Origin of the sequence: Aquincola tertiaricarbonis (genome assembly GCF_000969605.1) — a bacterium.
Classification (GTDB): domain Bacteria; phylum Pseudomonadota; class Gammaproteobacteria; order Burkholderiales; family Burkholderiaceae_C; genus Aquincola; species Aquincola tertiaricarbonis.
In genome coordinates this window covers 55,112-105,989 of the sequence record NZ_JZUE01000022.1, presented here as the reverse complement: position 1 = coordinate 105,989, position 50,878 = coordinate 55,112, and the positions used below count along the sequence as shown (strand labels likewise).

At 71.5% G+C, this 50,878-nt stretch carries 51 protein-coding genes and 2 pseudogenes (1 of these 53 only partly in view); 27 read left to right on the top strand and 26 right to left on the bottom strand.

Going from position 1 to position 50,878, the window contains the following annotated elements:
- Positions 1 to 133 precede the first annotated feature (133 nt).
- Positions 134 to 505 (top strand): hypothetical protein, encoded by a 372-nt coding sequence (locus tag VO99_RS21635; protein WP_046114990.1) that lies wholly within the window; start codon positions 134 to 136, stop codon positions 503 to 505.
- Between the two features lie 119 nt (positions 506 to 624).
- Here the strand turns inward: VO99_RS21635 and VO99_RS29155 are convergent, their stop codons facing one another.
- A complete protein-coding gene (locus VO99_RS29155) occupies positions 625 to 2,448 on the bottom strand; it encodes a sensor histidine kinase (RefSeq protein WP_052736527.1) in 1,824 nt (607 codons plus the stop codon).
- 214 nt (positions 2,449 to 2,662) lie between these two features.
- Between VO99_RS29155 and VO99_RS21625 the strand changes: the two genes are divergently transcribed.
- Positions 2,663 to 2,884: a DUF3072 domain-containing protein gene (locus VO99_RS21625; RefSeq protein WP_046114989.1), complete on the top strand. Its 222-nt coding sequence runs from the start codon at positions 2,663 to 2,665 to the stop codon at positions 2,882 to 2,884.
- Between the two features lie 93 nt (positions 2,885 to 2,977).
- On the opposite strand, the gene VO99_RS21620 is transcribed toward VO99_RS21625, so the two are convergent.
- Positions 2,978 to 3,535 (bottom strand): hemerythrin domain-containing protein, encoded by a 558-nt coding sequence (locus VO99_RS21620; RefSeq protein WP_046114988.1) that lies wholly within the window; start codon positions 3,533 to 3,535, stop codon positions 2,978 to 2,980.
- Here VO99_RS21620 and VO99_RS30935 point away from each other — a divergent pair.
- The 4 genes and pseudogenes from VO99_RS30935 to VO99_RS32095 form a co-directional block, all read left to right on the top strand.
- Positions 3,471 to 3,929 (top strand): hypothetical protein, encoded by a 459-nt coding sequence (locus tag VO99_RS30935; protein WP_232315456.1) that lies wholly within the window; start codon positions 3,471 to 3,473, stop codon positions 3,927 to 3,929. The genes VO99_RS21620 and VO99_RS30935 overlap by 65 nt on opposite strands.
- Positions 3,930 to 3,967: 38 nt before the next feature.
- Positions 3,968 to 4,099 (top strand): hypothetical protein, encoded by a 132-nt coding sequence (locus VO99_RS31750; RefSeq protein WP_259374801.1) that lies wholly within the window; start codon positions 3,968 to 3,970, stop codon positions 4,097 to 4,099.
- Between the two features lie 103 nt (positions 4,100 to 4,202).
- Positions 4,203 to 5,489, top strand: a pseudogene (locus tag VO99_RS31460) (esterase-like activity of phytase family protein); the annotation flags it as partial.
- An 84-nt stretch (positions 5,490 to 5,573) separates the two neighbouring features.
- A pseudogene (locus VO99_RS32095) lies at positions 5,574 to 5,684 on the top strand (PEP-CTERM sorting domain-containing protein); the annotation flags it as partial.
- On the opposite strand, the gene thpR reads toward VO99_RS32095, so the two are convergent.
- Genes thpR through VO99_RS21585 form a run of 5 tightly spaced genes read right to left on the bottom strand, consistent with a single transcriptional unit; the run spans position 5,669 to position 8,248 of the window.
- Positions 5,669 to 6,211 (bottom strand): RNA 2',3'-cyclic phosphodiesterase, encoded by a 543-nt coding sequence (thpR, locus tag VO99_RS21605; protein WP_052736526.1) that lies wholly within the window; start codon positions 6,209 to 6,211, stop codon positions 5,669 to 5,671. The pseudogene VO99_RS32095 and the gene thpR overlap by 16 nt on opposite strands.
- Positions 6,208 to 6,468, bottom strand: a complete 261-nt coding sequence (locus VO99_RS30925; protein WP_046114986.1) for a hypothetical protein — start codon at positions 6,466 to 6,468, stop codon at positions 6,208 to 6,210. The genes thpR and VO99_RS30925 overlap by 4 nt, the downstream gene beginning before the upstream one ends.
- Before the next feature lie 19 nt (positions 6,469 to 6,487).
- Entirely contained in the window at positions 6,488 to 7,600 is a 1,113-nt protein-coding gene (locus VO99_RS21595) for a radical SAM protein (RefSeq protein WP_052736525.1), read from the bottom strand.
- A 43-nt stretch (positions 7,601 to 7,643) separates the two neighbouring features.
- Entirely contained in the window at positions 7,644 to 8,048 is a 405-nt protein-coding gene (locus VO99_RS21590; protein ID WP_052736524.1) for a TraR/DksA family transcriptional regulator, read from the bottom strand.
- Between the two features lie 2 nt (positions 8,049 to 8,050).
- Positions 8,051 to 8,248, bottom strand: a complete 198-nt coding sequence (locus tag VO99_RS21585; RefSeq protein WP_046114985.1) for a DUF3606 domain-containing protein — start codon at positions 8,246 to 8,248, stop codon at positions 8,051 to 8,053.
- A 246-nt stretch (positions 8,249 to 8,494) separates the two neighbouring features.
- Between VO99_RS21585 and VO99_RS31900 the strand changes: the two genes are divergently transcribed.
- A complete protein-coding gene (locus tag VO99_RS31900) occupies positions 8,495 to 9,685 on the top strand; it encodes a helix-turn-helix transcriptional regulator (protein WP_046114984.1) in 1,191 nt (396 codons plus the stop codon).
- On the opposite strand, the gene VO99_RS21575 is transcribed toward VO99_RS31900, so the two are convergent.
- Positions 9,674 to 12,178 carry an ATP-binding protein gene (locus VO99_RS21575; RefSeq protein WP_052736523.1) on the bottom strand — a complete coding sequence of 835 codons (2,505 nt, stop codon included), beginning with the start codon at positions 12,176 to 12,178 and terminating at the stop codon, positions 9,674 to 9,676. The two genes, VO99_RS31900 and VO99_RS21575, sit on opposite strands and share 12 nt — an antisense overlap.
- Positions 12,179 to 12,461: 283 nt before the next feature.
- Here VO99_RS21575 and VO99_RS21570 point away from each other — a divergent pair, with 283 nt between their 5' ends.
- A complete protein-coding gene (locus VO99_RS21570; protein WP_046115016.1) occupies positions 12,462 to 13,280 on the top strand; it encodes a ZIP family metal transporter in 819 nt (272 codons plus the stop codon).
- A 114-nt stretch (positions 13,281 to 13,394) separates the two neighbouring features.
- Here VO99_RS21570 and VO99_RS21565 read toward each other — a convergent pair whose 3' ends face one another.
- Genes VO99_RS21565 through VO99_RS21555 form a run of 3 tightly spaced genes read right to left on the bottom strand, consistent with a single transcriptional unit; the run spans position 13,395 to position 16,609 of the window.
- Positions 13,395 to 14,459, bottom strand: a complete 1,065-nt coding sequence (locus VO99_RS21565; RefSeq protein WP_157039694.1) for a serine hydrolase — start codon at positions 14,457 to 14,459, stop codon at positions 13,395 to 13,397.
- Positions 14,395 to 15,561, bottom strand: coding sequence for a serine hydrolase (locus VO99_RS21560; RefSeq protein ID WP_046114983.1), 1,167 nt, complete (start codon positions 15,559 to 15,561; stop codon positions 14,395 to 14,397). The genes VO99_RS21565 and VO99_RS21560 overlap by 65 nt, the downstream gene beginning before the upstream one ends.
- 4 nt (positions 15,562 to 15,565) lie before the next feature.
- Positions 15,566 to 16,609, bottom strand: coding sequence for an ROK family protein (locus tag VO99_RS21555; protein WP_046114982.1), 1,044 nt, complete (start codon positions 16,607 to 16,609; stop codon positions 15,566 to 15,568).
- Between the two features lie 212 nt (positions 16,610 to 16,821).
- Between VO99_RS21555 and VO99_RS21550 the strand changes: the two genes are divergently transcribed.
- Positions 16,822 to 18,345 carry an ATPase domain-containing protein gene (locus tag VO99_RS21550; protein ID WP_046114981.1) on the top strand — a complete coding sequence of 508 codons (1,524 nt, stop codon included), beginning with the start codon at positions 16,822 to 16,824 and terminating at the stop codon, positions 18,343 to 18,345.
- Positions 18,342 to 20,036, top strand: coding sequence for a response regulator (locus tag VO99_RS21545; protein WP_232315454.1), 1,695 nt, complete (start codon positions 18,342 to 18,344; stop codon positions 20,034 to 20,036). Before VO99_RS21550 ends, VO99_RS21545 begins: the two co-directional genes overlap by 4 nt.
- A 31-nt stretch (positions 20,037 to 20,067) precedes the next feature.
- Here VO99_RS21545 and budC read toward each other — a convergent pair whose 3' ends face one another.
- A complete protein-coding gene (gene budC, locus VO99_RS21540) occupies positions 20,068 to 20,829 on the bottom strand; it encodes a meso-2,3-butanediol dehydrogenase (protein WP_157039692.1) in 762 nt (253 codons plus the stop codon).
- Positions 20,830 to 20,973: 144 nt separating this feature from the next.
- On the opposite strand from budC, the gene VO99_RS21535 reads away from it, so the two are divergent.
- Genes VO99_RS21535 through VO99_RS21495 form a run of 9 tightly spaced genes read left to right on the top strand, consistent with a single transcriptional unit; the run spans position 20,974 to position 28,562 of the window.
- A complete protein-coding gene (locus tag VO99_RS21535) occupies positions 20,974 to 21,588 on the top strand; it encodes a GAF domain-containing protein (RefSeq protein ID WP_046114980.1) in 615 nt (204 codons plus the stop codon).
- A 46-nt stretch (positions 21,589 to 21,634) separates the two neighbouring features.
- The gene (locus VO99_RS21530; RefSeq protein WP_046114979.1) at positions 21,635 to 22,522 is read left to right on the top strand and encodes an STAS domain-containing protein; all 888 of its coding nucleotides are present in this window, start codon (positions 21,635 to 21,637) and stop codon (positions 22,520 to 22,522) included.
- Positions 22,523 to 22,527: 5 nt separating this feature from the next.
- On the top strand, positions 22,528 to 22,917 hold the full coding sequence (locus VO99_RS21525; RefSeq protein ID WP_046114978.1) for an STAS domain-containing protein: 390 nt from the start codon (positions 22,528 to 22,530) through the stop codon (positions 22,915 to 22,917).
- A complete protein-coding gene (locus VO99_RS21520) occupies positions 22,910 to 23,299 on the top strand; it encodes an ATP-binding protein (RefSeq protein ID WP_046114977.1) in 390 nt (129 codons plus the stop codon). Before VO99_RS21525 ends, VO99_RS21520 begins: the two co-directional genes overlap by 8 nt.
- A gap of 5 nt (positions 23,300 to 23,304) precedes the next feature.
- Positions 23,305 to 24,327, top strand: a complete 1,023-nt coding sequence (locus VO99_RS21515; RefSeq protein ID WP_046114976.1) for an ATP-binding protein — start codon at positions 23,305 to 23,307, stop codon at positions 24,325 to 24,327.
- On the top strand, positions 24,324 to 26,039 hold the full coding sequence (locus VO99_RS21510) for an ATP-binding protein (protein WP_046114975.1): 1,716 nt from the start codon (positions 24,324 to 24,326) through the stop codon (positions 26,037 to 26,039). The genes VO99_RS21515 and VO99_RS21510 overlap by 4 nt, the downstream gene beginning before the upstream one ends.
- Positions 26,040 to 26,045: 6 nt before the next feature.
- Complete coding sequence (locus VO99_RS21505) at positions 26,046 to 27,674, top strand: response regulator (protein WP_046114974.1); 1,629 nt, start codon at positions 26,046 to 26,048, stop codon at positions 27,672 to 27,674.
- Positions 27,675 to 27,696: 22 nt separating this feature from the next.
- Entirely contained in the window at positions 27,697 to 28,041 is a 345-nt protein-coding gene (locus VO99_RS21500) for a hypothetical protein (protein WP_046114973.1), read from the top strand.
- Positions 28,038 to 28,562: a DUF2867 domain-containing protein gene (locus VO99_RS21495; RefSeq protein ID WP_052736521.1), complete on the top strand. Its 525-nt coding sequence runs from the start codon at positions 28,038 to 28,040 to the stop codon at positions 28,560 to 28,562. Before VO99_RS21500 ends, VO99_RS21495 begins: the two co-directional genes overlap by 4 nt.
- Before the next feature lie 13 nt (positions 28,563 to 28,575).
- On the opposite strand, the gene VO99_RS21490 is transcribed toward VO99_RS21495, so the two are convergent.
- The 14 genes from VO99_RS21490 to bchF all read right to left on the bottom strand — a co-directional run bounded on the left by VO99_RS21490 (position 28,576) and on the right by bchF (position 43,560).
- The gene (locus VO99_RS21490; protein WP_232315461.1) at positions 28,576 to 28,842 is read right to left on the bottom strand and encodes a BrnA antitoxin family protein; all 267 of its coding nucleotides are present in this window, start codon (positions 28,840 to 28,842) and stop codon (positions 28,576 to 28,578) included.
- Positions 28,829 to 29,128, bottom strand: a complete 300-nt coding sequence (locus VO99_RS21485) for a BrnT family toxin (RefSeq protein WP_046114971.1) — start codon at positions 29,126 to 29,128, stop codon at positions 28,829 to 28,831. Before VO99_RS21485 ends, VO99_RS21490 begins: the two co-directional genes overlap by 14 nt.
- Positions 29,129 to 29,152: 24 nt before the next feature.
- Positions 29,153 to 32,968 (bottom strand): magnesium chelatase subunit H, encoded by a 3,816-nt coding sequence (locus tag VO99_RS21480; RefSeq protein ID WP_046114970.1) that lies wholly within the window; start codon positions 32,966 to 32,968, stop codon positions 29,153 to 29,155.
- 243 nt (positions 32,969 to 33,211) lie between these two features.
- Positions 33,212 to 33,988 carry a putative photosynthetic complex assembly protein PuhE gene (gene puhE / locus VO99_RS21475; RefSeq protein WP_046114969.1) on the bottom strand — a complete coding sequence of 259 codons (777 nt, stop codon included), beginning with the start codon at positions 33,986 to 33,988 and terminating at the stop codon, positions 33,212 to 33,214.
- Positions 33,989 to 34,017: 29 nt separating this feature from the next.
- Complete coding sequence (gene acsF, locus VO99_RS21470) at positions 34,018 to 35,091, bottom strand: magnesium-protoporphyrin IX monomethyl ester (oxidative) cyclase (protein WP_046114968.1); 1,074 nt, start codon at positions 35,089 to 35,091, stop codon at positions 34,018 to 34,020.
- A gap of 17 nt (positions 35,092 to 35,108) precedes the next feature.
- On the bottom strand, positions 35,109 to 35,576 hold the full coding sequence (gene puhC, locus VO99_RS21465; protein ID WP_046114967.1) for a photosynthetic complex assembly protein PuhC: 468 nt from the start codon (positions 35,574 to 35,576) through the stop codon (positions 35,109 to 35,111).
- A 9-nt stretch (positions 35,577 to 35,585) separates the two neighbouring features.
- The gene (puhB, locus tag VO99_RS21460; RefSeq protein ID WP_232315452.1) at positions 35,586 to 36,341 is read right to left on the bottom strand and encodes a photosynthetic complex putative assembly protein PuhB; all 756 of its coding nucleotides are present in this window, start codon (positions 36,339 to 36,341) and stop codon (positions 35,586 to 35,588) included.
- Entirely contained in the window at positions 36,338 to 37,105 is a 768-nt protein-coding gene (puhA, locus tag VO99_RS21455; protein ID WP_046114966.1) for a photosynthetic reaction center subunit H, read from the bottom strand. The genes puhB and puhA overlap by 4 nt, the downstream gene beginning before the upstream one ends.
- Positions 37,106 to 37,134: 29 nt before the next feature.
- Positions 37,135 to 38,562: an MFS transporter gene (locus VO99_RS21450; RefSeq protein WP_046114965.1), complete on the bottom strand. Its 1,428-nt coding sequence runs from the start codon at positions 38,560 to 38,562 to the stop codon at positions 37,135 to 37,137.
- Positions 38,559 to 39,254 (bottom strand): magnesium protoporphyrin IX methyltransferase, encoded by a 696-nt coding sequence (gene bchM, locus VO99_RS21445; protein WP_046114964.1) that lies wholly within the window; start codon positions 39,252 to 39,254, stop codon positions 38,559 to 38,561. The genes VO99_RS21450 and bchM overlap by 4 nt, the downstream gene beginning before the upstream one ends.
- Positions 39,255 to 39,268: 14 nt before the next feature.
- Complete coding sequence (gene bchL / locus VO99_RS21440; protein ID WP_046114963.1) at positions 39,269 to 40,180, bottom strand: ferredoxin:protochlorophyllide reductase (ATP-dependent) iron-sulfur ATP-binding protein; 912 nt, start codon at positions 40,178 to 40,180, stop codon at positions 39,269 to 39,271.
- 23 nt (positions 40,181 to 40,203) lie between these two features.
- A complete protein-coding gene (gene bchB / locus VO99_RS21435; protein WP_046114962.1) occupies positions 40,204 to 41,739 on the bottom strand; it encodes a ferredoxin:protochlorophyllide reductase (ATP-dependent) subunit B in 1,536 nt (511 codons plus the stop codon).
- A 19-nt stretch (positions 41,740 to 41,758) separates the two neighbouring features.
- A complete protein-coding gene (locus VO99_RS21430; RefSeq protein WP_046114961.1) occupies positions 41,759 to 43,036 on the bottom strand; it encodes a ferredoxin:protochlorophyllide reductase (ATP-dependent) subunit N in 1,278 nt (425 codons plus the stop codon).
- A complete protein-coding gene (gene bchF / locus VO99_RS21425) occupies positions 43,033 to 43,560 on the bottom strand; it encodes a 2-vinyl bacteriochlorophyllide hydratase (RefSeq protein WP_046114960.1) in 528 nt (175 codons plus the stop codon). Before bchF ends, VO99_RS21430 begins: the two co-directional genes overlap by 4 nt.
- Before the next feature lie 263 nt (positions 43,561 to 43,823).
- Here bchF and VO99_RS21420 point away from each other — a divergent pair, with 263 nt between their 5' ends.
- The 8 genes from VO99_RS21420 to VO99_RS21385 all read left to right on the top strand — a co-directional run.
- A complete protein-coding gene (locus VO99_RS21420) occupies positions 43,824 to 44,726 on the top strand; it encodes a cobalamin B12-binding domain-containing protein (RefSeq protein ID WP_157039691.1) in 903 nt (300 codons plus the stop codon).
- A gap of 73 nt (positions 44,727 to 44,799) precedes the next feature.
- Positions 44,800 to 46,269, top strand: coding sequence for a transcriptional regulator PpsR (ppsR, locus tag VO99_RS21415; protein ID WP_232315449.1), 1,470 nt, complete (start codon positions 44,800 to 44,802; stop codon positions 46,267 to 46,269).
- A 216-nt stretch (positions 46,270 to 46,485) separates the two neighbouring features.
- Complete coding sequence (gene chlG / locus VO99_RS21410) at positions 46,486 to 47,370, top strand: chlorophyll synthase ChlG (protein ID WP_046114958.1); 885 nt, start codon at positions 46,486 to 46,488, stop codon at positions 47,368 to 47,370.
- On the top strand, positions 47,367 to 48,728 hold the full coding sequence (locus VO99_RS21405; RefSeq protein ID WP_046114957.1) for a BCD family MFS transporter: 1,362 nt from the start codon (positions 47,367 to 47,369) through the stop codon (positions 48,726 to 48,728). Before chlG ends, VO99_RS21405 begins: the two co-directional genes overlap by 4 nt.
- On the top strand, positions 48,725 to 49,912 hold the full coding sequence (locus VO99_RS21400) for a geranylgeranyl diphosphate reductase (RefSeq protein ID WP_046114956.1): 1,188 nt from the start codon (positions 48,725 to 48,727) through the stop codon (positions 49,910 to 49,912). The genes VO99_RS21405 and VO99_RS21400 overlap by 4 nt, the downstream gene beginning before the upstream one ends.
- On the top strand, positions 49,909 to 50,394 hold the full coding sequence (locus VO99_RS21395) for a TspO/MBR family protein (protein WP_046114955.1): 486 nt from the start codon (positions 49,909 to 49,911) through the stop codon (positions 50,392 to 50,394). Before VO99_RS21400 ends, VO99_RS21395 begins: the two co-directional genes overlap by 4 nt.
- 19 nt (positions 50,395 to 50,413) lie before the next feature.
- Entirely contained in the window at positions 50,414 to 50,746 is a 333-nt protein-coding gene (locus tag VO99_RS21390) for a hypothetical protein (protein WP_198157009.1), read from the top strand.
- Between the two features lie 23 nt (positions 50,747 to 50,769).
- On the top strand, positions 50,770 to 50,878 hold the start of the coding sequence (locus tag VO99_RS21385; RefSeq protein ID WP_046114954.1) for a high-potential iron-sulfur protein. The gene runs 206 nt beyond the window's last position; 109 of the gene's 315 nt are visible here — the first part of the coding sequence; the start codon lies at positions 50,770 to 50,772; its stop codon lies beyond the right edge, outside the window.

Sequence of the window (50,878 nt, the reverse complement as noted above, 5' to 3'; positions counted from 1 at the left end):
ATTTACCCAGCGCATGCCCCCGCATAACGAATAGTTGTGCGGGGGTTTTGCCTTTGGGGACGCCGATGTTTAGTTTCTGTTGCGCGACGCAGCTGAAATAGAATATCCGCTGACACCGCTATTGGATATTGATATGGCCAAGAAGATTGAACGCAGCCGGATTGATGCCGGTCGTTTTGAACTCCCGACGAAGCTGGCGTTCCTTTCCGCCGAGAAGCTGGATTTCGCTTCGGTGACGGACAAGGATGGGCAGTGGAGCGTCGAGATGCCTGCGGCCGCGCTGCAGAAGCTTGCAAAGTCTCGTGCCGAGCTGAAGCTGAGCAAGACCGAACAGAAAAGGCTGCAAGCGGAACACACCGCGGCGCTGGAGGCCGAGCGCGCTGCGCACCAAGCAACGCGTGACGAGCTCGTCAAACTGCAGCGTCGTCTCAAGACGCTGGAGAAGAAGCTGGGTGCCGGTGCCGAGGCACCTGTTGCGGTGCGCAAGAAGGCCACGGCGGTCTGAGCCAGCGCCGGCCGCAAAGACACCGGCATCTGCAGAGCAAGCAGAGATTCCGGTGACTGACGCGGCCATGCAGGCTCGCATCCGGCGCGGGAGCGCTCGCCGGCCCGCCTGACGCCTGCTCAACCCTGCGGCGGCTGCAGCGGCAAGCTGAAGAAGAACAGAGCGCCGCGTCCGACCTCCGAACGGGCGCCAACGCGCCCGCCGTGGCGGTGCACGATGCGCTTGACCAAGGACAGGCCGACACCCGTGCCCGGAAAGTCCGCGGTGCTGTGGAGTCGGCGGAAGGCGCCGAAGAGATGCTCGGAGACGGCCATGTCGAAGCCGGCGCCGTTGTCTTGCACCTCGTAGATCCACTCGTCGCCTTCACGGCGGCAACGGATTTCCAGCCTCGGCGACATCACGCGGCTGCTGAACTTGTAGGCATTGGCCAGCAGGTTTTGCCAAACTTGCCGCAACAGGACTTCGTCACCATGGGCGACCGGCAGCGGGCGGTGGACCACCGCCGTCGTGCGGCCGTCATGCAGGCCGGCAAGCACCTGGTCCACCAATGCTTCCATCGGCACCGGGCCGAACGACAGCGGGCGTTCCTCCACCTGGGCGAGCAGCATCAGTTCGTCGACCAGGGCGGTCATGCGGGCGCACTCGCCACGCACCAGCACCAGGGCCTTGCGCGTCGGGTCGGCCAGCGGGTGCTGCCCGCTGTGGAGCAGCATGTCGACGACCTGGCCCATCGCGGCGATGGGGCCGCGGATGTCGTGGGACACGCTGCGGCCGAAGCTCCGCAGTTCGGCATTGGCGTCGTCCAGCAGCGCCGTGCGCTGCACCACGCGGGCCTCCAATGTGCTGGTGAGCTCCAGCAGCTCCTGCTCACGCTGGCGCAGCTGCGCCACGAGCTGCGTGAGCGACCCGGCCAGCTGCGCAATCTCGTTGGGGCCGCCGAGCGGGCTGTGCTCGTCGGCATCCTTCGCACCGACCAGGCGGCGGGCCTGCAGCGCGATCGCGCGCAGTGGTGCCGTCACCCAGCCTGACAACCACCAGCCGGCCAACCCGAACAGCAGCGCGCCGAACAGGCCGTACAGCCAGATGCGCTGTCGCAGCGCATCGGCGGAAGCCAGGGCGGCGTCGGCTGGCTGACGCACGACGATGGTCCAGCCGATGCCGGGATAGTCGGCCTGTCCGCGGGTGGGCAAGGCGGCGGTGAGGTAGGCGCGGCCGTCGCTCCAGGTGCGGATGCGCGGCGGGCCGTGCGACAGGTCGGCGATCTGCGTGGGATGCCAGGACAGCACCTGCGGCGCCGGTGGCCCCAGCAGCACGGTGCCGCTTCGGCTGAGGACGATGATCTCGACGTCACCGCCCACCTCGCCGGAAGCCAGCGCCGCCCGGCGCAGATCGTCCGCCCAGCGCAGGTCCAGGTGCGCACCCAGCACGCCGGTCGTGCGGTCGCCGAACCGCACCGGCGCGGAAAAATCCACCAGCCGCAAGGGCTCTGCCGCCGGCCGCCGCGGCAGCAGGCTGGCCAGCAGCAGGGCGTCATGCACGTCGCCCACGGCAGGGCCGCGCAAGCCTTCCGCGAACCAGGGCCGTGCCGAGACGTCGCGGCCTTCCAGCAGGCCGCCGGTGGCGGCGATGACCTTGCCCTGCGTGTCCGCAAAGCCGATCCATGAGTAATAGGGCAGCGTGGCCTGCAATCGATCGAGCAGGGCACGCCAGGCGTCGGCGTCCACCTCGGCGTCGATCAGCGACTGCAGCGTGGCCAGGTTCTGGATCTCGCGGTAGCGCTCGAACATGCCGGCGTCGAGCGCGCCGACCAGCCGGCTGCCGATGTGCTGCAGCGTTTCGCCGGAGCGCTGGCTCATCTCGTCGCGCACATGCTGGCCGGACAGCCCGCCGACCGCGGCGAACAGCACCGCCGCCAGCCCTGCAAAGGCCAGGCCGATCTTCATCCGTGTGCTGCGGCCGCCGTGGCCTGTCCAGAAATTCAACTGCATCGAGGATCTGTACCGCGGACGGAGGGCGGCGTAGGCAAGTGAGTGGGTGGGCGCCCGCATGCGCCGTGGAGCGCAGCGCTGGAGTGTCGCCTACCTCGGGGGCGGACCAGGCCGGAAATCGGGCACCCCGATTGCTGTGGATCCGTACAGCCATCCAACGGAGCAAGCGATGACCGACAAGAAGACCCAGGCGCAGGCCGACCAGAGCAACATGGAGAAGAACCCGGACGACTGGGTGACCGGCGAGGAACCGATGACCGGCGCCCAGCGCTCCTACCTGAAGACCTTGTCCGAGGAGGCCAAGCAGCCCTTCGACGAGGAATTGACCAAGGCCGAGGCCAGCAAGCGCATCGACGAGCTGCAGGCGCAGACCGGGCGCGGCCAGAGCTGATCGACGGTTGGGGCCGGGCGGCCTGCTTCAGGCGGCCCGGCGGCACGGACGCCCGCATCCCGCGGGCTTGGCGTCCGGCTGGGTGCAAGGGGCTCAGGCCTCCTCGGACTCCTCTTCCTCGGCCATCATGCCCATCTCGGACATGAGGGCCATCTTGCGTTCGTTCAGCTGCTCGCCCAGGGCGGCGACATCCAGCTTGGCCTTGCGCACCTGCGGGAAGAGCTCGCTCTCTTCTTCCTTGACGTGGTGGTCGATGTACTCGCCCAGCACCTTGACCAGCGAGTCGTACATCTCGTCCGACGGGTCGGACTCCTGGATCTGCGCGATGAGGTCCTTGGCCGATGCATGCTCGACGGTGGCTTCGTTGACCAGGTCGGCTTCCTTGATCTGGTCCTTGGCCGCAGGATAGAAGATCTCTTCCTCGATCTGCGCATGCACGGTGAGCATCATGCAGATCTGCTCGGCCAGCTCCTGCTTCTCGTCGTCCTCGGCTTCGTGGTCGACCATCTCCTGGTACTGCTGGAAGAGTGCCTTCACCTCACGGTGGTCGGTGGTGAGCAGCTTGATGGCGTCGGGTGTTCCGGACTTGGACGCTGTCGTCGAGCGTGAACGGGTCGTCTTCTTCGCTGCAGCTTTTTTTGCGGTGGCCATGCTGGTGCTCCGGGTTGATGGATTCGTGCGGCGCGGAATGCGCCGGCGTGCTCGCATGGCAACCGGCGTTCCGCATGGTCATCGCCGCGCGGCTACAGTTCGCGTCATGAAGCGGTGGCTGATCGGCGCGCTGGTCCTGTGGATGGCCTTTCAATCGGTGGCGGCGGCAGCCCGGCCGGTGATGCCCTGCTGCGCCGCCGAATGCCATGACGCACTCGCCTGCGCGACCATGGCCTGCAGCCCGGCCTGCATGGCCGCGGCCGCGGTGCCGGCCGCTCCGGCCGACCTGGCCTGGACCACCGCGGCCGATGCACCGGCCGCCGGACCGGCAATGTGGCGCATGGCCCGGCCGGGCGACGAGATCTGGAAGCCGCCGCGAGGCCGGCCGCTCTGACACTTCATCGATTCCCCAAGACCTTCCACGGAGTACCCATGAGCAAGAAGTTCCACAAGATCGGCGCCGCGCTGGCGCTGCTGGGCGCATCGGCCGCCGCCTGGGCCGCCACCGGCTGCTGCGGCGACCTGGCCTGCTGCCTGCAGATGCTGGCCTGCTGCTTCGAATAAGCCGCCAGCGCTTCGTCGCGACCCGGGCCGGTGCCGCAAGCACCGGCCCTTTTTCTTGTCCGCCCGCCGGCTGGTCGTGACCCTGTCATATCGCTTCCGAAGAATGTCGCGCACCCCGTTCCACAACGACAACCCGGAGGAAGAGAACATGCAGTACCCCCGTCTTGCCCTGCAGCCGGCCGCACTGGCCGCTGCGCTGATGGCCGCCCTGGCTGGCATGCCCGCGCAGGCCGCCAACACGCTGGTCGGCTTTGCCGAACTGGCTGCCAATACCTTCGCACCCGGCCCCACCTCGGGCCAGTTCCAGAGCCCCGCGAGCGGCGTGGTGCCGCCCTACATCGACAAGCAGCCGGTGCAGGGCTTCTCGGCCGTGCTGGCCGGCCCCAGCGCCGGCAGCTTCTACGTGATGCCGGACAACGGTTTCGGCAACAAGGCCAACTCGCCCGACTACCTGCTGCGCATGTATGCGGTGACGCCCGACTTCCGCACCGCCACCGGCGGCAGCGGCCTGGTGCGTGCGGCCGACTACACCACCGGGGCGGTGCGCAACAGCTTCGACAGCAGCAGCTACATCAACCTGCGCGACCCCGACGGCAAGCTCGGCTTCCCCATCGTGGCTGCCGGCACCTACTACCCCTATTCCGGCAGCGGCGCGGGCAATGCCAGCATCGGCGTGGACAGCAGCATCCGCAATGGCCGCCTGCTGACCGGCGGCGACCTGGACATCGAGTCGGTGCGCCGCGACAAGAACGGCAACCTGTGGTTCGGCGAGGAATTCGGCCCCTTCCTGGTGAAGACCGATGCCACCGGCAAGGTGCTGAAGCACGAGGTGTCGCTGCCCAACTCGCTGGGCATCGGCAGCAACCCGCTGGTGCAGTCGCCGCAGAACCCCTACCTCGGCGCCGGCGGCAACAACCTGCGCGGCTCCAACGGCTTCGAAGGCATGGCCATCAATCCGGCGGGCGACAGGCTCTACACGCTGCTGGAGGGTCCGCTGATCGAGGATCCGAACCAGAAGCGGCTGATCATCAACGAGTTCAGCGTGGACACGGAGAGCTACACCGGCAAGACCTTCGGCTACCGCCTGGATGCCGCCGGCACCAACATCGGCGACATGACGGCGATCAACGACCATGAGTTCCTGGTCATCGAGCGCAACGGCATCCAGGGCACCAGCCCGAACGCCGGCGACATGTTCAAGAAGATCTTCAAGATCGACCTGAACAAGGTGGACGCCGACGGCTTTGCCGAGAAGACGCTGGTGGTGGACCTGCTGGACATCGCCGATCCCAACGACCTGAACCGCGACGGCAAGACCACCTTCGACTTCCCCTTCGTCACCATCGAGGACGTGCTGATCCTGGATGCCAACACGCTGCTGGTGATCAACGACAACAACTATCCCGGCAACGGCGGCCGCACGCTGGTGGGCCCGGACAGCACCGAGTTCATCCAGATCCGGCTGGACACGGCGCTGAACGTGTCGCCGGTGCCGGAGCCCGGCACCTATGCGCTGATGCTGGCCGGCCTGGCGGGCGTGGGCCTGGTTGCACGACGCGGCCGTCGCACTCAAGCCCAGCGCTGAAGCACCTGGTAGCCGCCGCGGGAGGCGGCCAGCACCGCCTCCTGCAGCGGCCAGTCCACCGGCGGCGGCAGGCTGCCCGCCGCCGGCAGACCGGCCCCGCGGGCCTTGCGCGCCAGGGTGATGTGCGGCTGCCAGGGCCGCTCGTCCAGCGCGATGTCCATGGCCTGCAGCGCTTGGCCGATGGCCTGGTGCAGCGCCTGCAACGGCGCGGGCGGAGGCTGGCTGCACAGCAGCACCGCCACGCCGTTGGGCCAGACGCTGCAGCGGTCGAAGCGCAGCGCCAGGGGCTCGTGCGGCGGCGGCCAGCCCGACGACCGCACCGCCGCCTGCAGCGCCGCCTGCAGTGCGGGCAGCTGCGCCGCGGCCAGCGCGCCGATGAAGTGCAGCGTGACATGCAGGTCCGTCGGCCGCACCGGGCGCGCGCCCGGTGGCCAGGTGCAGCGCGCCTGCCAGGCCTGCGCCGCGGCACGGGTGGCCTCGCCCGGCCACAAGGCGGTGAACAGGCGCAGCGGCGGCGCGTCGTTCAACGCCCGTGGCCGCGCTGGGCGTCGGCCGGGTTCTGGGCGTCGATCTGGCTGTGCAGGGATGCCAGCACCGCCTGCAGCCCGGTGAGGGCCGGCGGCTCGGGCTGGGCGATGCCGCTCAGCTGCCGGCTGCCGCCGTCGGCGGCGACCACGCTGGCCTGCCATTGCAGCCGGCCGTCGGGCAGGGTGTCGTAGTCGCCCTCGTAGTCGCAGGGCAGGTTGGACAGCGCATGGGCATGCTGGCCCGTGAAGTGCGGCATGGGAAGCCTCCGGTTGGCGTCAGAAGGTGCCGTGGTACAGCGCGCAGGAGCGGCAGATGGATGGCGGTGCATCGTCGCGCAGCCCGCGGCGGAACTGTCGCGCGGTGGCGCTGTTCCAGGCGCCGGGAATGTCCACCTCGGCCGAGGCCGGCTCGGGGCCGAAGACGCGGCCGAAGCTGGCGCGGTCGGCGGTGGCCACCATGCAGCAGGGCAGCATCTCGCCGGCGGCGGTGAAGTACAGGCCGTCCCACGGCCAGCTGCAGCGCGGGCTGCCCGCGGCGGGTGCCGGCGCGGCGGCTGGCCGCAGCGAGGGCAGGTTCAGCTGCAGGCCCAGCGCCCGGGCCCGCTGGCGCGCCTGCTCGAACACCTGTTCCGCATGCGGCAGGTCCTGCGGACGCAGCTCGGCGCTGCGGCAGTAGCTGCGGATGGGGATGTAGCGGCCCGGCAGGTCCTCGTGCTCTAGGTCGCTGGACAGGCGCTGCACCAGCAGCTCGGGCACGCGGTGGGCATGCAGCAGCTCCACCAGCGCGGGCAGCTCGTCGAGGTTGCTGCGCATCAGCACCATCACCCCCCGCACCTCCAGCGGGCTGGCGGCGGCATCACGCGCGTCGGTCAGCCGGCCGAGGTTGCGCACCACCTTGCCGAAGTTGGCGCCGTGGCGCACGCCTTCGAAGGTGGCGGCGGTGGCGCCGTCCAGCGAGACGGACAGCGCCGCCAGGCCGCTGCTGATGCAGCGTTGCACCCGCGCCGGCGTGAGCAGCGTCAGGTTGCTGTTGGCCGACACCCGGATGCCGCGTCGGGCGGCGATCTCCACCATGTCGAAGAAGCGTGGATGCAGCATCGGCTCGCCCAGGCCCTGCAGATGCAGCGCTTCCAGGCCGGGCAGGGCATCCAGCAGGGCGATGTAGCGCTCGACCGAGAGGGTGGCCACCTCGTCGCCGCGGTGGTTGACGGTGCACATGCCGCAGGCCAGGTTGCAGCGGCCGATCGGCTCGATCTGCGCGAACCGTGGCAGCGGCGGTGCCGGCACGTCCGGCGCCGGCGCCTCGAACGCCGCGGGTTGCACCGGCGGCAGCGGCGGGGAAAGGGTGGAGTCGGGCGCGGGTCGTGTCGGCGAGATCAGGTCGGTCATGCGCGGCGGTGGGCAACGCGCGTGCCGTGGCCCTGCCGGGCCGTCACTGCATCGGCGGCAGCGGCGCCCGGGGCGGCTCGTGCGTCTGCTCGAACTTCTCCTGGCAGGGCAGGCAGCGCAGCGCGGCCGGCTGCGCTTCCAGCCGGGCCAGCGGGATGTCGGTGCCACAGTCCAGGCATTCGCCATAGCTGCCGGAGCGCATGCGGTCCAGCGCGGTGCCGATGTCCTGCAGCTCGCGGGTGTCGCGCTCCTGCTCGGCGGCACGCACTGCGCCGCGCACACGTTCCTCGCCCTGTTCGCCCAGGTCTTCCACCTGGCTGTGCGGCACGCTGGCGGGCGTGTCCTGCGATTCGTCGTCCAGCGCCTGCACCTCGTCGCGCAGGGTGGCCTGGCGCTCGTGCAGCCGCTGGCGCAGGCGCTCGATCTCCTGGCTTCCCAGCGCGGCCATGCTCATGCTCCCTTGCGGCCGCCGGCGCCCTGCAGGTGCTGCTGCACCGCCTCGGCCGAGGTTCCCACGGCAGCCACGGCCTGCCGGAGCTGGTCGGGCGTGACGCCGAACTTGGCGGACCAGTCGCGCAGTTCGTAGTCCTCGTTCACGTTGATGCGGGTGCGATCCTGGCCGTGGCTCTTGGTCTTGTCGTCGGACATGGTGTGCCTCCTGCGGTGGTGGACGATGCCTGCGACTGTGCTGTCCGATGCGCTGGCCGCGTATCAGCCGCCGTCGCGGACGCCTGTAGGCGACAGACGACGCCCCCTAACCCGTCAAGAGGCGCCCGCGTTTCCTCATCAATCGGTAGGAGGCGTTGGCTGCAGGCGGCTGGGCAACATTCGGTAACGCCGCCTCCAGTGCGGCTCGCAGTAGGCGCGACCGCCCGGCGCGCAAGAGGAGAAGTTTTGTCACAGGTCCTGGAGTTCGAATCCGCGCCCGCTTTCCAGGCGCATCCACCCCAAGCCCCGGCGGGCCTCGACGACTGCGTCGAGATGTTGTACGACGCGGTCGGCGACGACACCAGCTTCCGCACCGCCCTCGGCCATTTCTGCGGCCACTTCGACGCCACCGGCGCCATCTACCTGCTGCCGCCCGACGAGCACAGCGCCGACACCATCGCCGCGCGCCACGTGCCGGCCGCCGCACTCACCGAGTACCACAGCCACTTCTTCGCGCACGACAGCTGGCGGCTGGCCGCGCAGGCCCGCGGCCTGATGGTGCCGGGCTACGTGGCCCGCGGCTGTGACATCGTGGACCCCGGTGCCTTGCAGCTGTCGTACTTCTGGCGCGAGTTCCTGCAGCCCTACGGCGTGAAGGACATCCTCACCGGGGTCATTCCGCCGGCCGAAGGCGAGGGCGGTGCCTGCACCATCGTCAGCTTCCACCGCGGCGCGGCGCAGCCGGGCTGGTTCGCGCCGCGGCTGGTGGAGCAGATGCGCACGCTGATGCCGCACCTGGGCCGCGCGCTGCGCATGCACCGCCGCATCGCGCCGCAGGTGGCGGTGGCAAACACGCTGGAAGGCATGTTCGACCAGATGGACGTGCCGATGCTGTTCGTCGACCGCCGCGGCCGCCTGGTGCGCGCCAACCGCCAGGCCGAGCGGGTGTGCCAGCGCGCCCAGACGCTGAGCCTGGCCCCGGGCGGCCTGCTGATGGCCCGCACCGCCGCCGCTGGCTGGCAGCACGTCGCCCGCGTGATGGACGGGCTGGCCGGCGCGCCCACCGTGCGGCAGATGCTGCTGGAGGAGGACGGCATGCCGGCGGTGCTGACGCTGCGGCGGGTGCATGGCAACCCGCCCGGCCTGGCGCCGGGCGATGGGGCCGACGAGGTGCATGCGGTGGTGACGCTGCGCGCCACGCCGGCCGAGCTGCTGGAGGCCTTCGCCCAGCACTATGCGCTGACGCCGGCCGAGGTGCGCACCGCCCGCTGCGTGGTGGATGGGTTGCAGGCCGAGGAGATCGCGCAGCAGCTGGGCGTCAAGCTCAGCACGGTGCGCACGCACATCGGCCACCTGCTGGCCAAGACGGGCTCGCGACGGCAGACGGAATTCGTCGCGCGGCTGCGCGGCGGCGCGCCGCGGCCTTCAGCCCGGTGAGGTCTGCAGCGCCAGCGCCTGCTCCACTTCCGCGAACAGCGTGGCCGGCTCCACCGGCTTGCTCAGCACCTTCAACCCGGCCTCCTTGGCGGCCTGCAGGCGCGAGGCATAGCCGGTGACCAGGATCACCCGCAGCGCCGGGCGCAGCGTGCGCAGCCGCAGCGCCAGCTGGATGCCGTCCAGCGTGCCGGGCATGGCGACGTCGGACACCACCACTGCATAGTCCGGCGCGCCGCGCAGCACCGCCTGCAGTGCATCGTCGGCATTGGCCGCGCGGTCCACCTGCAGGCCGGTGGAGGCGAGCACCGCGGTGTAGGTGGCGGCCACGTCCTCGTTGTCCTCCACCAGCAGCGCGCGGCCATGCAGGTGCGGCGTGGCCGCGGTGTCCACAGGCGCGGCCACCGGCACCGGCCGCGGCGTGGCGGGCAGCGTCATCGTCACCGTGGTGCCCGTGCCCGGCTGGCTGCGGAGGGCGGCGCTGCCGCCGGCCTGCAGCGCAAAGCCGTGCACCTGGCTCAGGCCCAGGCCGGTGCCCTTGTCCTGCGGCTTGGTGGTGAAGAAGGGCTCGAAAGCCTTCTGCGCCACCTCCGGGCTCATGCCGGTGCCGGTGTCGCTGACCGCGATGCACACGCTGCCGGGCCCGGGCGCCTCGCCCTGTGAAGGCCGCACCTCGATGTGCAGGCGGCCGCCCTGGGGCATGGCATCGCGTGCGTTCACGGCCAGGTTGATCAGCGCCAGCTCCAGCTCGGCGGTGTCGGCCAGCACCGGCGGGGTGTCGGCCGCCACGTCCAGCGACAGCGACACGTTGCTGCCCAGCGTGGTCTTGAGCAGGCCGGACACCGCGGGCAGCCATTCCTGCAACTGCACCGGCTCGGGGTTGATGGCCTGCCGGCGCGAGAACGACAGCAGCTGCCGGGTCAGCCGCACGCCGGAGGCGGTCGCGCGTGCGATGGCCTCCAGCTGCTTGCCCTGCGCCAGCTGCGGGTGCAGCCGGCGCAGCAGGTGCACGTTGCCGTTGACGATGGCCAGCAGGTTGTTGAAGTCATGCGCCACGCCGCCGGTGAGGTGGGCCAGCGCCTCCAGCTTCTGCGACTGCATGGCCGCCTGCTCCGCCTGGGCGCGCAGGCGGATCTCCTCGCGCAGCTCCACCGCCACCGCATGTTCGTTGCGGGTCTTCTTCAGCGCCACGAAGGAGACGTACACCAGCCCCAGCGTCACCGGCCCCAGCACCGCGGCCAGCAGGCCGACGAAGCGCTTCCAGCTCTGCAGGATGGCGTGCTCGCTGAGCGAGGTGGAGACATACAGCGGCAGGCCCTGCAGCCGCTGCAGGCTGGCCAGGCGGCGCACGCCGTCGATGCCCGAGACGCCGAACATCACGCCGCTGGCTGCGCCCGCGCTCACGGTGGCCAGCACCGGGCTGCTGGCCGGCAGCCGCGTCACCGGCGCCGCCGGCCGCGGCCAGCGGGTGAGCAGATCGCCGCTCTGCAGGAAGAGCAGGAAGGTGTTGAGCCCCGGTTCCTGCGCGGCCAGCGAGCTGTAGAACTCCTCGAAGTACTCCGGCGAAAGCGACACCGAGATCACTCCGGCGAAGCGGCCGTCCGGCGCGCCGCGGCGCAGCAGCAGGCTGAAGATGGGCTTGTTCTGCAGCCGGCCGGTGACCACGCTGGTGACGACCACCGGCTCGCCGCCCTGGGCCATCGCGGTGAACCAGGGCCGGTCGGCCACCGAGGTGCCGGCCGGCACCGGATAGCGCGCGCTGCTGACCACCGGCTCGCCGGCGGCATTCCAGACACCCAGGGCCTGCACTGCGCGCTGGCCTTCGATCAGGTCGACCAGCCGGCGGTGCACCGTGGCCTCGTTGTCGCGCAGGGCGGCGTCGTCGTGGCCGGCGATGCTGTCCACCCGCAGCGCCAGGTCGCGGGAGGTGTCCATCACCTGCTGCGCATGCCGGGCCAGCACGCTGCTGACGCGCACCACCGTGTCCTCGGCATCGTTGAAGGCGCGTTCGTAGCCCCACCAGCTGGCGGCCAGGAAGGCGCTGAGCGGGATCACCGCGGCGCCCCAGAGCACCGTCTGCAGCCAGCGGGTCAGCGGCGTGTCGCCGTGCTCGGCCAGCCGCGCCGCCATCTGCGGCTGGGCGTCCTGCTGCGCGCTGCGGATGCGGCCGCACAGCAGCGCCGTGAGCAGCGCGCTGACGATGAAGGCCCCGAGCTGGACGGGCGCCTGCCCGGTCCGGATCGACGGCGGCACGCCCGGCAGGGCGACCGCCACGGCGCACAGCAGCGCCACCAGCGCGCCGGGGCCGGCGCCCAGCCGCACGGCCACGATGGCGCAGGCCGGCAGCGCGAAGAGGAAGGGCAGTGCGTCGTCCAGCAGCGGCTGCAGCGCGGCGCGGGCCAGCACGGCCAGCACCGCCCAGGCCGCCGCCTGCCACCAGCGCCGGAGGCGGTGGTGCGGCGCGGGCGGGTGGCCTGGATGGGGCTCGGACGTCATGGACTGCAATCGGATCGGCGAGGGACGCGGCGCGCCCCGCCCGGCATGTCATGGTACTTCGCGCGTCTGACGCCTCCGCGGCCGGCCGGCGGTGCGGCAGGTATCCCGTTTGCCGGTAGGCGTGGTCGGCCTGCGTCCAGCGGGCCCTGAAGCTCCAGGAACACCACGCATGTCCAGCCCGCCCCTGTCGCCCACGCCCGATCCTGCCGCCGGCGTGGCCCGTGTGGACAACCGTCTGGCCCGCGCCCGTCGGCTCATCGGCTGGGCGGTGGTGATCGGCGGCATGGCGGCGGCGCTGGATGCGCTCATGCACACGCCGGTGTTCGCCGACGAACGGGTGAAGGCGGCCCTGCTGGGCGGCTCCATCGCCGCGCTGGCCACGGCGCTGGGCACGCTGCCGGTGCTGCTGTCCCAGCAGTTCTCGCAGCGGGCCAGCGATTCGATGCTGGGCTTCGGTGCCGGCGTGATGCTGGCTGCCTGTTCCTTCTCGCTCATCATTCCGGCCCTCGGTGCGGCCGAGGCGCAGGGCGCAGGGCCCTGGGGCGCGGGCGGCATCGTCGGCAGCGGCGTGCTGCTGGGCGCGGCCGCCTTGATGCTGGTGGACCGGCTGGTGCCGCACGAGCACTTCGTCAAGGGCGTGGAAGGGCCGAAGCGGCAGACCGCGCGCCGGGCCTGGCTGTTCGTGATGGCGATCGCGCTGCACAACCTGCCGGAGGGCCTGGCCATCGGCGTGGGCTTCGGCGGTTCCGACCGCATCGGCGCGCAGGCGCTGGCCACCGGCATCGCGATCCAGGACGTGCCCGAGGGCATGGTGGTGGCGCTGGCGCTGCGCGGCGTGGGCTACAGCAAGCTGGTGGCAGTAGGACTGGGCATCGCCTCGGGCCTGGTGGAGCCGGTGGGCGCGGTGTTCGGCGCCGCGCTGGTCAGCCTGGCCTCGGGCCTGCTGCCCTGGGGGCTGGCGGCGGCCGCGGGCGCCATGCTGTTCGTCATCAGCCACGAGATCATCCCCGAGTCGCACCGCCAGGGCCACGAGCGGGCGGCGACGACGGGGCTGATGCTGGGCTTCGTGCTGATGATGCTGCTGGACACCGCACTCGGCTAGCACTCCGGGCGGCAGGAGCCGCCCAGCCGGCGCCGGGTGCCCCCATGCGTCGCAGGTCCGGCGCCGTGAACACGAGCCTCCACTCCGGGCGCACACGGTACAACCCGCGCGGGGTCAGCTCCCGGACGCCAGCATCGTCTGCGTGATGGCGCGGCCGATCTGCTCGAACATCTGGCCGGCCAGCTTGTTCTCGTCCAGGCCCTCGGCGCAGGTGGCCACCACGATGGCATTGCGGCCGCCGTCCTGCGGATGGATGACGCCCATGTGGCAGGCGCGCTGGAACTGCGTGCCGGTCTTGTGGATGAACTTCACCGTGCGCGGCAACCCGGCTTCCAGCCGGTAGTTGTCGTAGCGGTCGAACTTCATGTCGATGAACAGCACCTGCTGGTGCTGCGGCGACACCAGCTCGCCCTTGACGAACTTTTCCAGCATGCCGCCGTACGCTTCCAGCGTGGCTGAGTTCAGGCCGCGGCGGTAGTAGCGCTCATAGGCCTCCTCAAGGGTGGGCACCTGCAGCTCGGAGGCCTGCACGCCCAGCGTGCGGCGCAGCGCCGTCACCCGCTGCGGGCCCATGGGCGCGCCGGCGATCTTCACCAGGTCGATGTTGGGCAGCTCGCGCGCCTTGGGATGCAGCTCGGCATACACGTCCCGCCGCACCTGGGTGAAGCTGGTCAGCGTGCCGGCGCCGCGGCCCATCATGGCCTGGGCCCGGCGGTTCCAGGTGTCCTCGCCGATGCTGCGCACCAGCATGTTGGCCGCGGTGTTGTCGCTCTGCTCCAGCATGCGCTTGAGCAGCGATTCCACGGTGAAGGCGCTGCCCGCCTTCTGCCACACCACCGCGCCGGAGCCGTCCACCTTGTCGGTCTCCTGCAGCACCAGCTTCTGCTGCAGGCTGCCGCGGCGGGCCTCCAGCTCCTGCAGCACGGCCAGCGCGATCGGCAGCTTGGCGGTGGAGGCCAGGTACCACGGCCGGTCGGCCTGGTAGGACAGGGTCTCGCCGTTGTCCAGCCGCTTGACGTAGATCCCCAGCTGCCCGGGCGTGGCCTCGTCGATGCGCTGCACCTGGGCGCGCAGCGCATCGGTCCAGCCGGCGGGCGGGGCGGCCCGGGCGGCCTCAAGGCTCGTCAGGAGCGTCAGGGCCGCCAGAAGCAGCGTCGGACGAAAGGCGGGGCACCGCATTGCACAGGGGGTCATGGGGCTTTCCATCGGTCAGTAGTCCGGAATGGCAGATGGCCGCGCCCACCTCGCGCAGCGCACGGTCGGAGCGGGCGACGGACAGCTCGCCGCTGGTGCAGGCAGCCACCAGCACGCGGCTGTCCTTGCCCAGCCGCGGCACGCTGATCACGCCGGCATCGCAGGTGCGGCCGCGCTGGGTGCCGGTCTTGTGAGCGAAGCGGGCCCGCGTGGGCAGGCCGGCCTTGATGCGGTTGGGGCCGGTCTTCACCCGCTCCATCAGGCGCAGCAGCCAGGCGGTGCCCTTGGGGCCCAGCGCCTGGCCCTCCACCAGCCGGGCGAGCAGCTCGCCATAGGCATCCAGCCGGCCGGTGTTCAGGCCGGTGGCGTAGTAGGCCTCGTAGGCGGCGGCCAGCGTGGGCAGCTTCAGCTCGCTGGCGGGCACGCCCACCAGGCGGGCCAGCAGCAGCCGGCGTTCGGCCTCGCTGCGCTGCTGCTTCAAGGCGAGGAAGTCCGAACCCGACAGGTGCTGCGCCGCCGGCGTGAGCTGGCCATAGGCCTGGCGCCGCACGTCGGCCAGGCTGGTGATGCGCTCGAAGCCGCCGGGCACCAGTTCCTGCACCAGGGCATTCACCGCCTGGATGCCCACCAGCCCGATCAGCATGTCGCTGGCGGTGTTGTCGCTCCAGACGATCATCTGCTCCAGCAGGTAGCGCACCGTCAGCGGCGCGCCCAGCGGCTTCAGGCGCGTGGGTCCGGCGCCGTCCACCAGGTCGGCGGCGCGCAGCGTCAGCGGCGTGTCGAGGCCGAAGTCGCCGCGCTCCACGCCACGCAGCACCGCGATGGCCACCGGCACCTTCACGGTGGAGGCCAGGTACCACGGCCGGTCGGCCTGGAAGGAGGCGGAGGCGCCGCTGTCCAGGTCGCGCACGTACACGCCGATGCGCGCCGAATGCCGCTGTGCCACCTGCGCCAGCTCGGCCTGCAGCCGCGGCACCCAGGCCGGCTCGGCAGCGGCCGCAGGCTCGCCCGCCCGCAGGCTGCAGGCCGTCGCCAGGGCCAGGGCCCCGATCCACAGCCGCAGCAGGGCGCGTGGCAGGCAGCGCATGGCCTCAGCCCGGCGTGTTGGTGTAGCTGGCGTTGCCCAGCCCGGTGCCGATGGTGAGCACGGCCCAGCGCGCCACGTCCTGGGTGAAGGGCAGTTCGCTCAGGCCCTGCACCACGGCGTCGTTGTGCATCACCACCACCGTGTCCGCCTCGCCGACGCGCGGGATGTTCTCCTGCAGCCGGCGCGGCAGGTGGAAGCTGGCCTGCCGCCAGTCGTCGGGCAGGTTCTGCGCGCCGCGGTCGATGGAGCCGTCTTCCAGCACCACGCCCGGGCAGCCCACGGCCAGCACCGGCAGCAGCGGGCGCTGCTCGCCTTCCGCATGCGCGATCAGCCGGCGCAGCATGGCCACGATGCCCTGCACCAGGTCGGCATCGCCTTCCTCGTCGGCATGGCGCCATTTCTCGCGCCGCACCACCAAGGCGCTGCGGCCGCCGTCGCCGCCGAATTCCACGATGCCGCAGCGCACGTTGGTGCCGCCGATGTCGATGGCCAGCATGGAGGCGCGCGGGCCGGCGGGCGAGCGGTCCAGCAGGTGGATGCCGCCGATCAACCCGCCGTCGTCGGCGCCGTAGTGGATGGCCCGCAGCTGCACCGCCTGGCCGGCGGCCTGCAGCCGGCCGGCCGTCTGCCGGATGGCGATGCGGCCGATGGCGCTTTCCTTGAAGCCGCCGCCCACCACGATGCGCTGCACGCCCTGCCAGCTGGGATGCTTCATCAGACGGCCGATGACATAGGCCAGCCTTTCGGAAAACTCGTTGATGGCCAGGGCCACCGTGCGTGCGGCCTCGGTGTCGCCGGACAGGGCCAGCCGGTCCAGCGTCTCCTTGCTCATCTCCTCGCTGGGCGTGGGCCCCAGCGGATCGTGGCCGGCCCGCTCCATGCGCTCGCGCCATTGCGCCAGCAGCTCGCGGAAGGCGGTCTGGCTGGCCTGGTCGCCGACCAGGCCGTCCTCGTCCTCGATCTCGAGGCTGTAGCCGTCGATGCGCACATCGGCCAGGGTGCAGCTGCCATGCGCGGGCGGATGGGGCAGGGCGGCGTCATCGGTCATGTCGGGTGGCGGCGGTCGAAGGGGCCCCATCTTTCGCCGGGCCGGAACTGCGACGCGTCAGACACGCCACCATCCGCTTGTAGGCCGGCAACCGCAGTCATCGGCGCAAGCGGAGATGTAGGCATGCCAGTTGCCACCAAGGCGAAGTTTGCCGGCGCTGCGTGTCGCGTGCCTCTTACGTCCAACGGTCGCCTGCCCCCCTCATCTCCCCCATGAACAGTCCGCCCCAAGCCACGCCCGACCATCCCGAGCGCGATTCCACCGGCATCGAAGGCCTGGACAACGTGCTGGGCGGCGGCCTGCCGCCACGCCACCTGTACCTGGTGGAAGGCGAGCCCGGCGCCGGCAAGACGACGCTGGGTATCCAGTTCCTGCTGGAAGGCCATCGCCGCGGCGAGAGCGGGCTGTACGTCACGCTGTCGGAGACGGCGCAGGAGCTGCGCACCGTGGCCGCCGCGCATGGCTGGTCGCTGGAAGGCCTGCAGGTCTTCGAGCTGGTGACGGCCGAGGGCCTGAGCGCCGATGCCGAGCAATCCATCCTGCATCCGTCGGAGATCGAGCTGGGCGAAACCACCCGCGGCGTGATGGCCGAGGTGCAGAAGAACCGGCCGCGCCGCGTGGTGTTCGACAGCCTGTCGGAGATGCGGCTGCTGGCGCAGGATCCCCTGCGCTATCGCCGGCAGATCCTGGCACTGAAGCACTTTTTTGCCGGCTGCGGCTGCACCGTGCTGCTGCTGGACGACAAGACCTCGAGCGACAGCGACCTGCAGCTGCACAGCATCGCCCACGGCGTGCTGACCCTGGGCCAGACCACCGGCCACTACGGCGAGGACAAGCGCTACCTGCGGGTGGCCAAGCTGCGCGGCGTGAAGTTCCGCGGCGGCGACCACGACTTCAAGCTCGACACCGGCGGCATCTCCGTCTACCCGCGGCTGATCGCGGCCGAGCACGGCGCCAGCTTCCGGCCGACCGCGCGCAGCACCGGCAACCAGGCGCTGGACCAGCTGCTGGGCGGCGGCCTCACCCTGGGCAGCAACACCTTGTTCGCCGGCCCCAGCGGCGTGGGCAAGACCACCACCGCCGTCGCCTGCCTGCTGGCCGCGCTGCAGCGTGGCGAACGCGCGGCGTACTACCTGTTCGACGAAGGCCTGGGCACGCTGCTGGCGCGCTGCGACGCGCTGGGCATGCCCATCCGCCGCTTTCTCGACGATGGACAGCTGGAAGTGGTGGCGCTGGACCCGGCCGCCGTCACGCCGGGCGAGTTCGCGCACCTGGTGCGCGAAGCGGTCGAGCGCCGCGGCGTCACCGCGCTGGGCATCGACAGCCTGAATGCCTACCTGCAGGCGATGCCGGGCGGGCGCTTCCTGCTGCTGCAGATGCACGAGCTGCTCACCTACCTGAACCAGCGCGGCGTGGCCACCATCCTGGTGCTGGGCCAGCACGGGCTGTTCGGCGAGGGCCACAACGACGTCGACCTCAGCTACCTCAGCGACGCCATCCTGCTGTTCCGCTTCTTCGAGGCGCGCGGCCGGCTGCTGAAGGCGGTGCTGGCCGTCAAGAGCCGCACCAGCGCGCACGAGAGTTCCATCCGCGAGTTCCGCCTCGGCCCCGGCGGGGTGGAGGTGGGCGCCGCGCTCACCGATTTCGATGGCGTGATGCGTGGCGTGCCGGCCTATCGCGGCAACCAGCCCCTGCTGGGCGACGACGGCGCCGTGCCGGCCCCGGGCGCCCGGTGAGCGCCGCCGGCCTGGAACTGCGGGTGCTGGTGCACACCCCCCGCGGCAGGGACGCGGAGGTGGTGGTGTCGGTGCTGGCCGGCCGCCGGATCGAGGCGGTGACCTGCGCCAGCCACACCGCGGTGCTGTCAGCGCTGCGCGAAGGCGCGGCCGCAGCCATCCTTACCGAGGAGGCGCTGCAGGGCGGACCCGACGGCGATCTGTTGCGCTGGCTGGCCGACCAGCCGAGCTGGTCGGACTTTCCCTTCATCGTGCTGGCCACGCGCCAGGCAGGCCGGCGCTCCGACCATGCGCTGCGCACGCTGCAGTCGCTGGGCAACGTGATGCTGCTGGAGCGGCCGGTGAATGCCGAGACGCTGGCCAGCGCCGCCGAAGCCGCGGTGCGAGCCCGCCAGCGCCAATACACCACCCGCCGGAACCTGCAGGAGCTGGGCGAGACCCGGGCCACCGTGGAACGGCTGAACCGCGAGCTGGAAGACCGCATCGCCGCGCGCACCCATGAACTGGCCGCCGCCAACGACCGGCTGATGGCGGAGATCAGCGAGCGCGAGCGGGCGCAGGCCGCGCTGGTGCACATGCAGAAGATGGAGGCCATCGGCCGGCTCACCGGCGGCATCGCGCACGACTTCAACAACCTGCTGCACGTGGTCAGCATGAACCTGGAGCTGCTGGTGCGCCAGAGCCCCGAGGCCAAGGTGGCCGGCATCGCCGAGCGGGCGCGGCGTGCCGTCTCGCGTGGCTCGCGCCTGACCGGCCAGCTGCTGACCTTCGCCCGCGCGCAGTCGCTGCTGCCGCGGCTGACCGACGTGAATGCGCTGCTGCTGGGCATGCATGAGCTGGTGGCCCTGTCCACCGGCGCCAGCGTGCAGCTGGAGCTGGACCTCTGCGAAGGCCAGGCCTGGGTGCAGATCGACCCCAGCCAGATGGAGATGGCGGTGCTGAACCTGGCCGTCAATGCCAAGGACGCGATGCCCGGCGGCGGCCGGCTGCGGCTGTCCACCCGCATCGAGGACCTGGACGCGGACGAGCTGCCCGCCGGCCGCTACGTGCTGGTGTCGGTGGCCGACCAGGGCGCCGGCATCCCGCCGCACCTGCTGAGCAAGGTGTTCGATCCCTTCTTCACCACCAAGCCGGTGGGCAGCGGCACCGGCCTGGGCCTGAGCCAGGTGTACGGCTTCGCGCAGCAGTCGGGCGGGCTGGCGCGCATCGAGAGCACGCTGGGCGAGGGCACCACGGTGGAGATCCGCTTTCCGCTGGTGGCGCCGCAGGTGGCGGCGCCGGTGCCGGCCGAGGACCACGGCCATGCCGGTGCGCAGACCCACAGCATCCTGGTGATCGAGGACGATGCCGAGGTGCGCCGCGTGATCGTGGAAAGCCTGCGCCTCAACGGCCACCGCGTGGTCGCGGCATCGAACGGCGCGGACGGCCTGGAGGCGCTGTCGCACCACCAGCCCGACCTGCTGATCGTCGACTACGCCATGCCGCACATGAACGGCGCCGAGGTCATCAAGCATGCACGCGAGCAGCAGCCCGGCCTGCCGGTGATCCTGGCCACCGGCTATGCCGACATGGCCGAGGTGGGCGCGGTGCTGGGCACGCAGTCCATCCTGGTCAAGCCGTTCGACATCGGCACCCTGCTGGGCGCGGTGGCCCAGGCCATCCAGGACGGCGCGGTGCAGGCCGCCGAATAGCGCGCCCGGCCCGGACCGCCGGATGGGCCGATCACATCGGCGGCTGGCCGTTGGAGGCGGTGACGCCGCCGTCCACCGGCAGGTTCACGCCATTGACGAAGCGTGCGTCCATGCTGGCCAGGAAGGCCACCACGCCGGCGATGTCGGCCGGCTCGGCCACGCGGCCCAGCGGCATGCGCTCCATGAACTCGTCCACCAGCTCCTCGTCCTTGAGCATGTCCTCGGTCATGCCGGTGCGGGTGAGCGAGGGGCACACCGCATTGCAGCGCACGCCGCGGCTACCGTAGTCCAGCGCGATCGCGCGGGTGAGGTTGACCACGCCGCCCTTGGCCGCGTTGTAGGCGGCGGTGTTCCAGTCCGCCCGCAGTCCGGAGACCGAGGCGGTGTTGACGATGCAGCCCTGGGACTGCAGCAGGTGCGGCATGGCCGCGCGGCAGCCGTGGAACACACCGGTGAGGTCGGTGTTGAGCGTGCGGTGCCAGTCGTCGATGGACACCGCCTCCACCGAGCCTTCGGGCGCGATGCCGGCGTTGTTCACCATGACGTCCACGCCGCCGAAGCGCTGCACCGTGGCATCCACCAGGGCCTGCACCTGGGCGTAGTCCGAGACGTCGCAGCGGCGCGCCAGCGTGCGCCCGGCCGGCAGCGTGGCGGCCACCTGCTGTAGTCGTGGCTCGTCGATGTCGCACAGCACCACGTTGGCGCCTTCGCTGGCGAAGCGCTCGGCCACGCCGCGGCCGATGCCCGAGGCCGCGCCGGTGACGATGACGGTCTTGTTTCCGAAACGATGCAACTCATGCTCCTTGCGAATGCTTGGACCCAGTCTCCGGCCCCCGCCCGCCGCGCCACGTAGGACGGCTGCGGCGGGCGCTGTAGGTGCCTCGCGCAAGCCGCTCGTGCGGGCTGTTACGCACCGTTGCGGCGCCTAAACTGGGTCATGCAGAGCACTCGCTTACTGGCGGTCAACGAGACGCTGAGACAACTGAGCTTCGAGCTCGGCTCCGGCAGCCGCGAGCTGGCCGGCCACCTGGATGCCATCGCCGACCTGCTCAAGGTGTCGCTGGACTGCAGCCGCGTCACGCTGTGGCTGCTGCAGCGCCGCCACCCGGAACGCACGCTGGACTGCACCGCCTTCTCCAGCCACAGCCGCACGCTCAAGGTCGGCCGCTGCGCATTGCCGCAGCCCGCGGTGCAGGCCTACCTGGATGCGCTGCTGGCCAGCGGCCTGCTGGCGGTGGAGGACGTTCGCCAGGCACCGGCCCTGGCGGCGCTGGATGCGGCCTACTGCCGGCCGGAAGGCGTGGTGGCCACGCTGGACGCGGCCTTCGTGGTCAACGGCCAGGCGGTGGGCGTGGCCTGCTGCGAGCAGATCGGCCAGCCGCGCCGCTGGCTGCCCGAGGAGGCGGCGGTGCTGCGCCGCGTGGCCCAGGCAGTCACGCTGGACCTGGCCCGCGTGGCGCTGGGCGTGAAGCCGGAGGACGAGTGCAGCGACGAGGTGCGCCGGCTGCTGCAGGCGCTGTCCGCCGCCGGGCAGGGACCGCACACCGGCTAACATGCCCGCAGAGGCACGCGTACCGCGCTGAGGAAGGAATAGAAGCATGGTTCAGACGGGACAAGCACCCGCATACGACATCGTCGCGGCCCACGAGGCGGAGATCCTCGAAGCCTGGTTGCTGCGGCTGCATGCCGATGGCGCGCTGCAAAGCGGCCGCATCCGCGAAGGGGAGCTGCGGGTGCAGTGCACCAGCTTCCTGCGCCAGCTGCGCGAGGCCATGGCCGAAAGCGCGGATGCCGATGCACCGCCCTTCGCCAACGTGCGCGATGCGCTGGGCGACCTGTCGGCCACCCGTGCCCAGCAGGGCTTCAGCCCGCGCGAGATCGCCACCTTCGTGTTCTCGCTCAAGCAGCCGCTGTTCGAGGCCATCACCCGCCACCACACCGGCGACGCCGTGGCGCAGCTGGAGGCCAGCTGGTCGGCCGGCCTGCTGCTGGACCGGCTGGGCCTGCTGACGATGGAGGCCTTCCAGCGCATGCGCGAGGAGGTCATCGTGCGCCAGCAGCAGGAGATCTCCGAGCTGTCCACGCCGGTCATCAAGCTGTGGGACGGCATCCTCGCGCTGCCGCTGATCGGCACGCTGGACAGCCAGCGCACGCAGGTGGTGATGGAGAACCTGCTGGAGACCATCGCGCAGCAGGGCGCCGGCATGGCCATCATCGACATCACCGGCGTGCCCACGGTGGACACGCTCACCGCCCAGCACCTGCTGAAGACGGTGGCCGCCGCGCGGCTGATGGGCGCGGACTGCATCATCAGCGGCATCCGCCCGCAGATCGCGCAGACCATGGTGCACCTGGGCGTGGAGCTGACGGTGGTGAGCAAGGCCACGCTGGCCGATGCCTTCGCGCTGGCGCTGTCGCGGCAGGGCCGCGGCGTGACGCGGCTGCGCCGGCCCGAGCCGCCCGCCGCCACCACGGCGCTGGGCTGAGCGGCATGGACCGCATTCCCATCCTGAAGCTGGGCGAGGCGCTGCTGGTGACCATCCAGGTGGACATGCACGACCAGCTGGCCAGCGCACTGGAAGAAGACCTCACCGCCAAGATCGTGTCCGCGCGGGCGCGCGGCGTGCTGATCGACATCTCCGCGCTGGAGATCGTGGACAGCTTCATCGGCCGCATGCTGGACAACATCGCCGCCGTCTCGCGCATCCTGGATGCCGACACGGTGGTGGTGGGCATGCGCCCGGCGGTGGCCATCACGCTGGTGGAGCTGGGCCTGTCGCTCAACGGCGTGAAGACGGCGCTGGACGTGGAGCGTGGCATGGCCATGATCCGCAGCCATGCCTACCTGAACTCAGACGACGACGACGACGCCGGTGACTGAGCGCCTGGACATCCGCAAGTCTGAAGATGTCGTGCGTGTCCGGCAGCGGGTGCGCGCACTGGCGTTGGAGGCGGGACTCAGCCTCGTGGACCAGACCAAGATCGTCACCGCCGCCAGCGAGTTGGCCCGCAACACGCTGGACTACGGCCGCGGCGGCACGGTGGACGTGGAGCTGGTGCTGTCGCCGCGGCGCGGCGTGCGGCTGTCCTTCGTGGACGATGGCCCCGGCATCGCCGACATCGAACTGGCCCTGCGCGACGGCTACACCAGCGGCGGCGGCCTGGGCCTGGGCCTGGGCGGCGCCAAGCGGCTGTCGTCCGAGTTCAGCATCCGCTCGGCGCCCGGCGAGGGCACCACCGTGACCATCGCCCGCTTCAAGTAGCCGCCATGCTGGAAGTGCTGGTACGTGAGCAGAGCCAGATCGCCGAGGCGCGGCGGCGTGCATCCTCGGCCGCCACCGCCTCGGGCTTCGGCGAGACGGCCGCCGGCCGCGTGGCCCTGGTGGCCACCGAGCTGGCCACCAACCTGCTCAAGCATGGGCAGGGCGGCCGGCTGCTGGTGGACGCGGCCGGCAGCCATGTGAGCCTGCTGGCGCTGGACACCGGCGAGGGCATCGCCGACATCGGCCGCAGCCTGGCCGATGGCTATTCCACCGCCGGCACCGCGGGCAACGGCCTGGGTGCCTTGCGCCGGCTGGCCGATCCCTTCGAGCTGGTGAGCTGGCCCGGCCGCGGCACCGCGGTGCTGGCCCGCGTGGCCGACAGCGAGACGCCACCCGATCCCCAGGCCGCGCCGCCGGCGCTGCGCGACACGCTGGGCGCCGTGGTGGTGCCCCGCCCCGGCGAGACCGCCTGCGGCGACGCCTGGAGCTGCCATGAGGATGCGCAGTCGCGCACCGTGTTCGTGGTGGACGGCCTGGGCCACGGCATGGACGCCGCCCGCGCGGCCAACGAGGCGGTGGCGCAGTTCCAGCGCAGCCGCCACCAGCCGCCGGAAGAGATCGTGCAGGGCGTGCACGGCGCCATACGCCACACCCGCGGCGCGGCGGTGGGCGTCTCGCGCATGCACTGGGCCAGCGGCACCGTCAGCTTCGCCGGCGTGGGCAACATCGCCAGCACCTTCGTGCCGCGGGCACCGGGCGCGGCGGTGCGGCGCATGGTCTCGCACAACGGCATCGTGGGCCACAACGCGCGCAAGATCCAGGCCTTCGACTACCCGTGCGGCGACGGCCTGCTGGTGCTGCACTCCGACGGCATCGCCACCAGCTGGAACCTGGCCACCTACCCCGGCCTGATGCAGGCGCATCCGATGCTGGTGGCCGCGGTGCTGTACCGCGACTTCGGCCGCGGCCGCGACGATGCCACGGTGGTGGTGGCCGACACCCGCGCGCCCGCGCAGGCCCGCGCATGAACCCGGTGCTGCTCACCGTGCCGCTGGCCGCACCGGCCGACGTGGTGGCCGCCCGCCAGCAGGCCCGCCGCGTGGCCGAGCTGCTGGGCCTGGACCGCAAGGGCCAGACGCGGCTGGCCACCGCGGTGTCGGAGATCGCGCGCAATGCGCTGGGCCATGCCGGTGGCGGCGAGGTGGCCATCGGCCTGGACGGCCGGCAGCTGCAGGTGGCGGTGCGCGACCACGGTGCCGGCATCGCCGACCTGGAGCTGATCCTCAGCGGACGCAAGGTGTTCGCGCCCGGGCAGGGCGCCGGCATCGCCAGCGCGCGCCGGCTGGTGGACCGGCTGGACATCCGCAGCGCCGCCACCGGCACCGAGGTGCTGCTGTCGCAGTACCTGCCCGCGGTGCCCGACCCGTCACAGCTGGCCCGGCTGGGCAGCACGCTGCCGCAGCGCCGGCCCGACCCGGTGGCCGAGCTGCAGGTGCAGGAGCGCGAGCTGATCGACAGCCTGGCCGACCTGCAGGAGCGCGAGGCCGAGGCCGACCGCCTGAACCGCGAGCTGGAGGACACCAACCGCGGCGTGGTGGCGCTGTACTCCGAGCTGGAGCAGAAGGCCGAGGAATTGCGCGGCGCCAGCGAGATGAAGTCGCGCTTCCTCTCGCACATGAGCCATGAGTTCCGCACGCCGCTCAACAGCATCATGGCGCTCACGCGGTTGCTGATCGACGGCGTGGACGGCCCGCTGACGACCGAGCAGCAGCGCCAGGTGGACTACATCCGCCGCTCCGCCCAGACGCTGCTGGAGCTGGTGAACGACCTGTTGGACCTGGCCAAGGTGGAGGCCGGCCGGTTGGACGTGCGGCCCACCGACTTCACCGTGACCGACCTCTTCGCCTCGCTGCGCGGGTCGCTCAAGCCGCTGCTGACCAACCCGGCGGTGAACCTGGTGTTCGACGAGGCGCCGGGGCTGCCTCCGCTGCTGGCCGACGAGCAGAAGGTGGCGCAGGTGCTGCGCAACCTGGTGAGCAATGCACTGAAGTTCACCGAGGCCGGCCATGTGCAGGTGCGCGCCCGGCATGACGAGCGCCATGCGCGCATGGTGTTCGAGGTGGAGGACACCGGCATCGGCATCGCGGCCTCGGCCATCGACCTCATCTTCGAGGAATTCGGCCAGGTGGAAGGCCGGCTGCAGCGTGGCGGCACCGGCCTCGGGCTGCCGCTGTCGCGCCGGCTGGCCATGCTGCTGGGCGGCGAGCTGTCGGCGCGCAGCGAGCCCGGCGTGGGCTCCACCTTCACCCTGGCCATCCCGGTGCGCTATGGCCAGGCGGTGGTGCCCGAGGGGGGCGGCGGCAAGCGCCGGGTGCTGGTGGTGGACGACGAGGAGGTGTTCCGCTACGTCATCCGCCACATCGCGCAGGACGCCGGCTTCGACGTGCTGGAGGCGGAAAATGGCGAGGTGGGCATTGCGCTTGCCCTGTCCGAGGAGCCCGACATGATCTTCCTCGATCTGCACATGCCCAAGGTCGACGGCTTCGCCACCCTGGCGCGGCTGGCCGATTCGCCGCTCAAATCCACGCCCGTCATCGTGTGCACCTCGCATGCGCTGACGGTGGACCAGAAGCGCGCGCTGGCCTCGGCCTATGCCATCGTGCCGAAGCAGGACCTCTCGCGCGACGGCCTCTCGCGGCTGATGCGGCTGGTGCTGGACGAGGCGCAGTCCCCGGGTTGAAGCGTCATGCCGGCACGCACCGTCACCATCCTCAATGTCGATGATTCGGAAGTAGCCTGCTACACCAAGCATCGTGCATTGCGGCATGCGGGCTTCCACGTGGTGGATGCGGGCAGCGCCGCCGACACGCTGCTGAAGATGGAGTCGCTCAAGCCCCAGCTGGTGCTGCTGGACGTGCAGCTGCCCGACGGCAACGGCATCGAGCTGTGCAAGGTCATCAAGGCGCGCTGGCCCACCACGCTGGTGCTGCAGACCTCGGCCACCTTCGTCAGCCCCGAGGACCGCACCCGGGGCCTGGAAGGCGGTGCCGATTCCTACCTGATCCAGCCCATCGAGCCGGCCGAGCTGGTGGCGTCGGTGCGGGCGCTGCTGCGGCTGCACGAGGCCGAGGCCCGCACGCGGGAGCTGAACGAGACGCTGGAGCAGCGCATCGTCGAACGCACCCACGACCTGCATGCCACCAACCAGGCGCTGGTGGAGCAGATCGCGCAGCGCGAGCGGGCCGAGGCTGCGCTGGTGCAGTCGCAGAAGATGGAAGCGGTGGGCCAGCTCACCAGCTCCATGGCGCACGACTTCAACAACATCCTGGCGTCGATGGTGGGCTACATCCACCTGGCGCGCCGGCGGCTGGACGACGGCGAGCCGCGTGCGATGCTGGACAAGGCCGTGGCCGCGGCGGCGCGCGGCCGGCGCCTGACCTCGCGGCTGCTGGCCTTCTCGCGCAACGATGCCCTGAGCACCGAGCCGGTGGACCTGTCGCAGCTGCTGGCCGGCATGGCCGAGTGGCTGCAGCAGACCGCGGGCAGCCGCATCGAGGTGGTGATCGAAGCCGGCGCGCCGGACCTGGTGGCGATGACCGACGCCAACCAGATCGAGCTGGCCATGCTCAACCTGGTGATCAACGCACGCGATGCGATGCCCGACGGCGGCCGCATCCGCATCGGCGTGACGCATGGCGAGCTGTTGCATGACGAGCCCGACCTGCCCGCCGGCCGCTACGTGGTGCTGAGCGTGGGCGACAGCGGCCATGGCATGCCGCCGGAAGTCGCCGCCCGCGCCTTCGAGCCCTTCTACACCACCAAGCCCTCGGGCCGTGGCACCGGCCTGGGCCTGGCGCAGGTGATGGGCGTGGCGCGGCTGTCCCAGGGCACGGCGCGGGTCAGCAGCAGCCAGGGCGGCGGCACCGAGGTCGCGCTGTGGCTGAAGGCCGGCAGCCTGCCCGCCGAGGATCCCGCGTCGGCCCTGGTCGCGGAAGCGGCGCTGGCCGCCGCGGGCCTGGACGAGCGGGTGCTGCTGGTGGACGACGAGGCCGACATCCGCCACACCCTGTCGCGCCTGCTGGCCGACGGCGGCTACGTGGTCCACAGCGCGGCCAGCGGGCGCGACGCCATGGCCGCGGTGGAGGCGGGCTTCGTGCCCGACGTCCTGCTGGCCGACTACGCCATGCCCGGAGAGACCGGCGTGGACCTGGCGCTGAAGCTGCGCGACATCCGCCCCGAGCTGCCGGTGCTCTTCGTCAGCGGCCACGTGGACCGCGGCGTCATCACCACCGCCGTGCCCGGCGCGCAGCTGCTGCGCAAGCCGTTCAGGGTCGACGAGCTGATGGGGGCGCTGAGGGGGTTGTTGAAGGGGTAGTGGTTGGGCGTACGCTTGCGGCATGTGCACCTCCACGCTGCTGCTCAAGCTGTTCCGCCACAAGGCCCGGGCCGACGATGAACTGCTGGCCTGCGTGGCGCAGCCTGACGCCGACCGCCACAGCGCCGAACGCCATGCGGCCATTCGGCAGACGGACGGCTGGCACCTGGCCCACATTGGCTCGCTGGACGATGCCGCGCTGGTGCAGATGCTGGGCTTCAACTTCACCGATGGCAGCGCCGGCGTCCTGTCGCAGGCCGGCATCACGCCGCCGCGCGACCTGCTGACCGGCCATCTGCACCTGACCGAGCCAGGCCGGCGCGAAGGCGTGGGCGCTGCACCGGCTACCGCGCAGGCGGTAGCGTGAGCGCCGCGGCCGTTGGCTGCGCGGTGCCGGCGACGAGTGCACTGGCGCACCGTGTGGGCACCGCGGACTTCCACGATGCCTATGCGGTCGACGTCGGAAGCTCCACATTGACGGCGCTGGAGCACTTCCTGGTCATCGTGCGCCGCACGCCGCGCTGGGTCGATGTGCTGATGACGCTGCGCAACCGCATGGTGCGGATGGTGGGGCTGAAGGACCTGGGCGCGCTGGGCGGCGTGCGCACCGGCAAGCCGGCCGCGGCCTACCGGCCGGGCGATCGGGTCGGCATCTTCACACTCATCTCGGCCACTGACGACGAAGTGCTGCTGGGTGACAGCGACAGGCATCTCGATGTCACGCTGTCGGTGCTGCGCGAGCCGCTGGACGGCCATGGCCAGCGGCGGCTGGTCGTCAGCACGGTGGTGCAGGTGCACAACCTGCTGGGGCGCATCTACATGTTGCCGGTGGCGCCGCTGCACCGGCTGATCGCGCCCGCGGTGCTGGGCCGCGCGGCGGGTCTATGAAGGCTTGTGCCGGTCATGAGCGGCGTGATTGCTTTTGCACGTATTGGCGCAGCACGCCGTCCATCCTCGATTGCCAGCCGTCGCCTGTCGACTTGAAGTACTCGACCACCTCAGGGCTGTAGCGCACAGACACCAGCAGCTTGCGATTCTCCGACTTCGGCCGGCCGCGAACTGCACGCAGCGGCACCATCGCTTCGAGTTGCGCTTTCGACAGCGGCTGCGCATCCGGGTCCGCCTTGGCAGCCGCGTTGATCTTGCGATCCTCTTCAGCGCTGGGCATCTGGATCACGGTCTTCCTCGATGCTCTGGACATAGTGCTTCACCTCGCGTCGGTTGGCGCGCCGCAAGCTGATGATGCGGCGACGGGCTGCGCGGTCCACGAACGCAACGTAGTACAGGATGCCCGACCCTGGCGCCAAGGCGATCATGCGCAACTCGCCGTAATCCTGCCGGTCGTCTATCCAGACCAGTGCGGTGTCCCAATCGAGCTCGCCTGCCAGTGCCAGCGAAACGCCGTGCTTTTCGACGTTGCGAGCATCCTTCTCAGGATCGAAGTCGATGCGCATGCATTAGTGTAGCTACACTTTTTCTCACGCGGCCACCGGCTCGAACACCCCCTCCAGCCGGTCTTCCAGCTCGTCGCTGGCCTTGCGCAGCGCGGCCAGCGTGTCCGCATCGGGGCGCCAGTAGGCGCGTTCGCTGGCTTCCAGCAGGCGGTTGGCCACGCGCGACGAGGCGGTGGGGTTCAGGCGCGCCAGGCGGTCGCGCATCACCGGGTCGAGCAGGAAGGTCTCGGTCAGCTGCTGGTACACCCAGGGATGCACCTGGCCGGTGGTGGCCGACCAGCCCAGGGTGTTGGTCACGTGCGCCTCGATCTGGCGGACGCCTTCGTAGCCGTGCTGCAGCATGCCTTCGTACCACTTGGGATTGAGCATGCGGGTGCGCGTCTCCAGCGCCACCTGCTCGCCCAGCGTGCGCACCGTGCCGTCGCCGCGGGTCTGGTCGCCGATGTACACCGGCGGCGGCGCGCCGGTGCCGATGCCGCGCTCGCGCTTGGCCCGCTTGACCGCGCCGGTGATGCCGCCCAGCGTGTCGAAGTAGGTGTCGACCGTGGTCACGCCCAGCTCCACCGAATCGAGGTTCTGGTACGTCAGCTGAACGTCGGCCAGCACGCTCTTGAGCAGCGCCGCCTGCAGCTGCGGCCGGCCGTTGCGGCCGTAGGCGAAGCCCTTGCGGCGCGCATAGCACTCGGCCAGTTCGTCCTCCTGCTGCCAGCTGCTGCTGTCCACCAGGTGGTTCACGTTGGCGCCGTAGGTGCCTTCGGCATTGCCGTACACCCGCAGCGCGGCCGTCTCCAGCGTGCAGCCATGTTCCTGCTGGTAGGCCAGCGCATGCTTGCGGATGAAGTTCAGGTCGGCCGGCTCGTCGGCTTCGGCGCACAGCCAGGCGGCATCGGCCAGCAGCTTGATCTGCAGCGGCATCAGGTCGCGGAAGATGCCCGACAGCGTGATCACCACGTCGATGCGCGGCCGGCCCAGCGCGGCCAGCGGCACCAGCGTCGCCCCGGCGATGCGGCCATAGCCGTCGAAGCGCGGCAGCGCGCCCATCAGCGCCAGCGCCTGCGCGATGGGAGCGCCTTCGGTCTTCAGGTTGTCGGTGCCCCACAGCACCATCGCGATGGATTCGGGCAGCGGCTGGCCGTCGGCCCGGCAGCGGTCCAGCAGGCGCTGGGCCTGGGCTGCGCCGTCCTTCACCGCAAACGCGCTCGGGATGCGGAAGGGATCGAAGCCATGCAGGTTGCGGCCGGTGGGCAGCACCGACGGCGTGCGCAGCAGGTCGCCGCCCGGGGCGGGGCGCACGAAGCGGCCGTCGAGCGCGCGCAGCAGCGCGGGCAGTTCGCCGTTGTCGGCCAGCAGGCGGTTGGACTCGGCCAGCTCGGCCAGCCAGGCGGCGTCGGGCGCTTCGCCCAGCGTGTCCATCTGCTCGGCCAGCGCCTCGGCGTCGCCCTGCACCAGCGCCTCGATGAGCGTCCGCGGCGGCGGCGTGCCGCGCGCGGCCTCGGCCATCGCCAGCAGCGTGTCGGTGCGCTCGGCCAGCGTGGGCGCGCGGCCCAGCACATGCAGGCCCTGCGGGATCAAGGTGTATTCCAGCTCCAGCATGGCCTCGGCCAGCCGCAGCACCTGGGCTTCCACCTGGTCGGCGGGCCAGGCGGGCTGGGCCTCGCACAGGTTCAGCGCGGCGGCCTGTGCCTGCAGCATGACGGCGAGGTCGGCGCGCTCCGTGGCCTCGCACGAGTCGGCTCCCTGCGGCGCGCGCCAGCGCTCCACCGTGGCTTTGAGCGCCAGCAGGCCGCGGTACAGGCCGGCCTGCGCGATCGGCGGCGTCAGGTAGCTCACCAGCGTGGCGCCCGCACGGCGCTTGGCCAGCGCGCCCTCGGACGGATTGTTGGAGGCGTAGAGATAGAAGTTGGGCAGGTCGCCGATCAGCCGATCCGGCCAGCAGGCGCCCGACAGGCCGGTCTGCTTGCCGGGCATGAACTCCAGCGCGCCATGGGTGCCGAAGTGCAGCACCGCATCGGCGCGGAAGTCTTCGCGCAGGTAGCGGTAGAAGGCGGAGAACGCATGCGTCGGCGTCATGCCCTTGTCGAACAGCAGGCGCATCGGGTCGCCCTCATGGCCGAAGGCCGGCTGCACCGCCACCAGCACATGGCCGAACTGCCGGCCCAGCACGAAGATGGACCGGCCGTTGCTCAGCTGCCGGCCCGGTGCCGGGCCCCATTGCGTCTCGATTTCGCGCAGCCAGCGCTCGCGCTTCACATGCTCGTTGGCAGGGATCAGCGCATGCACGTTGGCATCGGCGCCGTACTGTGCGGCATTGCCGGCCAGCAGGCTGTCGCGCAGCGCATCCACCGTCACCGGCACGTCGACGGTATAGCCCTCGGCCTTCAGGGCGGCCAGCGTGCGGTGCAGCGACTCGAACACCGACAGGTAGGCCGCGGTGCCGGTGCTGCCCGCATTGGGCGGGAAGTTGAAGATCACCAGCCCCAGCCTGCGGCGCGCGCGCTCGCTGCGGCGCAGCGCCACCAGCTTGTGCACGCGCGCGGCCAGCGTCTGCGCCCGCTCGGGGCAGCTGTGCATGTCCTGCGCATTGCTGGTGGCGTGGAAGGTGCAGCGGTGGTGGCAGCCCTGGCACACCACGCCTTCGGCGCCGGGCCGGCCGCCGAACACGGTGGGGCCGGTGGCGCCGTCCAGCTCGGGGATGGCGACCATGATGGTGCTTTCCACCGGCAGCAGGCCGCGTTCGCTGCTGCCCCACTGGTCCAGCGTCTGGAACTCCACCGGGTGCGCCGCGAGGTAGGGCACGTCGAGCCGGGCCAGCATCTCCTCGGCCGCCTGCGCATCGTTGTAGGCCGGCCCGCCCACCAGCGAGAAGCCGGTGAGCGAGACCACCGCGTCCACCGTCGCACGCCCGTCCTGGAGGAAGAAGCGCTCGATCGCCGGGCGCGCGTCCAGCCCGGCCGCGAAGGCCGGCCGCACCTTCAGGCCGCGGGCCTCCATCGCGGCGATCACGCCGTCGTAGTGCGCGGTGTTGCCGGCCAGCAGGTACGAGCGCAACAGCAGCAGGCCGACGGTGCCGGCTTCGGGCGTGTTGGTGGTAGTGACGGGCGCCGGCGCGGGCAGCAGCTCGGCCGCATCGGCCAGGCGCGTGGGCAGCCGCGGGTGGTACACGCCCAGCTCCGGGTACTCGACCGGCGCGGCGGCGGCCAGCATGCCGCGCAGATGGCGGCGCGGGCCGTCGGCATAGCGGTCGACCAGCGACAGCACCATGTTCAGCACGTTGTCCTGCGAGCCGCCCAGCCAGTACTGCAGGGTGAGGAAGTAGGCCCGCAGGTCCTGCGCGGTGCCGGGCACGAAGCGCAGCAGCTGCGGCAGCCGGCGCAGCATCTTCATCTGCGCCGCGCCGCCGCTGGCCGGCGGCTTGCCGTTGGCGGCGGCCTTGCCGCGCAGCCGCTTGAGCAGCGCCATCGGGCCGCTGGCCGGCTTGGCCATGTCCAACTTGCCTAGGCGAGTGAGCCGCACCACCTCGCCGGCGGAAATGGCGCAGACCATCGCGTCGCACTGCGCGCGCCGGGCCAGCAGCGCGGGCATCACCGGCAGGAAGTGTTCTTCCATGAACAGCATCGTCGCGATGACGATGTCGGCCTGCCCGATGTCGGCGATGCAGCGCTCCAGGGCGGCGGGGTGGGCCGCCCAGTCGGAGGCCGCGTGCTGGCCGAGCACCAGCCCGGGCAGCTGCCTTCGCAGCGTGGCACGCGCCCGGTCGGTGGCGCTGGCGAGGTGGGTGTCCATCGTGACGATGACCACCCGGTACGGCGTGGGGTCGGCAGTGCGGGTGGGCTTCGTCATGGCCTGAATCTAGGCCTGACATAGGGCAGTGTCAATACAACCTGACACTTAGCCTGTGACGAATCAGCCGACAGGCTGCGCGTCCATCAACGATTCCGCTTTGGCCTGCAATGCGCAGGCTTGCTCGAAGCTCAACATCCCCGCGACGCAGGTAGCCGGCGAGGTTGTTGCGGAATGCGCTGCGCCAGGGCACCGATGCAGCCCATTCAGGCTCCCGGTCGAGCGCCGTCCCGGCGCAAGCGGCTATGGGGCTGCCTGGCGTTCCTCCCGCGACCGCAGCCCCCAGCGCCACAACCCCTCGCTCGGCAGCGGCAGCACCAGGAACCAGTGCTCGACCACGCCCAGCGTCAGCAGCGCGGCGGCAAAGACCAGCGCCGTCTCGTCGAAGCGGCCATGGCCGCCCTGCAGCGCGGCCTGCCACACCGCCAGCGTGGCGGCGGTGGCGGCGATCACGGAGACGGGGAACAGCCGGTTCATCGGCCGCTGGCGGAAGTAGCTGTGCACGTAGACCAGGTGCGCGGGCAGGAAGCTCTCGTTGAGATTGCGCACACCCAGGAAGACGTTGAGCTTGGTGCTCTGCCGCATGCACCACAGGGCCGCGAAGGTCCAGGCCGCCGTCTGGTTGGGCTGGCCCCAGCTCAGGGCCAGCACCGCGGCGCCCAGCACCAGCAGCGCCAGCTCGTGGTACAGCACCACCTCGAAGGCGCGGGCCGCGCGCCGCCATCGGCGGGCGGTCGGCGGGCAGGGCGTTCGCCGCGGGCCGGTGACGTAGCCGAGCAGGAAGGCCACCTCCTGCCAGGCCCACACCATCAAGGCGGAGGTGAAGGCCAGGTAGGCGCCGGTGACGCGGGTGTCGTCGGCGGTGGCGGCCACGCCGCACAGGGCCACGCCCAGCATCACCGTGGCCCACAGCATGGTCCAGCGGTGGCTGGCGCGCGGCAGGCCCACCAGCCACAGGATCACGCCCGTGCTGAACCACCACGCGAACAACGTGTACAGGATGGGCCCGGCATGCCGCATCGTGTGCTGCCCAGCGCTGCGAATGCGCGTTACCAGGCCGGCGCCACGCGCACCTGCGCCGGCAGCGCATGGCGCTGGACCGGCTGCAGGTACAGCCGCGCGAAGGTGAATGCCGCCTGCGCCGCGCAGCCCGCCTGCTGCAGCTTGCCCACCAGCCCGCCGCGGGCCTTGGCCGCGTCCATCCGGGCCTGCAGCGCGCACAGCCGGTCCAGCCCGCGCAGGAAGGCCGGGCGCTCCACGTCCAGCGAGATCGGGAACACCTGCTTGCTGATCTCGGTGGTGATGCGGAAGACGGTGAGGTCATAGGCCGTCGGGTCCAGCCCCATCGCCTGCTTGAGCGCGGGCCGCGCGTGGTCGCGCACGTACATCGTGGCGTACACCGCCAGCAGGAAGAAGCGCACCCACAGCAGGTTGCCGCCGCGCAGCAGGTGCGGGTGGGCGCGCAGCAGCAGCGCGAAGGATTCGCCATGCCGGAATTCGTCGTTGCACCAGCGCTCGAACCAGCGAAAGATCGGATGGAAGCGCAGCTCCGGGTGCCGCTCGAGCTGGCGGTAGATGGTGATGTAGCGCGCGTAGCCGATCTTCTCCGACAGGTAGGTGGCGTAGAAGATGTACTTGGGCTTGAAGTAGGTGTAGGCCTTGGTGCGCTTCAGGCTGCCCAGGTCCACGCCCAGGCCGTAGTCCTTCAGTGCCGAGTTGATGAAGCCCGCATGCCGCGATTCGTCGCGCGCCATGTAGCGCATCAGCTGCTTGATGTCGGGGTTGGTGCTGCGCTTGAAAATCTCGTTGTAGAGCACGCAGCCGGAGAACTCCGAGGTGAGCGAGGACACCAGGAAGTCGAGGAACTCGGCGCGCAGCTCCGGCGTCCAGGTGGGCGTGAGGGCGGCCACCTCCTCGATGAACTGCGCATTGCGCTGGAAATGGTCGTGGTTGTTGTCGCCTTCGTACTCCGCCAGCATCGCGTCCCACTCGGCGCGCAGCGGGCTCACGTCCAGCTTGTCCATCGCCGCGAAGTCGGTGGTGTAGAAGCGCGGGCTCAGCATGCTGGAGGCGCGGGCGCGCTCGATGGCCTGCTCGGGGCTGTGGAGGGCGGTGTCCATCATGGTCGGTTCTCCTGCGCTCAGGGCGTCGTGCGGGGCGGGGCCGGCAGCAGGCGCACGAACACGCCGGCGTTGGTTGGCCCGAAGGCTTCGAGGTCGATGCGACGGCCGGTGCTGGGGTCTTCCAGCGTCAGCCGGCCGTCGTTGCGGGCCACCAGCCGGAAGGGCGGCTGCGGGCCGATCTGCTGGCGCTTGCGGTCGCGCACCAGGCCGCGCACCGCGCTGCGCAGGAAGCCGTTGGTGCCGGGCGCCACGGTGTCGATCAGCTGGCCGGTGTCGGCATCCCGCACGGCGATGCCGCCGCCGGGCAGGTCGTCGAAATGCAGGCTGCGCGCCTGCAGCGCGGGTGCGGGCAGGTCGGCGCTGCCGCCCATGCCGGTCAGGCGCACCGCGGCCACGCCGATCAGCGTGACCAGCACCAGCACGCCGAGCGCGGCCAGCGGCAGCCGCGGCGTGGCTTCATGGTGCGGGCCGGCGGGCAGGCTCATCGCAGTTGCCTAGACAAGTTGCCCGAATGCGCCCGGCTGCGCCGCGGGTGCGGCCTGCTCCGGCAGCGTCGGCCGTGGTTTCGGCTGGGCCGGGGCGTCGACGGCCAGCGCCTGCTGCGCCTGCACCAGCAGCGCAGCCACCTCGGCCACCCGCGGCAGCGCCCGCAGCATCGGCTGCGCGCGGCGCAGCTGCCACGGCCGCACATGCGGCCACAGGTGCAGCCAGGCGATGCGGTCGGTGCCGGCCAGCTGCAGCGCGATGTCGCCGTGGCCGCGGCGGCCGCGGCGCAGGCCGGCGGCCGCGATGCGGGCATGCGGCAGGTTGAAGGTGACGGTGAGCACGATGCCCACGCGCATCACCACCCGCCGGCTGGTGAGGGTGTAGACGGTGCTGCGCGCGCTCAGCCAGGCCATCAACGCCACCACGCCCAGGCCCAGGCCGGCCAGCAGCACCGGTGGCGCCATCAGCTTCAGCAGTGACAGCGTCGGCGTGGCCGCGGCCAGCAGCTCGGCCAGGCGCCAGGCCAGCAGCAGGCCGAAGTACAGGCCGGTCTTGCGCAGGTGGAAGGCCTCGCGGGCCAGCGTGGGCCAGTGCGGGCTGCCCTGCCACAGCAGCCGTTCGTCGGCGGGCAGCGGCTCGGGCAGGCCGGGCGCGGCCTCGAACTCATGTTCGGCGGCGGGCTGCAGCGTGGCGGGCAGCGCGCCCGCCGCGCGGCGCGGGGCCGGTGCGGTGGGTGCCGCCACGCGGGCACGCAGCGTGGTCACAGCAGCGGCTCCGCACGGCGCGGCGTGGCGTACAAGGTGCCGGCGCCGTAATAGGCCATCACCTTCTCCTCTTCCAGCATGGTGATGCGGTCGGGATGGCGCAGCAGCGGCACCCCCGCGAACTGCGCGCCCAGGATGGAGCGCACCTCCACCCGGTTGGCCTTCACGCGGGCGAAGTTCATCGGCAGCAGCACGGAGCTGGCAGCACCCGGCACCTGCAGCTCCAGGTAGCGGAACAGCATCTCGGCCTGGTCCACCCACAGGTCCAGCACCTCGCCGCCCACCGCGCCGTCGGCGCCGATCACCGGCAGGCCGCGCGGGTCGGGGTCCTGCGGGTCGATGGTCAGGGCGGGCAGCGCGCGCAGCGGCAGCAGGCGGGGCTGCAGGTCGGCGGTGGTGTCGACGATGTCGGGCCGCTCGGCCCAGGCGCCGGGGCCGACGCCCGCGGTCATCGGGTCGCCTTCGGGCTCGATGGGCGCGCCCAGGAAGCGGCCGGTCAGCCGGGCCCGCTCGGGCGCCACCGGCAGCGCGCGGGTGGGCACCGTCACCGTGCGGCCGTCGCGCAGGTGGTAGGTCTTGGGGCGGGGAATGGGCGGGTAGCCCTGCACGTCGATGCGGCCGCCGGAGCGGTCGGACTCCAGCGGATAACCCTCGCGCTTGTTCTCCTGGTGCAGGTAGTAGACGAGGCCCGCGAAGAAGATCCAGAAGCCGTAGAGCGTGAGCTGGGCCACGTCGATGTACTGCGTGATGGCGCCGGTTTGCATGAGGTGTCTCCTGCGTGAAGAGGAAAGCGTCAGCCCGGGAACTCGGCCAGGCCGAAGGGACGCGGCGCGGCCGCGGGCGGGCCCGGGCGCACGGCCTTGACCAGCGGCCCGATGGCCGCCAGCGTGGCGAACAGCAAGGCGATCTCGAGGTGGTAGACGAAGCTGTAGCCGATGGCCGGCCCGGTGAGCGCGGGACCCAGCGCACCCTGCGCAGCCAGGGCCGAGATGCCGTCGCGCAGCGCCCCGCCCAGGCCGATGGCCAGGCCGCCGGCGGTGGCCTGCACCGCGCCCCAGGCGCCCAGCGCCAGGCCGTTGTGGCCGGCCGAGAGCGCCATCGCCGCGATGAGCGTGCCCACGCCGAACAGGCCGCCGCCGAAGCCGATCAGCAGCACGCCGGCGCGGAACAGCAGCGGCGATTCGAGCGGCGCGGCGAAGATCACCGCGGCAAAGGCCACCACGCCGGCCAGCGCGCCCATGGCGGCCAGCCGGTAGGCATCGGCGCCGCGCTGCAGCCAGCGAGCCGCCAGCCCGAAGGCCAGCAGCGCGCCCGTGGCCAGCACCGCGGTGAGCAGGCTGGTGGCGCCCACGCCGAGGTGCATCACCGCGCCGCCGTAAGGCTCCAGCACGATGTCCTGCATGTTGAAGGCCGCGGTGCCCAGGCCCACCGCCACCAGGAAGCGGCGCACCGCCGGCTGGCCGGCGAAGGAACGCCAGGCCTGGCGGAACGAGGGCGGTGCGGCTGGCGCGGGCCGCCGTGCGCCACGCGGCTCCTGCTTCCACAGCGCGACGATGTTGAGCAGCATGGTCATCAGCGCCGCGCCCTGCACCACCTGCACCAGCCGCACATGGCTGAAGTCGCGCAGCAGCGCGCCGAAGGCCAGGCTGCCCACCAGCATGCCCACCAGCAGCATCACGTACATCAGCGCCACCACGCGCGGGCGGGTGGCCTCGGGCGCCAGGTCGGTGGCCAGGGCCAGGCCGGCGGTCTGCGTGGTCTGCAGGCCGGCGCCCACCAGCACGAAGGCCAGCGCGGCGGCGGCGGTGCCCACCCAGGCCGGGCCGTGCAGGTCGGCCGCGTCGGACGACAGCACCAGCAGCGCGAAGGGCATGATGGCCAGGCCGCCGAACTGCATCAGCGAGCCGAACCACAGGTAGGGCACGCGGCGCCAGCCGAGCGCGCTCCAGTGCGTGTCGGACTTGAAGCCCACCAGCGCGCGCCACGGCGCCAGCAGCAGCGGCAGCGCCACCATGCTGGACACCAGCCAGGCCGCCACCTGCAGTTCCACGATCATCACGCGGTTGAGCGTGCCCACCATCAGCGCGCTGGCCATGCCCACCGACACCTGGAACAGCGCCAGGCGCAGCAGCCGCCGCAGCGGCAGGTCGGGCGAAGCCGCGTCCGCGAAGGGCAGGAAGCGCGGGCTGACGTGCAGCCACGCATTCGCGATCCTCTTCATCGCCGCAGCTCCAGCGCCTGCGAGGTGTAGAAGCCGCTGGCGATGCGCTGGGTGCGGTCGGTCTGCCAACCTTGCAGTGCCGGCACTTGCCTGAGCAACCGATGCAGCTTCTCGCCGCGCACCGGCTCGATGGCCGGGGCCCGGTCGCCGCGCGGGAAGAGGCGGCCCAGCGCATGCATCGCGGCCAGCGCCGGGCTGCTGGGCGCATAGGTGAACAGCATCGAGCCGCGCACGCGCGGCGCCAGCCGCTGCAGCGCTTCCACCGCCTGCGGCGCGGTGTAGTGGATCAGCGAGTCCATCAGCACCACATGGTCGAAGCGGCCCAGCGAAGGGCTGAGCATGTCGCCCGAGCGGAAGTGGATGCGGCCGTGCAGCGCGGCCGGCACGCGCTCCTGCGCCAGCGCCACCAGCGTGGGCGAGAGGTCGATGGCCGTCACGTCGGCGCCGCGCTCGGCCGCGGCCATGGCCAGCGCGCCGGTGCCGCAGCCGGCGTCCAGCAGTCGCAGCCCGTGCAGGTCGCCGGGCAGCCAATCCAGCAACAGCGCGCGCATGCGGTCGCGGCCGGCGCGCACCGTCGCGCGGATGCGGCCCACCGGGGCGTCGGAGGTCAGGCGCGCCCAGGCCTCGGCCGCGGTGCGGTCGAAGTAGTGCTCGATGCGGCCGCGGCGCTGGGTGTAGGTGTCGGTGCTCATGGTCAGAGGCGCTCTCAGTCGAAGCCCAGCAGGTCGAAGATGTCGCGGTCCTTCATCGGCGTGCATTCCAGCGGCTCGGTGCCCAGCCACAGCGCGGCGGCCAGGCGCAGGTACTCGGCCTGCACCGCGGCCAGCTCGGGGCTGTCCTCCATCTCGAACAGCGTGGCCTTCTTCAGCCGGCTGCGGCGGATCACGTCCAGGTCCGGAAACACCGCCATCGTCTTCAGCCCGATGCGCTCGTTGAACTTGTCGATCTGGTCGGTGGCCGCGCTGCGGTTGGCGATCACGCCGCCCAGCCGCACCTTGTAGTTCTTCGCCTTGGCGCCGATGGCCTGCACGATGCGGTTCATCGCGAAGATGCTGTCGAAGTCGTTGGCGGTGACGATCAGCGCACGGTCGGCATGCTGCAACGGCGCGGCGAAGCCGCCGCACACCACGTCGCCCAGCACGTCGAAGATGACCACGTCGGTCTCTTCCAGCAGGTGGTGCTCCTTCAGCAGCTTGACCGTCTGGCCCACCACGTAGCCGCCGCAGCCGGTGCCCGCGGGCGGGCCGCCGGCCTCCACGCACATCACGCCGCTGTAGCCGGGGTAGACGAAGTCCTCGACGCGCAATTCCTCGGGGTGGAAGTCCACCGACTCCAGCACGTCGATCACCGTGGGCATCAGCTTCTTGGTGAGGGTGAAGGTGCTGTCGTGCTTGGGGTCGCAGCCGATCTGCAGCACCCGCTTGCCCAGCTTGCTGAAGGCCACCGACAGGTTGGAGGAGGTGGTGCTCTTGCCGATGCCGCCCTTGCCGTACACCGCGAACACCTTGGCGGTGCCGATGGACACCGACGGATCGAGCTGCACCTGCAGGCTGCCCTCGCCGTCGGGCCGGCGCGAGGTCTTCAGCGTCGGGAAGGGCAGGGTGGTGGTTTCGGTCATCGGGTGTCCTTGGTGTCGTCCGGTCAGCGGCTGAAATGCGCCTTGGCCTCGTACAGCGTCTCGACGGTGATGGTCATCAGCCCGCGGTCGACGGCATAACGCTCGGTGTTGCGGCGGGCCTTGCCGCGCACGAAGAAAGGCACGCGGTGCAGCTCCTTCTCGGCCTCGGGCGCCCAGGTGGCGGCCGCGTCCTGCGGCTGCTGCTGCGCGTCTTGTTGCGGCAGCACTGGCGGCGGCGCGGCGGCATGGCCCAGGTGCGAGGCGGGCGCGTCCTCATGGAATTCGAAGTCGCCGCGGAACATGCCCAGCAGGTGTTCCTCCAGGCCCATCATCAGCGGATGCACCCAGGTGTCGAACAGCACGTTCGCACCCTCGAAGCCCATCTGCGGCGAGTAGCGCGCCGGAAAGTCCTGCACATGCACCGGCGCCGAGATCACCGCGCAGGGGATGCCCAGCCGCTTGGCGATGTGGCGCTCCATCTGCGTGCCCAGCACCAGGTCGGGCTGGGCGGCGGCCACGGCGGCTTCCACGTCCAGGTAGTCGTCGGTGATGAGCGGGGCCACGCCATGCAGCGCCGCGGCCTCGCGCACCTCGCGTGCGAACTCGCGGCTGTAGCTGCCCAGGCCGACCACCTCGAAGCCCATCTCGGTGGCGGCCACCCGGGCCGCGGCCACCGCATGCGTGGCATCGCCGAACACGAACACCCGCTTGCCGGTGAGGTAGGTGGAATCGACCGAACGCGAATACCAGGGCGCGCGCGAAGCCTCTTCCCGCACGGCCACCGGCACCTCGATGCCGGCCAGCGCGGCCACTTCGTCGATGAAGGCCTGCGTGGCCTGCGCGCCGATCGGGATGGTCCTGGTGAAGGCCTGGCCGAACTGCCGCTGCAGCCAGCCCGCGGCCTGCTGTGCCACCTCGGGGTACAGCACCACGTTGAAGGCGGCTTCGCCCAGCCGGGCCAGGTCGGCGGGCGTGGCGTCCTGCGGCGCGGTCACGTTCACCGGGATGCCCATGCGCTGCAGCAGGCCGGTGATCTCGCGCACGTCGTCGCGGTGGCGGAAGCCCAGCGCGGTGGGCCCGAGGAGGTTGCAGCCGCTGCGGGGCGCGCCTTCGGCCGGCTTGCGGGCCAGCCCGCGCACCAGCTGGTAGAAGGTCTCGCTGGCGCCGTAGTTCTCCTTGCGCTGGTACGAAGGCAGCTCCAGCGGGATCACCGGGATCGGCAGCGCCATCGCCTGCGCCAGGCCGCCGGGGTCGTCCTGGATCAGCTCGGCGGTGCACGAAGCCCCCACCAGCATCGCCTGCGGCTGGAAGCGCGCATAGGCATCGCGCGCCGCCTGCTGGAACAGTGCGGCGGTGTCGCCGCCCAGGTCGCGGGCCTGGAAAGTTGTATAGGTGACTGGCGGCCGCCGCGGAGAGCGTTCGATCATCGTGAACAGCAGGTCGGCATAGGTGTCGCCCTGCGGCGCATGCAGCACGTAGTGCACGCCGCGCATGGCGGTGGCGACCCGCATCGCGCCCACATGGGGCGGGCCTTCGTAGGTCCAGAGCGTGAGTTGCATGGTGCGGCCCGGGATGCGTTCAGGCCGCGGCCAGCAGCGCGCGGCGGAGCAAAGGGCGGGCGAACAGGCCGGCCAGGTCGGCGGCCTGCTCGTAACCCTGGATGGGCGTGAACACCAGCTCGATCGACCACTTGGTGGCAAAGCCTTCGGCCTCCAGCGGATTGGCCAGGCCCAGGCCGCACACCACCAGGTCGGGACGGGCGGCGCGGCAGCGGTCCAGCTGGCGTTCGACGTCCTGCCCTTCGGACAGCACGGTGCCGGCGGGCAGCAGCGCCAGTTCCTCCGCCAGGTGCGCGCGGTGCAGGAAGGGCGAGCCCACCTCGGTGAGCTGCATGCCCAGCTCGCGCGACAGGAAGCGCGCCAGCGGCACCTCCAGCTGCGAATCGGGGAAGAAGAAGATGCGCCGGCCGGCCAGCCGTGCGCGGTGCGTCGCCAGCGCATGCTGCGCGCGCTCGATGGCCGGGCCGGTGGCCTGCGCAAAGCGCGCCGCGCTCACGCCGAAGGCCGACGCGGCGGCCTGCAGCCAGGCCGTCGTGCCTTCCACCCCCAGCGGAAACGGCGCGGCGATGCGCGTGGCGCCGCGTTCTTCCAGCGCCCGGGCGGTATCGGCCAGGAAGGGCTGGGCCAGCAGGTAGCGCGTCTGCGGCCCGACCGAGGGCATCGCCCCCGCGCGCCGTGCGGGCAGAAACTGCACCGGCCCGATGCCCAGCGCCGCGAACAGGCGCTTGAACTGCTCTTCCACCACGTCGGCCAGCGCGCCCACCACCAGCAGGCCGGGCTGCGCGGTGGCCTCCAGCGTGGGCACCAGCGCGGCCAGGCAGGCGTCTTCGCCCTGGGTGAAGGTGGTCTCGATGCCGCTGCCCGAGTAGTTGAGCACCCGCACCTGCGGCATGAAGCGCTGGCCCAGCCGCTGCGCGGCGCGCGACAGGTCGAGCTTGATCACCTCCGAAGGGCAGGAGCCCACCAGGAACAGCAGCTTGATGTCGGGCCGGCGCTGCAGCAGCCGCGTCACCACGCGGTCCAGCTCGTCGTTGGCGTCGGCCAGGCCGGCCAGGTCGCGGTCGTCGATGATGGCGGTGGCGAAGCGCGGCTCGGCGAAGATCATCACGCCTGCGGCCGACTGCACCAGGTGCGCGCAGGTGCGCGAGCCCACCACCAGGAAGAAGGCGTCCTGGATCTTGCGGTGCAGCCAGATGATGCCGGTGAGGCCGCAGAACACCTCGCGCTGGCCGCGTTCACGCAGCACCGGTGCGGTGCTGCAGCCGGTGTCGGCCATCGCCGTGGCGATGGGAATCATGGCCGCCCCGCCGCCTGGGCCGCCGGATGCCCGGCCGACCGCACGCCCTCGGCCTGCTGCTGCAGCCGCGCCGCGCGCAGCTTGAGCAGGAACTGCGTGGCATTGATGGCATAGCTGGCGTACGCCGCCAGCGCCAGCCCCATCAGGCCCTGGCTGCCCAGCCAGCCGAAGCCCAGCGCCAGCAGGTAGGCGGTGTGCAGCGCCAGCACCAGCATGCTGAACACGTCTTCCCAGTAGAAGGCGGGTGCGAACAGGTACTGCCCGAACACCGCCTTTTCCCACAGGCAGCCGGTGACCATGATGGCGTAGAGCAGCAGCGTCTTCAGCACCACCGACACCGTGGCCACCTGCTCGCCCTGGCCGGTGGCCAGGAAGCGCAGCACCAAGCCCAGGCTCACCAGGAACACCAGGAACTGCAGCGGGGCCAGCAGCCCCTGCACCAGGGTCCAGGCGCTGCGGTCACGCCGCCAGCGTTGTTCGGGCGTGTAGAGCGGGGCGGCGGCGGAAGGGATTGCAGTGGCCATGCGGCGAAGACTAGGGCGCCGCCTGCCGAGTGTCAATCCAGATTGACGTTCTACGGGTCTGACACTACGCTGCCAGCCATGGGGATACAAATTGAGAAATGCTTGACGGCAATGGGCGTTCCCGCTGACAGTTCGCGCGGACCCTGCTCTTGCTTACCAACACGACACACAAGACAGTCAACCACCGGGCACCAACAGGTCCACCTCAGAAGCAGCTGCTTCCTTCCGAGACCCGACGCGCTCGACCCACGAGGAGACACGTGGTGCAGACGTATACAAGGAACCTGTTCGGTGCGCCGCCCGCGGCCGCCCAGGAGGGCGTGAGCTCGGCGCTGCCATGGGGTGCGGCCGAGCAGCCGGCCCCCGACACCCTGAGCCCGATGGACCGCGCCGCCTCGCTGCTGCGCACGATCGAGACGCAGATCATTCCGCGCCTGCTGCTGGCGCATTGCCACCACGACAGCGGTGCCTCCCACGAGAGCCGGCCGCTGCCGCACACCGGGCCCGCCGAGGTGGCCACGCTGACCGACATCGTGCTGGGCCGCCGGCCCGGCTCCGCTGCCGAGTACATGCGCGCACGCCGTGCCGAGGGCATCGAGATCGAGGCCCTGTACCTGGACCTGCTGGCGCCCACCGCGCAGCGCCTGGGTGCGCTGTGGGAGGCCGACCTGTGCGACTTCACCGAGGTGACGGTGGGCCTGTGGCGGCTGCAGCAGCTGGTCAATGAATACAGCAGCGCCTTCCAGCGCACCGAGCCGCGGCGGCGCAGTTCCTGGCGCGCCCTGCTGGCGCCGGCACCGGGTTCGCAGCACAACTTCGGCCTGCTGATGGTGGTGGAGTTCTTCCGCCGGGCCGGCTGGGACGTGTGGGCCGATCCGGGTGCGGGTCTGCCGGAGCTGACACAGGCACTGTCCAGTGGCTGGTACGACATCATTGGCCTGTCGGTCGGCAGCGAGTGCCATGCCGACGGCGTCGCATCGGCTATCCTCGCGCTGCGCCGGGCGTCCTTGAATCCGGCGGTGGTCGTGATGGTGGGTGGACCGGTTGTCAACCTGCTGGACGACTTCGCGGTGAAGGTGGGCGCTGACGCCATGGCGTCCGATGCCCGCGCCGCCGTCGCCGAAGCCGAACGTCTGATGGCCGCCCGCGCGGCGGCCGTCCCCTGAATCCATCCACCCACCCGCGCGCCTTCCAGCGCCGATCGAACAAGGCCTCATGAACCTCGCAGGCGTGCCGAACGTGACCCCTTTCGACGCTCCCGAGCAGTTGCTGGCGGACATCGACGCACGTTCCACCGCCGCGCTGATCTCCGCCGCGGCGGACGTGGCGCTGGTGATCGACGGCCAGGGCGTCATCCGCGACGTGTCCATCGGCAATGACGAGCTGGTGTACGAAGGCAGCGCTGAATGGGTGGGCCGCCACTGGCTGGAGACCGTGACGGTGGAAAGCCGGCCCAAGGTGCTGGCCATGCTGCGCGATGCGGCCAGCATGCGCAGCGGCCACACCCCGTGGCGCCAGGTGAACCACCCGGCGGCGGGCACGGCCGGCGTTCCGGTGATGTATTCGGCGGTGCAGTTCGGCGACCAGGGCCGGGTGGTGGCCGTGGGCCGCGACCTGCGCACCGTCAGCACCCTGCAGCAGCGGCTGGTGGATGCGCAGCAGGCCATGGAGCGCGACTACCTGCGCCTGCGGCAGGCCGAGGCCCGCTACCGGCTGCTGTTCGAGACGATCTCCGAGCCGGTGGTGGTGCTGGACGGCAGCAGCCATGCGGTGGTGGAGATCAATCCGGCAGCCGCGCGGCTGCTGGGCGATGGCCCGCGCCGCATCGGCGGCCGCCCGTTTGCCGATGCGCTGGCCCCGGCCAGCCGCCAGGCCGCGGCGGACCTGTTCGCCAGCGTGCGGGCCACCGGCCGCGGCGACGAGATCCGCGTGCAGGCCGCCGAGGGCGGGCCGGCGCTGCAGATGTCGGCCACGCTGTTCCGCCAGGACGGTGCCTCGCTGGTGCTGGTGCGGCTGCTGCCCACCGCCGCCGAGGGCGCCGCCCCGGTGGCCGCGCCGGCCGAGGCCGCGCTGCTGCGCGCGGTGGACAGCGTGCCCGACGCCTTCGTGGTGACCGATCCTCAGGGCCGGGTGCTCACCGCCAACACCGCCTTTGCCGAGATGGTGCAGCTGCCTGCCGGCGAGCGGCTGCAGGGCCAGTCGCTGGACCGCTGGATGGGCCGCACCGGCGTCGACCTGAACGTGCTGCTGGGCTCGCTGCGGCAGCACGGCGTGGTGCGGCTGTTTCCCACCACCCTGCGCGGTGCCTACGGGGCCACCACGCAGGTGGAGATCTCGGCCGTCTCGGTGCCGCAGGGCGAGCCGCCCTGCCTGGGCTTCACCATCCGCGACGTGGGCCGGCGCCTGGCGCCTGAAGCCCGTACGCACCGCGAGCTGCCGCGCTCGGCCGGCCAGCTGGCCGAGCTGGTGGGCCGCGTGCCGCTGAAGGACATCGTGGGCGAGACGGTGGACCTGATCGAGAAGCTGTGCATCGAAGCCGCGCTGGAGCTCACGCGCGACAACCGCGCCTCCGCCGCCGAGATGCTGGGCCTGTCGCGCCAGAGCCTGTACGTGAAGCTGCGCCGCTACGGCCTGGGCGACCTGGGCGGCGTGGGCAGCGACCAGGCGGCGGCGAACAATGCGAGTTCGGGGGACAAGGCGCCGGGATAACTCGCGCTTTTGCGGCCGGCGGATCAGCCCACGAAGCGCGCTGCGCGCGCCGACCTCGGCGCTGTGCTCCTCGCCACTTCGAAATCGCTCCACCGGGCACCGCCTCCCCCGTGCGCCTCTGCGCAAACCGCACACACGCAGCAAAGCGCCAATGCGCGACTGTAGCAGGTGTAAATCTCAGTTGACACAACCGACCGTCACACCGAAAGTCAGCGCATGACACGCCCTGACCTGTCGGCCGTGACCGAGCTGCTCAAGCCGATCACATGGTTCCCACCGATGTGGGCCTTCGGCTGTGGCGTGGTGGCTTCGGGCGCCTCGCCGCAGGGCCGCTGGCCGCTGGTGGCGGCGGGGGTGCTGCTGGCGGGTCCGCTGGTGTGCGCCACCAGCCAGGCCGTCAACGACTGGTTCGACCGCGAGGTGGATGCGATCAACGAGCCGCAGCGGCCGATTCCCAGCGGCCGCCTGCCCGGGCGCTGGGGTCTGTACATCGCCATCGGCTGGACGCTGCTGTCGCTGCTGGTGGCGCTGGCGCTCGGGCCGGTGGGGCTGGCGGCGGCAGTGGTGGGGCTGCTGCTGGCCTGGGCCTACAGCGCGCCGCCGCTGCGGCTCAAGCGCAATGGCTGGTGGGGCAATGGGGCCTGCGCGCTTTGTTATGAGGGCCTGGCCTGGATCACCGGCGCGGCGGTGATGGCTGCGGGCGTGGGGCTGGATGCACGCTCGCTCTGGCTGGCGCTGCTGTACAGCGCCGGCGCTCACGGGATCATGACGCTCAACGACTTCAAGTCCATCGAGGGCGACAGCCGCATGGGCATCGGCTCGCTGCCCGTGCGGCTGGGCGTGCGGCGCGCGGCCGTGGTGGCCAGCGCGGTGATGGCCGCGCCGCAGGCCGTCGTCATTGCGCTGCTGCTCGATTGGGGCCAGCCGGCGCATGCCGCCGGCGTGGCCGCGCTGCTGGCCGCGCAGCTGCTGATGATGCGGCGCTTCGTCGCGCAGCCGCTGGCGCGGGCGCTCTGGTACAGCGGCTTCGGCGTGCCGCTGTACGTGCTGGGCATGCTGGTCAGCGCGTTTGCGCTGCGCGCCGCCGGGGCCGCGGCGTGACGTCGGCGGACAGGCCCTTCGGCTGGCTGCAGGTGGTGCGGCTGGGCCTGGTGCAGGCGGCGCTGGGCGGCCTGGTGGTGCTGATGACCTCCACGCTCAACCGCGTGATGGTGGTGGAGCTGGCGCTGCCGGCGCTGCTGCCCGGCGTGCTGGTGGCGCTGCACTACCTGGTGCAGACCAGCCGCCCGCGCATGGGCTGGGGCAGCGACGTGGGCGGCCGCCGCACGCCCTGGATCGTCGGCGGCATGGCGGTGCTGGCCAGCGGCGCGCTGCTGGCCGCGGCCGCGGTGGCCTGGATGCCGCTGCACCGCACCGGCGGCGTGCTGCTGGCGTTCGCGGCCTTCGTGCTGATCGGCCTGGGCGTGGCGGCCTGCGGCACCACGCTGCTGGTGCTGCTGGCCAAGCGGGTGCCGGCGCCTCGCCGCGCCGCGGCGGCCACGACCGTGTGGCTGATGATGATCCTGGGCTTTGCCGTCACGGCCGGCACCGCGGGCCACTTCCTGGACCCGTATTCGCCCGCGCGGCTGCTGGCGGTCACTGCGGTGGTCGCCGTGCTGGCGGTGCTGGTGGCACTGCTGGCCACCTGGGGGCTGGAAGGGCCGGCCCCCGCGGCGGCGGCCGCCGCGCCCGGCCCGCAGCCGCACGCTCCGGCCGGTGCCGGCCTGCGCGCCTTCGCCAGCTCGCTGGCCGAGGTGTGGGCGGAGCCGGCGGCACGGCGCTTCACCGTCTTCATCTTCGTGTCGATGCTGGCCTTCAGCGCGCAGGACCTGATCCTGGAGCCGTTCGCCGGCACGGTGTTCGGCTTCACGCCCGGTCGCTCAACGCAGCTGTCGGGCGTGCAGCATGGCGGCGTGCTGGTGGGCATGCTGCTGGCGGCGGCGGCCGGCAGCCGCTGGCGCGGCCGGCAGTTCGGCTCGCTGGCGGGCTGGACGGCGGGCGGCTGCATCGCCTCCGGCCTGGCGCTGGGCGGGCTGGTGCTGGCCGGGCTGTCGGCACGGCCTGGCGGCCACCCGCTGGAGGCCAACGTGTTCCTGCTGGGCGCGGCCAACGGCGTGTTCTCCATCGCTGCCATCGGCTCGATGATGCGGCTGGCCGGCGAGGGCCGGCCGGGCAGCGAAGGCGTGCGCATCGGCCTGTGGGGCGCGGCGCAGGCCCTGGCCTTTGCGCTCGGCGGCCTGGTGGGCACCGGCGCCAGCGACCTGGCGCAGGCGCTGCTGGCTTCGCCCGGCACGGCCTACGCAGCGGTGTTCGGCTGCGAGGCGCTGCTGTTCCTCCTGGCGGGCTGGCTGGCCTGGCGGCCGCTGCCCGCCGCTGGCAGCGCCCGCGCGCTGCCTTCACCGATGCAGGTGTCCACATGATGCTGAGCGACCTGTACTACGACGCAGTGGTGGTGGGCGGCGGGCCGGCGGGGGCCACTGCCGCCGACGACCTGGCCCGTGCCGGCCACCGCGTGCTGCTGCTGGACCGGGCGGGCCGCATCAAGCCCTGTGGCGGTGCCATTCCGCCGCGGCTGATCGCCGACTTCGACATCCCCGAGCATCTGCTGGTGGCCCGGGCCACCGCGGCGCGCATGGTGTCGCCGGCTGGCCGGCAGGTGGACATCCCCATCGAAGGCGGCTTCGTCGGCATGGTGGACCGCGAGGTGTTCGACGAATGGCTGCGCCAGCGCGCCCAGGCGCATGGCGCGGTGCGCCGCACCGGCAGCTTCGAGACGCTGCAGCCCACCGCCGACGGCATGACGCTGCTGGCCTACCGCGATGGTCAGGGCCTGCACCAGGTTCGCACCCGCACCGTCATCGGGGCCGACGGCGCACGTTCCGCGGTGGCGCGGCAGGCGGTGCCGGGCGCCGCCAAGGGCCGCTGCGTGTTCGCGTACCACGAGATCGTGCGCACGCCGCAGCCGACGCCCGCGGGCTTCCGCGGCAGCCGCTGCGAGGTGCATTACGACGGCCGGCTGTCGCCCGACTTCTACGGCTGGGTGTTCCCGCACGGCGACACCGTGAGCATCGGCACCGGCAGTGCCGACAAGGGCTTCTCGCTGCGCGGCGCGGTGCAGCGGCTGCGCCAGTCGGCGCAGCTCGACGGCGCGCAGACGCTGCGCCGCGAAGGCGCCCCCATCCCGATGAAGCCGCTGCCGCGCTGGGACGACGGCCGTCACGTGGTGCTGGCCGGCGATGCGGCGGGCGTGGTGGCGCCGGCCTCGGGCGAGGGCATCTACTACGCGATGTTGGGCGGCCGCTTTGCCGCCAGCGCGGTGGCGCTGTGCCTGAAGACGGGCGACGGCCAGGCGCTGGCCAGTGCCCGCAAGGCCTTCCTGCGCGAGCACGGCCGGGTGTTCTGGGTGTTGGGCATCATGCAGCGGTTCTGGTACGCCAGCGACAGGCGCCGCGAGCGCTTCGTCAGCATGTGCCGCGACCGGGATGTCCAGCAACTCACCTTCGACGCCTACATGAACAAACGACTGGTCCGCGCGCGCCCGCTGGCGCATGTGCGCATCTTCTTCAAGGACGTGGCCCACCTGCTCGGGTTGGCGCGCGTATGACGGGACGGCCGCTGTGGAAACCTCTTTCGGTGGCGGTGCTGGGCGCGGTGGCGCTGTCGGTGCTCGGTGGCCTGTCCACCGACATCGGGCCCTGGTACCGCGGCCTGGCCAAGCCCGCGTGGCAGCCGCCCGACTGGCTCTTCGGCCCGGTGTGGACCACGATCTATGCGCTGGGCGTGGTGGCCGCCGTGCGGGCCTGGCGCGCGCCGGTACAGCAGCCCGGGCGCGGTGCGCTGCTGACGGCCTTCGGTGCCAACGGCATCGCCAACGTGCTGTGGAGCGTGCTCTTCTTCGCCATGCGCCGGCCCGACTGGGCGGCCTTCGAGGTGGTGCTGCTGTGGTTGTCCATCGCCTGGCTGATCCGCGTGGCCGGCCGGCGCGACCGCCTGGCCGGCTGGCTGCTGGCGCCCTACCTGGCCTGGGTGAGCTTCGCGGCCGTGCTCAACCTGACGATCGTGCGGCTGAATCCGCCGTTCGCCTGAGCCGCTGAAGGCGATGCACATGGCCTGGCTGACCGACCTGGTGCTGGGCGTGCTGCTGCTGGAAGCCGCGGTGCTGTGGTGGCTGGCGCGGCCCCACCGGCGCGGCGTGCCGTTTGCCGACGTGGCGGGCAGCCTGCTTGCCGGGCTGTGCCTGGTGCTGGCGGTGCGTGAAGCAGCGTCCGGCAGCACCGGAGGGGGGCTGGCGTCCTGGCTGGCCGCGGCCGGCATCGCCCACGCCTTCGACCTGCACAGGCGCTGGCGGCGGCGCCCGGCTGCGCCACCCTCTGCCGCCGCCCCCGATCCTTCCGCCGTACCACCGGGGCCGCGCGCCGCGCCCCCCGGACTCCTGTAGCCAACCGCCAAAGAGGACTTCCCATGACCACCCGTCGCCGCTTCATCACCATCGTGCCGCTGGCCGGCTCCGCGCTGCTGGCAGCGCACACCGCCAGCGCCCAGGGTGCGCCCACGCTGGACCCCAAGGACC

Coding starts and splice junctions, on each gene's coding strand:
- VO99_RS21530 (WP_046114979.1), top strand. CDS start 21,635: ATGGTTCAGACGGGACAAGCACCCGCATACGACATCGTCGCGGCCCAC.
- VO99_RS21390 (WP_198157009.1), top strand. CDS start 50,414: ATGGCCTGGCTGACCGACCTGGTGCTGGGCGTGCTGCTGCTGGAAGCC.
- VO99_RS21430 (WP_046114961.1), bottom strand. CDS start 43,036: ATGATTCCCATCGCCACGGCGATGGCCGACACCGGCTGCAGCACCGCA.
- VO99_RS21625 (WP_046114989.1), top strand. CDS start 2,663: ATGACCGACAAGAAGACCCAGGCGCAGGCCGACCAGAGCAACATGGAG.
- VO99_RS21505 (WP_046114974.1), top strand. CDS start 26,046: ATGCCGGCACGCACCGTCACCATCCTCAATGTCGATGATTCGGAAGTA.
- acsF (WP_046114968.1), bottom strand. CDS start 35,091: ATGATGGACACCGCCCTCCACAGCCCCGAGCAGGCCATCGAGCGCGCC.
- VO99_RS21535 (WP_046114980.1), top strand. CDS start 20,974: ATGCAGAGCACTCGCTTACTGGCGGTCAACGAGACGCTGAGACAACTG.
- VO99_RS21400 (WP_046114956.1), top strand. CDS start 48,725: ATGATGCTGAGCGACCTGTACTACGACGCAGTGGTGGTGGGCGGCGGG.
- VO99_RS21395 (WP_046114955.1), top strand. CDS start 49,909: ATGACGGGACGGCCGCTGTGGAAACCTCTTTCGGTGGCGGTGCTGGGC.
- VO99_RS21490 (WP_232315461.1), bottom strand. CDS start 28,842: ATGCCCAGCGCTGAAGAGGATCGCAAGATCAACGCGGCTGCCAAGGCG.
- bchL (WP_046114963.1), bottom strand. CDS start 40,180: ATGACCGAAACCACCACCCTGCCCTTCCCGACGCTGAAGACCTCGCGC.
- VO99_RS21525 (WP_046114978.1), top strand. CDS start 22,528: ATGGACCGCATTCCCATCCTGAAGCTGGGCGAGGCGCTGCTGGTGACC.
- bchM (WP_046114964.1), bottom strand. CDS start 39,254: ATGAGCACCGACACCTACACCCAGCGCCGCGGCCGCATCGAGCACTAC.
- VO99_RS21555 (WP_046114982.1), bottom strand. CDS start 16,609: ATGACCGATGACGCCGCCCTGCCCCATCCGCCCGCGCATGGCAGCTGC.
- puhA (WP_046114966.1), bottom strand. CDS start 37,105: ATGCAAACCGGCGCCATCACGCAGTACATCGACGTGGCCCAGCTCACG.
- VO99_RS21595 (WP_052736525.1), bottom strand. CDS start 7,600: ATGACCGACCTGATCTCGCCGACACGACCCGCGCCCGACTCCACCCTT.
- VO99_RS21570 (WP_046115016.1), top strand. CDS start 12,462: ATGGCGGCGGCGCTGGATGCGCTCATGCACACGCCGGTGTTCGCCGAC.
- chlG (WP_046114958.1), top strand. CDS start 46,486: ATGACACGCCCTGACCTGTCGGCCGTGACCGAGCTGCTCAAGCCGATC.
- VO99_RS21500 (WP_046114973.1), top strand. CDS start 27,697: ATGTGCACCTCCACGCTGCTGCTCAAGCTGTTCCGCCACAAGGCCCGG.
- VO99_RS21575 (WP_052736523.1), bottom strand. CDS start 12,178: ATGACGTCCGAGCCCCATCCAGGCCACCCGCCCGCGCCGCACCACCGC.
- VO99_RS21590 (WP_052736524.1), bottom strand. CDS start 8,048: ATGGCCGCGCTGGGAAGCCAGGAGATCGAGCGCCTGCGCCAGCGGCTG.
- VO99_RS21550 (WP_046114981.1), top strand. CDS start 16,822: ATGAACAGTCCGCCCCAAGCCACGCCCGACCATCCCGAGCGCGATTCC.
- VO99_RS30925 (WP_046114986.1), bottom strand. CDS start 6,468: ATGCCGCACTTCACGGGCCAGCATGCCCATGCGCTGTCCAACCTGCCC.
- VO99_RS21510 (WP_046114975.1), top strand. CDS start 24,324: ATGAACCCGGTGCTGCTCACCGTGCCGCTGGCCGCACCGGCCGACGTG.
- bchB (WP_046114962.1), bottom strand. CDS start 41,739: ATGCAACTCACGCTCTGGACCTACGAAGGCCCGCCCCATGTGGGCGCG.
- VO99_RS21635 (WP_046114990.1), top strand. CDS start 134: ATGGCCAAGAAGATTGAACGCAGCCGGATTGATGCCGGTCGTTTTGAA.
- VO99_RS29155 (WP_052736527.1), bottom strand. CDS start 2,448: ATGAAGATCGGCCTGGCCTTTGCAGGGCTGGCGGCGGTGCTGTTCGCC.
- VO99_RS21620 (WP_046114988.1), bottom strand. CDS start 3,535: ATGGCCACCGCAAAAAAAGCTGCAGCGAAGAAGACGACCCGTTCACGC.
- VO99_RS21585 (WP_046114985.1), bottom strand. CDS start 8,248: ATGTCCGACGACAAGACCAAGAGCCACGGCCAGGATCGCACCCGCATC.
- VO99_RS31750 (WP_259374801.1), top strand. CDS start 3,968: ATGAGCAAGAAGTTCCACAAGATCGGCGCCGCGCTGGCGCTGCTGGGC.
- VO99_RS21560 (WP_046114983.1), bottom strand. CDS start 15,561: ATGCGCTGCCTGCCACGCGCCCTGCTGCGGCTGTGGATCGGGGCCCTG.
- VO99_RS21565 (WP_157039694.1), bottom strand. CDS start 14,459: ATGCGGTGCCCCGCCTTTCGTCCGACGCTGCTTCTGGCGGCCCTGACG.
- VO99_RS21450 (WP_046114965.1), bottom strand. CDS start 38,562: ATGAAGAGGATCGCGAATGCGTGGCTGCACGTCAGCCCGCGCTTCCTG.
- VO99_RS21515 (WP_046114976.1), top strand. CDS start 23,305: ATGCTGGAAGTGCTGGTACGTGAGCAGAGCCAGATCGCCGAGGCGCGG.
- VO99_RS21485 (WP_046114971.1), bottom strand. CDS start 29,128: ATGCGCATCGACTTCGATCCTGAGAAGGATGCTCGCAACGTCGAAAAG.
- puhE (WP_046114969.1), bottom strand. CDS start 33,988: ATGCGGCATGCCGGGCCCATCCTGTACACGTTGTTCGCGTGGTGGTTC.
- puhC (WP_046114967.1), bottom strand. CDS start 35,576: ATGAGCCTGCCCGCCGGCCCGCACCATGAAGCCACGCCGCGGCTGCCG.
- VO99_RS21480 (WP_046114970.1), bottom strand. CDS start 32,968: ATGACGAAGCCCACCCGCACTGCCGACCCCACGCCGTACCGGGTGGTC.
- bchF (WP_046114960.1), bottom strand. CDS start 43,560: ATGGCCACTGCAATCCCTTCCGCCGCCGCCCCGCTCTACACGCCCGAA.